Consider the following 54,759-nt stretch of genomic DNA (forward strand, 5'->3'; position numbering starts at 1 on the left):
TCCGCTCCCATTGGCCGCTCGGGCAACCCGCCTGGTAACAGCGTCGCCAGCACCGCACGCGATGTTGGCTCGCTAAGGATAGCGGTACGCCCGCAGCGGTGTGCAAGCGGGTTGGACCATGAGCACGGCGCGCCGCCGGATCTGCTAAAACGGTACGCATGGCAGCTAACCCGTCGTTCGACATCGTCAGCAAGGTTGATCGGCAGGAGGTGGACAACGCTCTGCACCAGGCCGAGAAGGAGCTGGGCACGCGGTTCGACTTCCGTGACACGGGAGCATCCATCGCCTGGGCCGGCGAGGAGGGCGTGACCGTCCAGGCCAACACCGAGGACCGGGCGAAGGCCGCGCTCGACGTCTTCAAGGAGAAGCTGATCAAGCGCAACATCTCCCTGAAGTCGCTGGACGCCGGCGAGCCGAAGTCCTCCGGCAAGGTCTACAAGATCGACTGCAAGATCATTCAGGGCATCGACCAGGAGAAGGCGAAGGCCATCTCCAAGAAGATCCGCGACGAGGGGCCCAAGGGCGTCCAGGCGCAGATCCAGGGCGACCAGCTCCGGGTCACCGGCAAGAAGAAGGACGACCTGCAGGAGGTCATCGCCCTGCTCAAGGGAGGCGACTTCGACGTCGCCCTCCAGTTCACCAACTACCGGTAACAGGCGCCGGGATCACGGCCCCGACCTGCACCAGCGCAGGGCGCGCCAGGATCCCGGCACAGCCCCGCGATCCTGTCGTACGGGTGTCGTACGTTGGTCCTGCCCTCGCGGGGGTCCGGAGGCCCAGCTACGCCCCGGATGGCGCGGGGGTCCAAACGTTGAGGACACGAAAAGGCCCCGCCGTGTGGCGGGGCCTTTCGCGTGGCGCGTCAGCGCATGTACTGGATGGGGCCCGAACTGGCGGCCATGGCCTCCAGGCGCCGGACCCGCTCCTCCATCGGCGGGTGGGTGGAGAACAGCGACGCGATGCCGCCGCCCTTCAGCGGGTTGTCGATCATCAGGTGGGCGGAGCTGGCGAGCTGCCCCTCGGCGGGCAGCGGCATCTGCCGCACCCCCATGTGGATCTTCTTGAGGGCGCTGGCCAGGGCCAGCGGGTCGTTCGTCAGCTGCGCGCCGGACGCGTCGGCCTGGAACTCGCGGCTGCGGCTGATGGCGAGCTGGATGATCGTGGCGGCCAGCGGGCCGAGGATCAGCATCATCATCAGGGCGAGCGGGTTGGGGCCGTCCTCGTCGTCGCCGCCGAGCGGGATGAACCAGGCGAGGTTGGCCAGCATCGTGATGATGCCGGCCAGCGCCCCGGCGACGCTGGAGATGAGGATGTCGCGGTTGTAGACGTGCGACAGCTCGTGGCCGATGACGGCGCGCAGTTCGCGGTAGTCGAGGATGCGGGTGATGCCCTCGGTGACCGCTACCGCCGCGTGCTGCGGGTTGCGGCCGGTGGCGAAGGCGTTGGGTTGCATGGTGGGGCTGACGTACAGGCGGGGCATGGGCTGTCCGGCCTGCTGCGACAGTTCGCGCACCATCTGGTACAGCTGGGGGAAATCCGCCTCGCTGACCGGTTGCGCACGCATCGAGCGCAGTGCGAGCTTGTCGGAGAAGAAGTAGCTCACACCGTTCATGAGCAGCGACACGATGACGGCGATGAACAGGCCGGTGCTGCCCCCGAACCAGTAGCCGATGCCGAGGATGATCGCTGTCAGCAGGCCCAGTAGGGCCGCGGTTTTCAGACCGTTGTGGCTGTGCATGCCTTCCCTCCACGAGTGGCACGGTGGGTGTGCCGCGCATCTGGTGCAACCAGCGCTCCTGGCATCCACGTTCCCGCTACGCGCTGTGAACATGCTGAAAACTCACAAAGATCGCCGTTTGCGGGCGAAATCTGGGGGTTGAACCACAGTTTTCGCCCGGAAACGGCGATCTTCGCGGGAGGGCGGGAGGGTCAGCGCCAGGCGGTGACCACGCTGTAGAGCAGTTGCGGGGCGACGGTCAGCAGTAGCCCCGCCGCGGTGGCCAGGCCGAGGGCCACAGCGGGAGCCCACGCGACGCGGGCGGCCGTGCCACCGGCCGGGTCGGCACCGGAAACGTCGGCAGCGCGGTAGAGGGCGGCGACGGGGCGCCAGTACACGGCGAGGCCGATGACGGAGACCAGGGCGACCAGTAGGGCCAGGCGGTAGGAGTCGACGCGCAGCAGCGCCTGGATCACCGTGATCTTGGCGAAGAGGCCGGCCAGCATCGGCGGCAGGCCGGCCAGGCCGACCAGGGCGAAGGTGAGCGCGGCGGCCCGCCAGGGTGCGGTCCGGCCCAGGCCGCGCAGGTCGGCCAGGCTGCCGCCGTCCGGCTCCTCGGGGCGCAGCGCGACCACCGCGCTGAACGCGGCCAGCTCCAACACCAGGAAGAAGACGGTGTACGCGAGCGCGGCGTCGAGCAGCCCGTCGGCCTGACCGGCCAGCGCCAGCCCGGTGAGCCCGCCCAGCGGCGCGAGGATGAACCCGGCCTGCGCGATAGAGGACCAGGCGAGCAGGCGTACGGTGCGCCGCTGGCGCAGGGCGACCAGGGTGCCGATCAGCATCGACAGGGCGGCCAGCACGGCCAGCGTGATGCCGGCGGTGATGAACATGCTGCGGTCGTCGCCGGCCGCGCCGGTGGCCAGCACGCCGTCGACGACGATCAGGATCGCCACCACGCCGCCGAGCTTGGAGGCGGTGGACAGGAACGCGGCGACGGGCACCGGCGCGCCCTCGTAGGTGGCCGGGGCCCAGGCGTGCAGGGGCGCGGCGGCGACCTTGAAGCCGAGGCCGACGAGGATCAGCGCCAGGCCGGTGAGCGCGACGGGTCGCCACTGCCCGGTGGCGAACAGCGGCGCGGAGACCAGGCCGCGCAGCTGCACGGTGCCCGAGGCGAGGTAGAGCAGCGCCGCGCCGAGCAGGGTCACCGCGGTCGCGGCGACGCTGTTGGCGAAGAAGGTCACCGCGGCCGCCGCGGCCTCGCCGGCGCGCCGGCGGTGCAGCGCCACCAGGGCGTACAGCGGGATGGTCAGCGTCTCCAGCGCCACGATCAGGGTGATCAGGTCACCGGCCGAGGCGAGGGCGACGCCGCCGGTCATCGCGCAGGCGAACAGGAAGACCGTCTCGCCGGCGGGGGCGTCGCCGCGGCGCAGCGCCGGGACGTAGAGCAGCAGCGCGCCCACGGTCAGCAGCGCCACCAGCACCGCCACCAGGCGGGCCCGGGAGTCGAAGACGAGCGCGCAGTCCACCGGCATGATCGCGTCGCTGCCGGGTGCGGCGAGCCCGGCGCAGAAGGTGCCGATCTGGCGCGGCTCGGTGAAGGCCGCGGTCACCGCGGTCAGCACCGCGCCGAGCAGGCCGGCGCCGAGCGGCCAGCGCCAGCGCGGCTGCGTGATCAGGTCCACCACCAGCACCGCGAGCGCGGTCCCGGCGGCGACGAGCAGGGGCAGCATCAGTTGCAGGTTCACGGGGCCACCGTCCTCGTCAGCGCCGCCACCGCGTCGGCGGACATGCCCAGCACCAGCATCGGCATCACGCCGAGCAGCAGCGCCAGGGCCACCAGCGGTGACCAGGCGACCAGTTCCGGGACGCGGGCCTCGGGCGCGCCCGCCAGCGCCGCCGCCTGCGGGCCGTGGCTGACCCGGCGCAGCAGGCGCAGCAGGTACGCCGCGGTCAGCGCGCCGCCGGTCGCGGCCAGCACCGCCAGCACGATCCACAGCGTGCCGCCCCGCTGTACGGCGGCGACCACGGCGAACGCCTCGCCCCAGAACCCGGCGAGGCCGGGCAGGCCGAGGCTGCCGAGCGCGGCGAAGCCGAGCACGCCGGCCAGCCAGGGCTGGCGTTCGCGCAGCCCGCCCAGGTCGGCGAGCAGGCCGGTGTGCGCCCGGTCCTTGATCGCGCCGGCCAGGAAGAACAGCAGGCCGGTGAGCAGGCCGTGGGCGATGTTGCCGATCAGCGCGGCCTGCAGGCCGATCTCGTTGAGGGTGGCGATGCCGAGCAGCACGAAGCCCATGTGCCCGACGGAGGAGTACGCGACGAGGCGTTTGACCTCGACCTGCGACAGGCAGACCAGCGAGCCGATGAGGATCGCGGCGACCGCGAGCACGCCCAGCGCGGGCGCGAACGCCGCCGCGCCGTCCGGTGTCACGCCGACCCCGACCCGGATCAGGCCGTACGTGCCCATCTTCAGCAGCACCCCGGCCAGGATCACGCTGCCGACGGTCGGGGCCTCGGTGTGGGCGTCGGGCAGCCAGGTGTGCAGCGGCCACAGCGGGCTCTTCACCGCGAACGCGACCGCGAACAGCCCGAAGATCCACAGCTGGGCGTCGTGCGACAGCAGGCCGGGCTCGGCGGTGAGGCGGGCGATGTCGGCGGTGCCGGTCCGGGTCACCACGGCGACCACGCCGACCAGCAGCAGCACCGACCCCGCCAGGGTGTACAGCGCGAACTTCAGCGCCGCCGCGCGCCGGGCCGGGCCGCCCCAGCCCGCGATGACCGCCGCCATCGGCAGCAGCACCACCTCGAACGCGAGGAAGAACAGCACCAGGTTGAAGGCGAGGAAGGTGCCGAGGATGCCCACCTCGATCACCAGCAGCAGCGCGGCGAGCTGGTTCGCCCGCTCCGGGCGCTGCCACAGCAGGTAGCCGCAGCACAGCAGGGTCAGCAGCGCCGTCAGCACGACCAGGGGGTACGAGATGCCGTCCACGCCCAGGTGCAGCCGCAGTTCCAGGGCGGGCACCCAGGACCAGTCGACCTCGTGCCACAGCCCGGCCCCGCGGCCGGACGGCTTCACCACACCCCGGCTGACGAACATCGGGGCTGCCAGCAGCACGGTCAGCGCCGCGGCGACGGTGGCCGCGACCGCACCGGCCCGCCCGCGCAGCAGCAGCGCCGCGACTGCCCCGAGCAGCGGCACCGCCAGCACGCCCACCAGGAGAACCACCGAGGTCGTCATGCGAACACCACCGCCGTCACCGTCACCAGCACCGCGCCGATCAGCACCCCGGCCAGCGCCCGGGGCAACGCGGCGCGGTGCCAGGCCGCCAGCCCGGCTCCGGCCCCGGCGGTCGCCCGGCCGAGGCCGTTGACCGCGCCGTCCACGCCGGACACGTCGACCGCGGTCACCGCCTTGGACAGGGCCCGCGCCGGCCGGACCACGAGCCGGTCCTGCACCGTGTCCAGGCCCAGGCCGCCCGCCAGGAACGGCCCGGCCTTGCCGAGCACCGCCGCCGGGTCACCGGCGCCGGCACGCTGCCAGCCCCACCAGGCGGCGGCCACGCCGAGCACGGCCAGGGCCAGCGGCAGCACCAGCTCGACGCCGAGGTGCGCGAGTTCGTAGTCGGCGACCAGCGCGCCGACGCCCAGGCCCGCCGCGGGGACGGCGAGCAGCAGCAGCGGGGCGCGCATGGCCCAGCCGGGCTCGTGCGCGTGCACCGCGCTGTCGCGGGCCGGGCCGAAGAAGGTCAGCAGCCACAGACGGGTGGAGTACCACGCGGTGAGCGCCACGCCGAGCAGCGCGGCCAGCCACAGTGCGGGCTGGGCGTGCAGCGCGCCGACGACGGCCTCCTTGCTGAAGAACCCGGCGAACGGCGGCAGGCCGATCAGCGCGCCGAGGCCGATGGTCATGGTCCAGAAGGTCAGCGGCATGTCCTTGCGCAGGCCGCCCATGCGCGACATCAGGTTGCTGCCGACCGAGTGGATCACCGATCCGGCGCACAGGAACAGCAGCGCCTTGAACGCGGCGTGGGCCAGCAGGTGGAACATCGCCGCGTCGACGGCCTTCGCGGACAGCGCGGCCATCATGTAGCCGAGCTGCGAGACCGTCGACCAGGCCAGCACCCGCTTGATGTCGTCGGCGGCGGTCGCGGCCAGCGCGCCGAGCAGCAGGGTGATCCCGGCCATGGCCGCCATCACGGCCAGCGCCGTCGGGGAGGCCGCGAAAACCGGGAAAAGGCGGGCCACCACGTACACACCGGCGGCGACCATGGTGGCGGCGTGGATGAGGGCGGAGATCGGCGTCGGGCCGGCCATCGCGTCGGGCAACCAGGTGTGCAGCGGGAACTGCGCGCTCTTGCCGGCGACCCCGGCGAGCAGCAGCAGCGCCGCGGCCGTCACCGTCGTGCCGGACATCGCCGGTACGGCGGCCAGCACCTCGGTGATCCGGAAGCTGCCCGCGGTGACGCCCAGCAGCACGATGCCGAGCAGGAAGCCGACATCGCCGACCCGGGTGACCAGGAACGCCTTCACCGCGGCGGCGGGCGCCTCGGGCAGCGTGCGGTCGTGCGCGATGAGCAGGTACGAGCAGGCGCCCATCACCTCCCAGCCGATCAGCAGGGAGATCAGGTCGCCGGAGAACACCACGGTCAGCATCGCGCCGGTGAAGATCGAGATCTGGGCGGCGTACGGGCCGTAGCGCTCGTCCTCGGCCAGGTAGCCCACCGAGTACACCTGCACGCACAGCGCGACCACGCCGACCGCCAGGGACATCAGCAGCGCGCGGGTGTCGACCAGCGCCGTCAGCGTCACCCCGAGGTCCCCGAAGCGCACCCAGGTGGCCGAGAACTCGCCCCGCGTGCCGTCGGCCAGCAGCAGCACCGTCAGCGCCAGGCTGACCGCCGCACCCGCGATGCCCAGGGCCGCGCCCAGCGGCCGGTTGCGCATCGGCAGCAGCAGGCCGACCAGCCCGCAGACCAGCGGAACCAGCACCAGAGTCGCGATCATGCCTGCTCCCCGTCCAGCGCGAGCGCGGGCTCCTCGGACGGCGCGGCGGCGCGCGGCTCGTCGTCGAGGGCCACCTGGTCGGTGTTGATGTCCTGGCGCAGCCGGAACAGCCGCAGCACCAGCGCCAGGCCGACGCCGACCTCGGCCGCCGCGATGACGATGACGAACAGCGCGAACACCTGGCCGGTCACCCGCTCGCGCAGGGTGTCGCCGGTGACCAGGATCAGGTTCACCGCGTTGAGCATCAGCTCGACCGACATCAGCACCAGCACCGCGTTGCGCCGCCGCAGCACGCCGTACGCGCCGATGCCGAACAGCAGGGCCGCGGTCACCAGCGGGATCACCGGACGGATCATCGGCTGCTCCCCGGTGCCACCGCGTCGGCCAGGGCGTCGGCCGGCGGGGCGGACGGGCGCGACAGCACGATCGCGCCGACCAGCGCGGCCAGCAGCAGGATCGACAGCACCTCGAACGGCAGCACCCAGTCGCTGAAGACGGCATCGCCGATGCGCTCCGCCGTGCCGACCGCCGGCGGGGCGACCCGGAACTGCCCGAACACGGCGATGAACAGCGCCGACAGGCCCAGCCCGGAGGCCGCGCCGACCAGCGCCGCGGGCAGGGCCGGGCGGTCCAGGTCGGTGCTGCGGCCGATCGGGGCACGGGTCAGCATCACCGCGAACAGCAGCAGCACCACCACCGCGCCGACGTAGATGAGCACCTGCACCCAGGCCGCGAACTCCGCGCCGAGCAGCAGGAACTCCACCGCGACCGCGCCCAGCGCGACGACCAGCCACAGGCCGGCCCGTACCAGCTGCTTGGTGGTCACCACCGCGAGCCCGCCGGCGACCGCGACCAGGCCGACCACCGACAGCAGCACGTCCTGCAACGTCACGAGGCGCTCGCGCGCTTGGCCACGGCGGTCTCCTCCTTCGACGGCTCACCGAGCGGATCGTGCGGGGGCGGCGGCGGCACGGTCGCCATCCACTCGCCCAGCCGGTCCTTGTCGTGCATCAGGTCGCGGATGTCGTACTCGGCGTACTCGAACTCCGGCGACCAGTAGAGGGCGTCGAACGGGCACACCTCGATGCAGATGCCGCAGTACATGCACAGCGAGAAGTCGATGTCGAACCGGTCGAGGACGTTGCGCTGCCGGGGGCGGGCCGCGCCCGGCACCACGACCTCCTCCTTGTGCGAGTCGATGTAGATGCACCAGTCCGGGCACTCGCGCGAGCACAGCATGCACACCGTGCAGTTCTCCTCGCGCAGGGCGATCACGCCCCGGGAGCGCGGCGGCAGCTCGGGCGCCACGTCCGGATACTGCTGCGTCGTCGAAGGGCTCACCAGGGTCTTCAGCGTGACCGCCAGCCCCTTGCCCAATCCCGCGCCCGGAATGCTCATGCCTTCTCCTCGCTGCGCTCGTCGGCGGCACGAGTAAGCGTGCTCATGATTCGCTCGCTGCGCTCGCTCATGTCTCTCATCCTGCCGTTTGAGGGGTCACCACGCGAGTAGCAGGTCAGCTCAGCGCCACACGGACGCCGGCGGTCAGCACCAGCTGGGCCAGTGCCAGGGGCACCAGGACCAGCCAGCACAGGCGCTGCAGCTGGTCCTCGCGCAGCCGGGGCCAGGAGACCCGCAGCCAGATCACGACGAACGCCACCGCGCCGGTCTTGAGCAGCATCCACAGCCAGCCGACCGAGTCGGCCCACGGGCCGTGCCAGCCGCCGAGGAACAGCGCCGCGGTCAGCGCCGAGATCACCACGATGCCGACGTACTCGGCGAGCAGGAAGAAGGCGAAACGCAGGCCGGTGTACTCGGTCATGTAGCCGAAGACCAGTTCGGAGTCGGCGATCGGCATGTCGAACGGGGGGCGGCGGATCTCGGCCAGCCCCGACACGAAGAAGACGACCGTCGCGGGCAGCTGCCACAGCAGCCACCACGGCTCCCAGGCGGCCACGATGCCGGGCAGGCTGAGCGTGCCCGCGGCCATCGCGACGCTCGCCGCGGACAGCACGAACGGCAGCTCGTACCCGAGCAGCTGGGCGGCCGCGCGCAGGCCACCGAGCAGCGAGTACTTATTCGCCGAGGCCCACGCCGCCATCAGCACCGCGATCACGCCCACACCGACGACCGCCAGCACGAAGAACAGGCCCACGTCGAGCTGCTCCCCGACCAGGTCACCGGGGCCGAGCGGGATGACCAGCAGCACCAGCAGGTACGGCAGCAGCGCGACGGCCGGCGCGAGCCGGAACACGGGGCCGTCCGCAGCGCGCGGGGTCACGTCCTCCTTCTGCGCGAACTTCACGCCGTCGGCGATCAGCTGCGCCCAGCCGTGGAACGCGCCCGCGTACATCGGGCCCAGCCGGGCCTGCATGTGCGCCATCACCTTGTGCTCGGTCTGCCCGACGAGCAGCGGCAGCGTCAGGAACGCCACCGCCACCAGGCCCACCCTCAAGATCAAATCCCAGGTCATGCCTGCGGCCCCCACTCCCCCGGCGCGGGCACGCCCGGCGGGCGGATCGCCTGGCGCTTGGAGCCGGTCTCCGACTCGCCCGGCTCCTTGGCCCCCGGCCACGGCTTGGCGACCCGGCTGGCCAGCACGAAGCTCTTGCGCAGCGGGTGGCCCTCGAACTCCGGCGGCAGCAGCAGCGGCTCCAGCGGGCCGGGGAAGCCGATGCCGAACATCTCGTACGTCTCCCGCTCGTGCCAGGCCGCGCCGGGATACACGTCCACGGCCGACGCGAGCGAGGCCCCCTCCACCGGCACCCGGGTGCGCACCAGCACGCCGTGCCGCGCGCTCGTCGACCACAGGTGCGCGACCACGTCGTAGCCCGCGTCCAGCTCGTCCACGGCCGACAGCCAGTCGAAGAAGTCGCAGCCCAGCACGTCGCGCGCGGCGGTCAGCGCGGGCAGCCAGGACGCGGCGGGCACGTCGACGACCGCGCGGGCGTACGGTCCGCCGCCCGACACGCCCGTCTGTGCGCCCGCGACGGCCTCCGCCAGGCGCGCTCCGATCTCCTCCGGCGTCATGCCCGGCATCCTATGCCCGCGACCGGTCACCACGCCCCACCTCACCGGCGTCGGCCGTACCAACGGCCCTCCGGCGCCTTTGATCAGACCCGCTATGCTGCGGCGGATTTCTGACACCCCTGGAGCTGCCCGTGACCGAACACCGCGAGTTCGCGGAGTTCTACAGCGCGTCGTTCCAGAAGCTCGCCGCCGCGCTGTACGTGTACACCGGGGACCTTGCCGAAGCCCAGGACGTGGTGCAGGAGGCCATGATCCGTGCGCTGGCCCGCTGGTCGACCGTGTCCATGTACGACGAGCCGGCCGCGTGGGTGCGCCGGGTCGCCTGGAACCTCGCCACCAGCCGCTGGCGGCGCGTACGGCGTGGTCTCGAACTGGCCTCCCGCGGGCATCGCGAGGAGCTCGCGCCGGGCCCGGAACCTGACCGGGTGGCCATCGTCGCCGCGCTGTCCGACCTGCCCACCCGCCAGCGGCAGGCGGTGATCCTGCACTATCTGGAGGATCTGCCGATCGCGGAGATCGCTGCGATGATCGGGGTGGCCGAGGGCACCGTGAAGTCCTGGCTGCACCGGGCCCGGACCACCCTCGCCGACCGGCTGTCCGAGCTGGCCCCGGAGGAGGTCGACCGTGTCTGACGACCTACGCCGCCTGCTCGCCGACGCCGGCCGAGCCGCTCTGCCGCACGTGCGCCCACCCGGTCACGAGGCCGCCCGCCGGACCCTGCGGCGACGCCGGGTCACGCGGGTGTCGGGGTTGGCCGTGGTGCTGGCGCTGGCGCTCGTCCTCGGCACGAACCTCATCCCTCGGTCCACGTCGCCGGTGCCGCCGCTGCTGCCGACCCCGTCCACGGGTCCGACCGTCGACCCGTCGGCCTCGCCGTCCTGGCCCGCGGCGACGCCGACGGTCCTGCTGTCGACGACCCCCGTGCCGTCACCGGGCCCGGGTGGCTCTCCGTCACCCGGAACGCCGCCCAGCGGCACGCCGCGGCCGACCGGGCAGCCGGTGGCGAACCCGGACCCGGGTGCCAGCCCCTCCCCGTCTCCCTCACCGCCGCCGCCTGCCTGCGTGGACATCGTGATCCCGCAGATCACCAATGCGGCGACGCCCGCCCCTGCCACGATCACGTTCAGCATCGCCCCGGCCGACCTGGACCGGCTCTGCGAGGGCTGGGAGATCCACGTGAGCTGGGCGGCCTACTACACCTACAACGCGGAGGTCCAGATGTACTCCACCGGCGACGACTTCGTGCTCACCGCCGCGTCGCCGACCCGGACCCGCCGGCTCGGCGGCGAGTACGGCTGCCCCGGCGATCGCTACTTCTACTTCGGCAGCCTCCCGACGCTGCCCGACACGTTCCCGCGTGGCGAGCACCTCGACCTGCCGTCGTGGGCACCGGGCCGCACCACGGGCGTCTTCCTGCGCCACTACCTGGTGCCGCCGGAGGACTGCTGAGACTGCGGCGTCACACGCCCGGGATCGCGCCGTTGCGGAACAGGTCGACGAAGAGCTGGTGGTCGCCGCGGGCCTGGGCGCCGTACGCGTGCGCGAACTCGACCAGCCCGGTGGTGAACCCGGCCTCGTCGCGGTCGAGTTCGGCGACGATCGCCTCCTCGGTGGAGAAGTCGACCAGGTCGTGGCTCGACTCGTCGTCGGCGACCGAGTGCATGCGGGCCACCGCCCGGCCCAGCTCACGTACCACGCTGACCAGCTCGTCGGGTTCGTTGACGTCGGACCAGTCCAGGTCTGCGGCGTACGGCGACACCTCGGCGACGAGCTGACCGACCCCGTCCAGCTCGGTGTAGCCCAGCCAGGCGTCGGCGGCGGCCTGCAGGGCGCGCTGCGACTCGGCGGTGCGGTGGCCCTGGTGCAGGAAGTAGCCGCGTACCCGCGCGTCGTCGATGTGCCGGGCCACGGCCGGGGTCTGCGCCTGCTTCATGTAGACGACCACGTCGTTCTCCAGCGCCTGGGTGTGCCCCTCCAGCAGCAGGCTGTACGACGGCAGCCCCGCCGAGCCGATGCCCACGCCCTTGCGCAGCACCACGTCCTTGATGGTGCGCTCGACGCGCTCGTGGCCGGTGTGCGCGTGGTGCGGGTTCAGCGTGCCCAGGTAGCCACGGAACGCCTCCTCCACCGCGGCCCGGGTCGGCGTGTCGATCCGGTACACGCCGTCGCGCTCGACGAAGCGGCGCTCGTACCGGTCGATCACGGTCATGCCCTGCAGCAGGTCCACCCGGGTGTTGAGGCGGGCCTGCTGGAGCACCCGGTGCAGCGGGCCGGTGGTGGTGGACAGGGTCAGCGAGCCGATGGCGTCGTCGCCGCCGAGCGCGATGGCCCGCAGCTCGGCCAGGTACGCCCCGGCGAAGTCCTTGATCAGGTAGCCGATGGTCTCGTCGGACAGCGCCTTGGCGTAACCGAGCAGGGCGATGCTGGCGCACAGCCGCCGCAGGTCCCACAGGAAGGGGCCGACGTACGCCTCGTCGAAGTCGTTGACGTTGAAGACCAGCACACCCTCGGCGTTCATGTAGGTGCCGAAGTTCTCCGCGTGCAGGTCACCGTGGATCCACACCCGGCTGGTCTGCGGGGTCAGGAAGGTGTCGTCGGCGTACTCGCCGTTCATGTCGGCGTAGAACAGGGACGCGCTGCCGCGGTAGAACGCGAACGCGCTGGACGCCATCTTGCGGAACTTGCGCCGGAACGCGGCCGGCTCGGCCGTCATCAGCGGACCGAACTCGGTGACCAGCACGTCCAGGATCTGCTCGGAACGCGTCATGTGCCGAACGCTAACGCGCGACCGCAACCGCCCGCTGCGGAAACAGACCATGGCTCGTCCCGGCGCGCCGCCGCTCTCGCGGCGCGCCAAGCGACTCCCCACGGTCTGCAGGACAGGTCAGGCAGGTGGTGACACGATCGGGGCGGTCAGCGCAGCCGGGTCGGGGCGGTGCACGCCGCCGAAGCCGGACTGCTCCGCGGCGATCTTCTCCTGCAGGCGCAGGATGCCGTGCAGCAGCGCTTCGGGCCGCGGCGGGCAGCCGGGCACGTACACGTCCACCGGGATGATCTGGTCCACGCCCTTGGTCACCGAGTACGAGTCCCAGTACGGCCCGCCGCAGTTGCTGCACGCGCCGAAGGAGATGACGTACTTCGGCTCGGGCATCTGGTCGTACAGCCGCTTGATGGCCGGGGCCATCTTGTCGGTGACCGTGCCCGACACGACCATCAGGTCGGCCTGGCGCGGGCCGTGCGCGAACGGGATCACGCCGAGGCGCATGAAGTCGTGCCGGCCCATGCTGCTGGCGATGAACTCGATCGCGCAGCAGGCCAGCCCGAAGTTGAACACCCACAGCGAGTAGCGCCGACCCCAGTTCAGCACGAACTTGATCGGGTCTCCGAGCACCGAGGGCAGAGCCATACCAGGAAGCCTAAGCGCTCGGCGGGACGTAGCCCAGCCAGGCGTCGACCTCTTCCTGAGTCAGGATGCGGTCGACGCGGACCTGGGCGGTGATCGGGAAGCGCCGCCCCGGCCGCCAGTGCCGGCTGTAGCGGGCGTCGTCGAGCACCAGGATGCGGGAGCCGCTGACCACGGCGATGTCGGCCGGCCCGGCCTCGTTGCGCATGGTCGCGCCGGTCGCGTCGGTGAGGTGGAAGCTGTCGTCCACATGCTCCAGCACGGTGCCGTCCGGCCCGTGCTGGAACGCGCTGACCCAGCGCGCGTCGGGCCGCTTGCCCTGCACCAGGCCCGCGCCGATGAGCGCGTCGGCGAGCAGGGTCTGCAGCTGGAAGTTGTCGGCCACGCCGCTGACGAACACCATCGCCCCGCGCCGGGTCGGCCGGTGCAGCACGAGCAGGTGCTCGTCGATGATGCGCAGCGCCAGGATGAGCCGCATGAACGCGGGCGCGGCCGAGTGCAGCGGGTCGACCTGCGCGGTCCAGGGGGTGCGGTCGCCGAGCTGGGCCCGCGCCTCGGCGTGGTGCAGGCAGGCCACCGCGGCCAGCGCCCAGTGCGGGGCGTCGCGCCACGCCGCGACCAGCGGCATCGCCCGGTCCGGGCCGAGCTGCGAGGCCAGCAGTCCGGTCGCCACGGTGATGTCCATCTGCGTGCGCTCCGGCAGCGGCCGGCCGCCGCCGTACGCCATCCAGGCGTCGATGAACGCGTGCGTGCCGGTCAGCGCGCTGCCGAGGCGCTCCAGCACGATCCGGGTGAGCGGGCCGGGCGAGCCGCCCAGCTCGACGAGCGCGCCCGCGGCGGTGGCCGCGGTGGCCGCGACGAACGGGATCGGCGCCGCCCCGATCGCCGGGGCCAGGTGGGTCACCGCCGGGGTCAGCTCGTGCGCCGGGGCGAGCCGCGCGGCCTGCACCAGCGGTGCCACCGCGGCCAGCGCGGAGTTCACGTCCTGGCCGAGGACGAGCTGGTGGAACCGCTGAACCTGCTGCACGAACATGTGGCGTGCACCCTCCCCTGAGGTCTGTCCGCGAGACGTGGAGCTAGCTGGCCGGAGCCGCGGCGGGCAGCGGTTCGCGGTTCTCGGTCACGGCCGGGTCGCCGCCGAGGTCGTACCCGCGCAGCAGCACGAGCGCGATGCCCACGATAAGACCCGGCACCACGGTGAACCCGAGCAGTACTCCCGTCTTCGCGAGATCGCTCTGCGCGACCGTCTCACCTGCGGTGGTGGAGATGTAACCGAAGAGCTGGAGCACGATGCCGAAGATGAACGGGCCGAGCGCGAGACCCAGGGTCTCCCCCGCGGTCCACACGCCGGTGAACACGCCGGCCTGCCGCTTGCCGGTGCGCGCGGTGTCGTACGCGATGCAGTCGGGCAGCATCGACAGGCCGAACAGCTGCTGGCCGGCGTAGCCGAAGCCCATCACCGCGATGATCGAGTAGATCGTCCAGTGCGGCAGCAGCGGGGCGGCCGCGAGCGCGAGCGTCGCCACGGTGAGCGTGATCGAGGCGACCACGTAGCCCTTGAGCTTGCCGAGGCGCTCGCCGACCCGCCGCCACAGCGGCATCACGAACAGCGCCGGGCTGACCACGACCACGAACAGGGCGGTGGTGGTGCCCGCGTCGCCGAGCACGTGCTTGGCGAAGTACTCGACGCCGCCGAGCATGCAGGCCACCCCGGTCGACTGGGCCACGAAGCAGGCGACCAGCACCCGGAACGGCCGGTTCGCGGCGACCACCTTGAGCTGGGCGCGCAGCGACGGCTCGCTGGCGGTGATGGTGCCGGTCGGGGCGGAGCGGGTGCTCCAGAAGACGATCAGCGTGCCGGCCACCATGATCGAGGCGACGAACAGCGCCATCCAGCGGTAGCCGGGCAGGCCGCCGCCCATCGCGTCGCGGATGATCGGGGCCATCGCGCCGGAGACCAGGATCGACGTGGCCAGCAGCGCGACCCGCCAGGTCATCAGGCGGGTGCGCTCGGAGTAGGAGCCGGTCATCTCGGCGGGCATGGCCACGTACGGCACCTGGAAGAACGCGAACGCGGTGGCGGTGAGCAGGAACATCACCGCGACGTACAGGCCCGCCTGGCCGCCGTCCCCGAACGGGGCCATGAACAGCAGCGCGAACAGCACGGCCATGCCCAGGCCGGCGAAGAGCAGGTAGGGGCGGCGGGCGCCCCAGCGGGTCTGGGTGCGGTCCGAGATCCGGCCGACCACGGGGTTGAGCATGACGTCCCAGGCCTTGGGGAGCAGCACGAGCAGGCCCGCCAGGCCGGCGGCGACACCCAGGGTGTCGGTCAGGTACGGCAGCAGCAGCAGGCCCGGGACGGTGCCGAAAGCACCGGTCACCAGGGAGCCGAGCGAATATCCGACTCGCACTCGAGTGGGAAGCGCTTCGTCCGGGGCCTCCATCACCTCCACACTGGATGTCATGAGCGCGGATGGTACGGGAGGCGAGTGAATGCTGGTACCTGCCGGTGTGGCAGCTGGCCATCCGGCCACCGCTGAGGTAGGCCTTCGGGTACTGCGGATGGGCGGAACGGCGGCCGACGCGGGAGTCGCCGCGACCCTGGCCGCCTGCGTCGCCGAGACCATCTTCACGGGGCTGGGCGGCGGCGGATTCGCCACATACTACGAATCTTCGACCGGTCGCGTAACCTGCCTTGATTTCTTCGTCGCGATGCCCGGCCTGGATAGGGATCGTAAGCCGGAGCCGATGACGCCGATCGCGGTCCGGTTCGGCGAGGTGCCGCTGCCGTACGAGATCGGCGGAGCCTCGGTCGCGGTGCCCGGCCTGCCCGCCGGATGTGGCGAGATTCACTCACGTTGGGGGGCGCTGCCCTGGGCCGACGTCGTCGCGCCCGCCGCCGAGCTGGCCCGCGCGGGGGTCGCCATGCCGTTCGCGCACGCGATCACGCTGCCCTCGCTGATCGAGGCCATGCTGCCCGGCCAGGGCGGACCCGCGTACGCCCCGGGCGGGCGGCTGCTGCAGGGCGGGGACCGGCTGTACCACGCCGGGCTCGCCGACGCGCTGGAGATCATCGCCGCGGAAGGGCCGGCGACCTGCTACACCGGCAAGCTGGGCGCGGCGACCGTCGAGTCGGTACGCGCCGACGGCGGGGCGCTCGGGCCGCTCGACCTGTCCGCGTACCAGGTGCTCGAACGGGCGGTGACCACCGCCGAGCTGGCCGGGCACACCGTGCACGGCCGCGCCGACCTCAACCGCACCGTGCAGACCCTGCGCGGGCTGCCCCCGGACCTCGCCGACCTGCCCCGGCCCGAACGCGCCGTGGTGCTCGCCGGGGCGCTCGACGTACGCGGCCCCGACGACCGGCTCGGCGACACCACCAACGTCACCGCCGTCGACGCCGCCGGCAACGCCTGCGTCATCACCACCACCCTCGGCCTCGGCTCCGGGGTCTGGCTGCCGGGGCTGGGCGTGCACCTGAACTCGATGCTCGGCGAGGGCGAGCTGTACTCCGGCGAGCTGCCCCCCGGCGAGCGCCTCGCCTCGATGATGTGCCCGCTCGTCGTGCTCGACCCCGGCGGCGGGCTGCGGCTGGCCATCGGCTCCGCCGGGGCGTCCCGCATCCGCTCCGCGCTCCTGCGCACCCTGATCGGCGTTCTCATCGACGGCCTGGACACCCCGGACGCCGTACGCGCCCCCCGCCTGCACCCGGTCGACGACGTCGTCCACGTCGAGCCCCACTTCCCGGTCCCCGAGGAGATGGCACTCGCCGAAGCCGGCTACACCGTCAACCGCTGGCCGTCCCGCAGCCACTACTTCGGCGGCGTCTCCGCCATCGGCACCGCCGGCGCCTCCGGCGACCCCCGCCGCGGCGGCGCCGCCCGCCTCACACCCTGATTCGCGTTGATCATGAACTTATGGCACGGCTCGACGGCGCGTCACGGCCATAACTTCATGATCAACAAGGCGGCCCGGGGGTGGGGTCAGTTGATGGCGGAGGTGGCGACGTGGTCGCCGCGGAAGGGGACGCCCTCGGCGATCAGGCGGCGGCGAGCCTCGTTCTCGTGGCCCGGAGGCAGGCGGCCGCCGGCGCCGACGACGCGGTGCCAGGGCACCCCTCCCCCGTGCCGCGCCATGATCGTGCCGACGCGGCGGGCGGAGTTGCGGCCGGACTCGTCCGCGAGCGCGTCGGCGATCGCCCCGTAGGTCATCACACGTCCGGGCGGGATCGCCTCGACCATCTTCAGCACCGCTTCGGTGTACTCCTCGGGAGTCATAGCCGAAGGCTAATTGATCAGGAAGTTGTGCACGCGACACGCCGTCGAGCCGTGCCATAAGTTCATGATCAACGCAGGAGAGGGGTGGTGGGGCGCGCCAGTGGGTGGGATCGGTGCGGGGTGGGCGGGAGGTGGGGCGGCAGAATGGGTTGATGCGTGGAGTGGTCACCCGGGCTCGTCGGGTGGTGGTGAAGGTGGGGTCGTCATCGTTGACGACCGCTGCCGGAGGGTTGGATCCCGAGCGGTTGGCGGGGCTGGTGGGGGCGCTGTGCAGCGGCGGGGACCAGGAGCGGCTGCGGGAGGTCGTGCTGGTGTCGTCGGGGGCGATCGCGGCGGGGCTGGCTCCGCTAGGGCTGGCGCGGCGACCGCGGGATCTGGCCACACAGCAGGCGGCGGCGAGCGTGGGCCAGGGACGGCTGATGCACGCGTACACCGAGGAGTTCGGGCGGCACGGGCGGACCGTCGGGCAGGTGCTGCTGACCGTCGACGACGTGACGCGGCGGGCGCACTACCGCAACGCCCACCGTACGCTGCGCAAACTGCTCGATATGCGGGCTGTGCCGATCATCAACGAGAACGACACGGTGGCCACCGAGGAGATCCGGTTCGGTGACAACGACCGGCTGGCCGCGCTGGTGGCCGCCCTCGTCCAGGCCGACCTGCTGGTGCTGCTGTCGGACGTGGACGCGCTCTACACCGGCCACCCGTCGCAGCCGGGCTCCCGGAAGGTCGACGAGGTCACCGACTTCGCGCAGCTCGCCGAGGTGTCGGTGGGCGGCGTGGGCAGCGCCGGGGTCGGCACCGGCGGCATGGTCACCAAGGTCGAGGCGGCCCGCATCGCGACCGACGCGGGCATCCCGGTGGTGCTGACCGCCGCCCCGCTGGCCGCCGCGGCCCTGTCCGGCGAGCCGGTCGGCACGCTCTTCCACGCCGCGGGGGTACGCGCGACCGCCCGCCTGCACTGGCTGGCCCACGCCACCACCGCCCGCGGCCGCCTGCACCTGGACGCGGGCGCGGTCACCGCCGTGGTCGACCGCCGCGCCTCGCTGCTCCCGGCCGGCATCACCCGCGTCGACGGCGCGTTCACCGCCGGCGACCCCGTCGACCTGATCGACATCGCCGGCCGCGCCGTGGCCCGGGGGCTGGTCAACTACGACGCCCTGGAACTGCCGAGCCTGCTCGGCCGCTCCACCGGCGAACTGGCCGCCACCCTCGGCCCCGCCTACGAACGCGAGGTAATCCACCGCGACGACCTCGTCCTCCTGTAAGGAAGGGCACCTTGTTATCGCCATGCGTAGAGGAAGGGCACCTTCTTAACGCATCGAGCGGGTTGAGCTGGACGAACCTCAGCACCCACGGAAGGCTGGAAACGACATGAGCGTCATCGAGCAGGCGACGCGCGCCCGGCAGGCGGCACAGGTGCTGGCCACGGCGTCGCGCAAGGCCAAGGACGCCGGGCTGGCGGCGATGGCCGACGCGCTCGCCGCGCGTACCCCCGAGATCTTGAAAGCGAACGGCCTGGACGTGGCCGCGGCGCGCGAGCAGGGCACCCCCGAGTCGACCGTGGACCGGCTCGCGCTCAGCGAGTCGCGGCTGGCCGGCATGGCCGACGGCCTGCGCCAGATCGCGGGCCTGCCCGACCCGGTCGGCGAGGTGGTCCGCGGCGGCACCCTGCCCAACGGCCTGCAGGTGCGCCAGCTGCGGGTGCCGTTCGGCGTCGTCGGCATCATCTACGAGGCCCGCCCGAACGTCACCGCCGACGCGGCCGGGCTGACCCTCAAGTCCGGCAACGCGGTGCTGCTGCGCGGCTCCGGCTCGGCGGCCCGCTCCAACGCCGCGATCGTCGCCGTGCTGCGCGACGCGCTGGTCCAGGCCGGGCTGCCCGCCGACGCGGTGCAGCTGGTCGACTCGACCACCCGGGACACCGTCAAGGAGCTGATGCGGGCCCGCGGCCTGGTCGACGTGCTGATCCCGCGCGGCGGCGCGTCACTGATCCGCACCGTGGTCGAGGAGTCCTCGGTGCCGGTGATCGAGACCGGCGTCGGCAACTGCCACCTCTACGTCGACGAATCCGCCGACCTGGACATGGCGCTGACCATCCTGCTCAACGCGAAGGTGCAGCGGCCGTCGGTGTGCAACGCGGCCGAGTCGCTGCTGGTGCACGCGGCCGTCGCGGACGCGTTCCTGCCGAAGGCGCTGGCCGCGCTGCGCGAGCAGGGCGTGACCGTGCACGGCTCGCCGGAGGTCGCCGCGTACTCCGGGGACGTCGTCGCCGCGACCGAGGAGGACTGGGGCACCGAGTACCTGGCCCTGGAGCTGTCCGCGCGGGTCGTGCCGTCGCTGGACGAGGCGGTCGCGCACATCCGGCGGTACGGCTCCGGCCACTCCGAGGCGATCATCACCTCCTCGCTGCCGGCCGCGAACCGCTTCACGGCGCAGGTCGACGCGGCGGCGGTGCTGGTGAACGCGTCGACCCGCTTCGTCGACGGCGGCGAGCTCGGCTTCGGCGCGGAGATCGGCATCTCCACCCAGAAACTGCACGCCCGCGGCCCGATGGGCCTCCCCGAACTGACCAGCACCAAATACGTCATCACCGGCGAAGGCCACACCCGCCCCTGACCCCACCCACGCGCCGCCCCGCGCCGCGCCTGCGGCGCCCCACCTCGCGTCGCAACTCTTAAAGACTTGCGGCCTCAGAGGGACTCTGAGGCCGCAAGTCTTTAAGAGTTGTCGCAGGCCGCCGGGCCGCGCGGGGTGGTCAGAGCAGGCTGCTCTGGCCGGGTGGGGTGATCTCGTGGATGGCGCGGATGACGTTGAGGGTGAGGTGTACGTCGAAGGTCTCGCCGTCCTCGGAGTCCCAGCCCCCGTCGGTGCGCTGCGTCTCGGCCAGCCGGCGCTTGGCGGCGATCATCGTCCAGTCGTCGGCCGACACGCCGACCCGGCGCATCGCGGCCGCCATGGCGGCGGCGTCGGCGGGGGCCATCGCGGGCAGGCGCTCGCCGAGCACCGCCTGCATGCGCGCGGCCTCGTAGAACATGTCCTGGCGGTACATCACGGCCGCGCCGAGCCACCCGGTGACCAGGTAGGACGGCCAGGTGCCGTCCGAGTTGAGGCTGCTCTTGATGAACTCCGCGCCGCGCAGGGCCGCGTCGGCGTACGGGATCGGCGTCGGGTCGCCGTACGGCAGCGACGAGCGCACGTCGAGGCCCATCACGGTGAGCCAGAACGTGGCGTTCGCGGTCAGGTAGAGCGTGGCCTCCGGGTCGCCGGGCTGCGCCCACTCGGGCGCGTCGGCGGCCAGCTCCTTGGCCTCCTGCCAGCTGCCGTCGGCGGCCTGGCGACCGGCCAGCCAGTCGAAGGCGCGCTTGACGCCGGGCCGCGCGAGCGCGCCGAGGTCGTCGAGCTGGGCGAGCCGGAAGCAGGTGACGTCGACGGACGGGATCTTGCCGCGCTGGGTGGCGAACCAGCCACCGCCGTCGGCCTGTCCGGCTTCGGCCGCGGCGAGGATGTCCTCGGCGGGCGAAACGCCGGTACGCAGGTATGACAGGCGTGCCCGGTCGACCGGGTCGCCCTTCTTCACCACGAATCCGATAGCCGCGTCGAGGTCCACCACGGTCATCGAGGGTACGTGCCCGGTCACCGTCCGGCCTCATCAGGTTGGTCAAGGTCAACAGAACGGGCGGGTGAAATAAATTCGGAAACAGCCGTTTCGGGCCTCCGTGACGGCTTACAAAACCGCCGTACGGCGGCATTTTCCGGCTCTCGGCGGGGGCCGCGAGACGAAGCTCACGCATGGACGGTGATCGAAGTCACACGCTCCCCGCCATCGGTGCCCGTACACGGCGAAGGCCGGCGACAGCGGATGTGTCGCCGGCCTTCACCGGGTGGACCGGATGGTCCGGGGTGGACCTCAGTAAGCGGGCAGGGAGGGATCGACGGTCTTGATCCAGGCGAGCACGCCGCCCTGGACGTGGACCGCGTCCTTGAACCCGGCCGCCTTCAGCGCGGCGAGCGCCTCGGCGGACCGCACGCCCGACTTGCAGTGCAGCACGATCTGCTTGTCCTGCGGCAGCTTGGCCAGCGCCTCGCCGGACAGGATGTCGCCCTTGGGGATGAGCACGCTGCCCGGGATGCGGACGATCTCGAACTCGGCCGGCTCGCGCACGTCGACGAGCAGGAAGTCCTTGTCGGCGTCCTGCCACTCCTTGAGCTCGCGGGCGGTGATGGTCGCGTCGACCACCGCCTCCTGCGCCTCCTCGGAGATCGCGCCGCAGAACGCCTCGTAGTCGCCGAGCAGCTCGGTGACGGTCGGGTTCTCGCCGCACAGGACGCAGGACGGGTCCTTGCGGACCTTGATCTTGCGGTACGACATCTCCAGCGCGTCGTACACCATCAGCGACCCGACCAGCGGCTCGCCGATGCCGGCCAGCAGCTTGATCGCCTCGTTCACCTGGATCGAGCCGATGCTGGCGCACAGCACGCCCAGCACGCCGCCCTCGGCGCACGACGGGACCATGCCGGGCGGCGGCGGCTCCGGGTAGAGGCAGCGGTAGCAGGGGCCGTGCTCGGCCCAGAAGACGCTGGCCTGGCCGTCGAAGCGGTAGATCGAGCCCCACACGTACGGCTTGCCGAGCAGCACCGCGGCGTCGTTGACCAGGTAACGCGTGGCGAAGTTGTCGGTGCCGTCGACGATCAGGTCGTACTGCCCGAAGATCTCGAAGACGTTGTCGCGGTCGAGCGCGGTGTCGTGGATGACCACGTTCACGTACGGGTTGATCTCCCGTACGGTGTTGGCGGCCGACTCCGATTTGGGCCGGCCGATGTCCGACTGGCCGTGAATGATCTGGCGCTGCAGGTTCGACTCGTCGACGGTGTCGAACTCGACGATGCCCAGCGTGCCGACACCGGCCGCGGCCAGGTACATCAGCGCGGGCGAACCGAGCCCTCCGGCGCCGACGCACAGCACCTTGGCGTTCTTGAGCCGCTTCTGCCCCTCGACGCCCACGTCGGGGATGATCAGATGGCGGCTGTAGCGGCGGATCTCGTCCACCGAGAGCGACTCGGCAGGCTCCACAAGCGGCGGCAACGACATAGGCACATTCTCGCTCGCCGCGGTAGGGAATGCCATGATCTCCAACCCGCTGGGATGCGAGTTGCATCACGCCCTGATCAGCCTTCATTTGATCATGAACTTATTCCCGCGACACGCCGCCGAACCGTGCCATAAGTTCATGATCAACGGGCCCGGGCCGGCGGCCCGTGGCCCTGTCAGGGGATGGGGGGGCCGCGGTAGAGGGCGGGGTCGGTGGGGGCGGCGGGGTGGGGCCAGGGGTTGGGGGTGCAGTCCTTGAGACCGGTGGACTGTTGCTGCATGACGGGGGCGGGCTTGCCGGGGGCGGGGCAGGCGTCGTGGCCGTAGCCGAGCTGGTGGCCGAGCTCGTGGTTGAGGGCGAAGGCCTGGTAGTCGGGCAGCGGGGCGCCGTAGCCGGGGACGGCGTTCAGCCAGCGGTCGGCGTTGATGATGACCTGGCCGGGCAGGCGGCAGGAGGTGAAACCCTCGGTGTGCAGGCCGCCCGCGGCGCACATCTTCTGCGTGGTGCCGGCCGTGGCCAGGTAGACCGTGAACTCGTTCGAGGTCTTCTCGGCCACCCGCTGGAAGCGGTACTTGCCGCCGCCGGTCCAGCCGCGCGGGTCGCCCAGGATCCGCTCGACCTCGCCCGCGAACGCCTTGAGGTCCTGGCCGGTGTCCTTCTCCACGGCGACGCGGAACTTGCGTATGGTGCCCGCGCTGCCGAGCACCTTGCCCGCGCCGGTGGCGAAGCCGAACTTGCCGCTGCCCGCCGCCACGGTCGTGCTCTCCTCGCGGGGCTGCTCCGACGCGCCGGGTTCGGCCGACGGGCTGCCCGGACCGGGCGACTCGGCCACCGGCGTGGACGGCCCGTCGAGCAGGAGGCCGTCGCCGCCCCGGGCCAGATCGACCCCGACCAGCACCACGATGAGGCCCAGCACGCCGGCGACGACGACCAGGTTCCGGCGCCGCCGGGCCTGGATCTCGGCGCGGCGACGCGACCGGAACCCGGACGCCTCGTCCGGTGCGCGGCGCGGGGCCGCCTCCCGCTGCTCGAAGAGCTCCAGTTCGCCGTGCATCAGGCCACCGGGGGCCCGGTGTAGCGCTTGCCGCCGACGTACGGCCACGCGTTGGCGGTGCAGCCCTTCAGGCCGTACGTCTGCTGCTGCATGACCGGCGCGGGTTTGCCGTTGCCCGGGCAGCCCTCGTGGAAGCGGCCGAGTTCGTGGCCCACCTCGTGGTTGATCACGTACTGCCGGTAGTCGTGCAGGTCGATCTTGCCGTTGACGTAGTCGGGCACCGACATGCGCCAGCGGTTGAGGTTGATGACGACGCGCCCCGGCAACCGGCACGAGGTGTACGAGACACCGTTCATCCGGGTGTCCATGCCGCCCGCCCCGCACAGCTTGCGGGTCGTCTCGCCGGTCGCCAGATAGATCGTGAACTGGTACGACGCCCCGGTCGGCACCCGCTGCAGCCGGTACTGCCGGCCCGCGATCCAGCTGCGCGCGTCGCCCAGGGTCTCGTCGACCAGGCTGGTGAACACGTCGAGCTCCTCCTCGGCGACGTTCTTCTCGGCCGCGACCCGGAACCGCTTGATGCTGCCGGCGGTGCCCAGCACCCCACCCTGGCTCTTGGCGTACGTCCAGGTCCCCGGCCCGGACGAGGGGAACTCGCCGGCCATCTGGTAGACCGGCTCCGGCTCGGCGCTCGGTGAGGGAGCCGCCGGCGACGGCGAGGCCGCCGGCTCCGGGCTCTCCGTGGCCATGGGAGTCGACGCCACCGGCCGGGTGGGCGCGGGATCGGGCCCACCGCGCAGCAGGTCCACGCCGACCAGCAGGGCCGCGCCGAGCAGCACGCATACCGCGGTCGCGCGGCGGCGGCGCTGGCGTGCGCGGGCCCTGGCGAGCCTCCCGGACTCCACTCGCGAGGACCGGACGGGGGGCTCCCAGTCGGTCCTCGGCGGCGGTGCGAGGGCGGTGCGCATCGACACAGCCTGCCACATCCCTACGGCAACAGCGCCGCTAGCCGCCTGTTCACCGCGCTGAGCGTGGCACGGACGACAGCCCGGCGGGGGTCCCCGGAGACCAGCGCGGAGCCCGCGAGCTGCTCGACCCAGCCGCCGCAGACCAGCAGCACCACCACGACAGCGACCTCGCAGCTGCCCATCGGGACGATGGTCGCCTGCTCGACGAAGCACCGGCCGGACTCACCCGTCGTGGTGCCCTCACGCAGCAGGTCGTCGATGGCGACCGCGGTCGCGGCGGCGCACAGGCGCAGCACGTACGCGTCGACGGCCGGCCCGCTGGCCACCCCGACGGCCTGCCGGTCGCCGGTGTTGAGGCGCACCTCGACCGTCGCGTCCAGGCCGAACGTGCTGGTCTGCACGTGCTCGATGATCGCGCGGGGGCCCTGGTCGCGTTCGGTGGGCAGCGGCGGCGGCGAGGCCGCGGCGGGCAGCTCCGGCTCGCTGCTCACCGAGCGCAGCGCGGCGACCCGGTCGCGCAGCTCGCCCGGCGCCCGGCGGGGCACACTCACCGGGTGGCGGCGGCGCGGCTCCCGCGGCGACTGGTCGGACAGCGGGTCCGGGTGCAGCCCGGTCAGCCCCGGCGGCGGGGACGCCCCGGCACCGGAGCGGGGCGCGGGCAGCGTGGCCGCCGGCGGGGCGGCGTCCGAGGCGGGCGCGGGCCTGGGCACCAGCGGGCCGGCCGGCGCGGCGTCGATGCCCATCTGCTCCTGCAGCATGCGGGCCACCATCCGGCTGATCGCCGCGGGGTCGGCCCCCTCGTCAAGGTCCAGCCGCAGGTGGTGGGCACCGGTCGCGGTGGTGCGCAGGGCCGCGTCGCGTACTCCGGCGACGCCGCGCACGGCGCGCAGCACCGCGTCGACGTCGAACCCGTCGGGCCGCTCGGCCGTCTCCACGTCGTCACTGCGGCGCAGGTGGGAGGCGATGCGGTCGAGCTGGGGCGTGGCCGCCACGACCGGTTCCGCCTCGACTACCGGGTGGATGGCGGGCGGCACGTCGGGCACGGCGGGCACGCGCTGCGGCAGGTGCTCCGCGGCGGCCGGGCCGTTCCCGGGCTGGCCGGGCTCGGCGCGCCGGGCCTCGGGCACCCCTGGCTGCCGGTCCACGGGCTGCTGCGCCCCCACGCCCGCGGGCGGTGCGGGCGGCTGGTGCGCGGGCGGGCCCGCGGGCTGCGGGATGTGTGGCTGCGGCGAGGGCGGCAGGTAGGGCCGCGGCTGCGGCTGCGAGACGAACGAAGGCTGGCCCGGGAAACCGTTCGGCAGGTCGTCGCCGGGGCGGCCAGGCTCCTGGCCGGGTATACCTGCCGCCTGGGCCGTCTCCGGCGCCCTGCCTCGCTCCGCCCGGCCGCCACCGCCCGCGGCGCGACCGTTGTCGTCGCCCCCGGCGCGCCCGTCGCCGTTGGCCGCGGCGTCCTCACGGATCGCGGCGGTGCCGCGGGGTGCCGCGGGATCGTGCAGCGTCGCTGGATCGCGGAATGTCGCCGGATCGCGGAGTGCGGACGAGTCACGTGGTCCGGCCGCGTCGCGCAGAGCGGCGGCATCGCGCAGCACGGACGAGTCGCGCAGCCCGGCAGCGTCGCGCAGGGCCGCGGCGTCACGGAGGGCGGCGGAGCCGTGGCTGGTCGCCGTCACCGCGCCGACGTGATCGTCAGCGGAGCCGCCGAGCTGCGCCGCGCGGGCCGCCTGGCGGGCCATGCCGAGCTGGGCCGCGGCGTAGCCCTCGCGGGCCGCGTCGAGCCGCGCGGCGGCCGCGGCGGCCGGGTCCGGCAGCACCGGGAACTCTCCCGTCCGGACCCGCTCGGCGGCGTCGCCGGAGCGCGCTCCGTCCGGCCCCGGTCCGCGCCGGGCGTCCGCGGCTTCGGGATGGCCCGGCTCCTGACCCGGCACGGCCGGCCGGCCGTTGGCGGGACGCGGGGCCTGCGGTGCAGGCTCGGCGAAAGCCATGCCGAAGCGTGCGCCGAGTGACATCTGCTCTGCCTCTTCCTGGTCCTCGTCCTGCTCGTCGTCAAGGGCGGCCGCGGCCGGTGCGGGGTGCTCCGGGGCGGGCGGCACGGCGCGGGTGGCCGCCTCGGCCATCGCGGCCAGCGGCGCGTCCGCGGGCGGGGCGGACGGCACCGGCCCCGACAGCTCGGCGGGCAGCGAGGGCCGCAGGCCGGGCGGCGGCACCGGGTAACCGCCGGTGGGCATCGTCAGCGCGGGATTGGCCCCGGCGGGCAGCGGTGGCATGACCGGAATCGGGATCACCTCCGGTGGCGCGACCGCGGCCCCGGGGCCGGGCTGGTACGGCTTGAACACGGGGATGCGGCTCGTGTCGTCGAGGCCGAGGGCCGGTGAGCCGTTGACGGGGGTCGGCTCGTCGAACGCGGCGTGCCGGGCGAACTCGGCCGAGGTCTGGGCGAACTCGTCGGCGTACGGGTCCTCGCCGGGGGAGGAGGGTTCCGGCAGGGGGCGCTCGTACGGGCGGCTGTGGCCGTTGCGCACGGCCGGGGCGGTGTCCGGCGGGCGTACCAGCGTGGTGGTGACCGGGTCGGCACCGGTGAGGGCGTCTATCCCCCGGCGGTCGGCTACCGTGGCGTGCCACGGTGTCAACGGTTCGAAGCCGGGCTCCAACGCCGCGCCCGCACTCGACCATGCATCGGCCCGGTCGGAATCCGCCCAGCTCGCGAGCTTATGCCCGTTAGCCGTCGGGTGTCCGACTCCGCCGGCTGACCCGTCGGCGGGTTCGTCAGCTCCCGCTGTGTTTCCGGTCTGCCCTGTTACGTCCACCGTGCGCTCCTCCGTCGCCCACGCTGAGGCTACCGTGAACGGCGAATGACGATAAGTTGCAACGACGGGCCAGTTTGCAAGATCCGTCAAAGGATCCGTCTGCAGGGTGAGGAGATTCGATGACCGCGGCCACCAGTGGCGCCAACCCGACCGGCTCGACAGCCACGGGCCGGCCGACCCGGCTGCCCCGGTCGGCACGACGCAAGCAGCTGCTCGCCGCTGCTCAGGACGTCTTCGTCGCCCAGGGCTACCACTCCGCAGCGATGGACGACATCGCCGAACGGGCGGGCGTGTCCAAGCCGGTGCTCTACCAGCACTTCCCCGGCAAGCTGGAGCTCTACCTGGCGCTGCTCGACACGCACTGCGACGCGTTCGCCGAGCGCATCCGCTCCGCCATGGCGGCGACCACGGACAACAAGGAACGCGTCCGGGGCGCGATGCAGGCCTACTTCGACTTCGTCTCGCACGAGAGCGAGGCGTACCGGCTGGTGTTCGAGTCCGATTTGAGGAACGACCCGGCGGTCGCGGAGCGCGTCGACCGCATGGAGCGGCTGTCCGTCGAGGCGATCACCGAGACGATCATGTCCGACACCGGAGTGAGCCGCGCCCGCGCCGAGGTCCTGGCCGCCGGCCTGTGCGGCGCCGCCCAGGTCTCGGCCCGCTGGTGGCTCGCCGGCGGCCGAGTCATCGCCCAGGACGAGGCCGAACAACTCATCACCACCCTCTCCTGGCGCGGCATCAGCAGCTTCCCCCTCAGCGGCACCGACCACTGACCCGCCCCGAGCGGCGATCTTGCACGAGCGACCCCCACGACACGGGTATATCGGGCGCTGAGGGGGCCGTTCGCGCAAGATCGTCGAGGGCGGTCGGTCGGCGTGCCATCGTCCAGCTGCGACACCGGGGTAATCTCGGGAGCGAGCCGAGGAGGTTGTGTGGAGGTCAAGATCGGTGTGCAGTTCGCCCCCCGCGAGTTGGTGGTGGACAGCACGCAGACGCCCGCTGAGGTCGAGCAGATGGTCGCCGACGCGCTCGCGTCGAAGGCCCAGCTGCTGACGCTGGTAGACGAGAAGGGCCGGCGGGTCATCGTCCCGCTGGACAAGCTGGCATATGTGGAGATCGCCGAGGCGTCGACGCGGAGTGTCGGCTTCTCGGCCCGCTGAGGCGGCGCAGCACATAACTGCAGGCGAACGGCACGGCGCAGCACGCGCCGTGCCGTTCGCCGTAGCTGCCGCAGGCACCGTGCGGCGCGCCGGGCGGCGCAGGGCCGGGCCGCGGCCGGGTGCCCCGGGTGCGTACGGCCGGTAGTCTGCGGGCGTGTCGACTGACGCCGGAGTGATCGATCTACTGGGCATGCTCGCGTACGGCGAGCTGCTGGCCTTCGACCGGATGGCGGCCGACTCGCGGCTCGCGCCGGACCTCGGCCGGCAGGCCCGGCTGGCCGAGATGGCCGCCTGGGAGATGGCCAACTACCGGCGGCTGGCCAACCGGCTCACCGCGCTGGGCGTGGACCCGGAGCAGGCGATGGTCCCGTTCGTCACGGCGCTGCGCACGTACCACGACAACACCGAGCCGGGCGACTGGCTGGAGGCGCTGACCAAGGCGTACGTCGGCGAGGGCATCTCCGACGACTTCTTCCGCGAGGTGGCCGAGGTGCTGCCCGAGGGCGTGCTGGCCGCGCCGGACCGGGCCCTGGTGCTCGACGTGCTGCACGACGACGGCTACGCCGACTTCGCGGCCGGGGAGATCCGCGCCGCGATCGCGGCCGACCCGAAGGTGGCCAACCGGCTGTCGATGTGGGCACGGCGGCTCACCGGGGAGGCGCTGTCACAGGCTCAGCTCGTCGCCCAGGAGCGCACGCCGCTGACGGCGCTGGTGCTGGCGGGCGTGGGCGACGGCGAGTCCGTGGACGGGCTTTTCCGGCGGCTGACCACCGCGCACACGGCCAGGATGACGGCGGTCGGGCTCAACAACTGACCGTTTTGCGTGGGAAATCCCACTAAGAACCGGGAATTCGACACACACCAGGTGACCAGACGGCCACCGGGCCGTACGATGGCTGAGTTGACATGGGCCCGATGCCCATGTCGTCGCGTGTGCGGCGCCGCGGTCCCCAACGATCGCGCCGCGCGATGGGATCCATTTCCTTCATCGCCGCGCCCCGCGCTCGAGACTACATATACGCCCTTCGATGAAAACGGGCGTACCGACATCCGCTGGGCAGCCCGCAGGGTCCGCCGTACGCGGATCACTGAAAGGGCACCCCAGAATTCCATGACAGACACCACCAAGATCACCCTCGCGCCCACCTTCGCCGAGCTCGGCGTGCGCCCGGAGACCGTGGCCGCACTCGCCGCGATGGGCATCGAGCGGGCCTTCGCCATCCAGGAGTACGCGCTGCCGATCGCGCTGCGCGGCGGCGACATGATCGGGCAGGCGCCCACCGGCACCGGCAAGACCTTCGGCTTCGGCATCCCGCTGATCGACCGCGCGGTCGCCCCGAGCGAGGGCGAGACCGGCGGCCAGCCGCAGGCGCTCGTCGTCGTGCCGACCCGTGAGCTGGGCCTGCAGGTCGCCAAGGACCTCGCCGGGGCCGGCAAGACCCGTGGCGTGCGGGTGCTGGCGCTGTACGGCGGCGTCGCGTACGAGCCGCAGATCGACGCGCTGAAGGCCGGCGTCGAGATCCTGGTCAGCACGCCCGGCCGCCTGCTCGACCTGTGCAAGCAGAAGCACCTCAAGCTCGACAAGGTCAAGGCGCTCGTGCTCGACGAGGCCGACCGCATGCTCGACCTGGGCTTCCTCGACGACGTCGAGAAGATCCTCAAGATGCTGCCCGAAGAGCGGCAGACCATGCTGTTCTCGGCGACCATGCCGGACCCGATCGTGACCCTGTCGCGGCGGTTCCTGCGCACGCCGGTCACCGTGCACGCCGGGCACACCACCGAGCCGGGCGTCAGCCCGCAGACCCAGCAGGTCGTGTACCGCACGCACCAGCTCAACAAGCTGGAGCTGCTCGCCCGCATCCTGCAGGCGCAGGGCCGCGGCCTCACCATGATCTTCACCCGGACCAAGCGCAACGCCGACCGGGTCAGCGAGGACCTCGACTTCCGCGGCTTCGCCGCGGCGGCGGTCCACGGCGACCTCGGCCAGGGCGCCCGTGAGCGGGCCCTGCGCGCCTTCCGGGCGGGCAAGGTCGACGTGCTCGTCGCCACCGACGTGGCCGCCCGCGGCCTGGACGTCTCCGGCGTCACCCACGTGATCAACTACGACTGCCCGGACGACGCGGAGACCTACGTGCACCGCATCGGCCGCACCGGCCGCGCCGGGGCCACCGGTGTCGCGGTGACCTTCGTCGACTGGGAGGACATGCCCCGCTGGCGGATCGTCGACAAGACGCTCGGCCTGGAGCTGACCGGCCCGGACGGCCCGCCGGAGACGTACCACACCTCGCCCTGGGTCTACACCGACCTGGACATCCCGACCGACGTCAGCGGCATGCTGCCCAGCGCCCAGCGCTCCCGGGCCGGCCTGTCCGCCGAGGTCGAGGAGGACCTGGGCGGCCGCTCCCGCGGCGGCCGGGGCAAGCGCGGTCCGGCGGCCGAGCAGGCCCCGCCGCGTGAGCGCGCACCGCGCCGCCGCCGTCGCCTGTCCGGTGACGAGGCTCCGGCCGCGCCGGAGGCGGGCACGCAGGACGCCCCGGCCGACACCGAGGCCGACAGCGCCGAGGGCGAGGGCACCCGTGGCCGCCGTCGTCGCCGCGGCCGGGGTGCCGGCACCGGGGCCACGGTCGCCGCGTCGGTGACCCACGAGGGCGGGCTCACGCCGCTGTTCTCCAACGCCGCGGACGGCCCCGACGGCCCGGCCGAGCCCGCCGCGGCAGGCGAGGGCGGCGCTTCGCGGTCGCGCTCGCGCCGCCGCCGTCGCCGCTCCGGCGGGTCCGGCGGCCCGGCCGAGGGCGCGCTGGAGACCTCGGTCGAGAACTGACGTTCGACGTGAAAGGGACGCCCCCACGCGGCAGAACCGCGGTGGGGGCGTCCCTTTTCGCAGGCCAGGATCAAACGAAAGTTTGAGGTTAGGGTGACCTTACTCGCGTACGGTGCTGCGCATGAGTGAGCCCTTCTCCGCCCGCCTGCGCGCCGCCACCTGGTCCGACCACAGCTCGGCCGAGCAGACGACCTTCCTGGACGACCTGACCCGGGGCCGGCTGACCGTCGCCGCCCACGCCGCGCTCACCGCGCAGCACTACCTCGTCTACCAGGTGCTGGAGGAGGCCGCCGCGCGCTGGAGCGGCGACCCGGTCGCGGGCGGCTTCCACGCCGACGCGCTCACCCGCCTGCCCGCGCTCGCCGCGGACCTCGCCTTCCTGCTCGGCGCCGACTGGCGCGACGCGCTCACCCCGGTCACGGCGACCGCCGAGTACATCGCCCGCCTGCGCGAGATCGCCTTCAGCCGGCCCGGCGGCTTCGTCGCCCACCACTACAACCGCTACCTGGGCGACCTGTCCGGCGGCCAGTACGTGGCCCGCGCCCTGGCCCGCGCGTACGGGCTCGCCCTCGGCGGCGACGGCCTGCGCTTCTACGCCTTCGACGGCATCGCCGACCCCACCGCGTTCAAGGACGCCTACCGCACCCGGCTCGACGCCGCGCCCTGGGACACCGACGAGCAGGACCGGATCATCAACGAGGTGAAGCTGGCCTACCTGCTCAACACGGAGCTGCTGGCCGACCTGGGCCGGGTCCACCCGAACCCGTTCCCGCCGGAGGTCGTCGCCCAGATCATGCGGCACATGAACGACGACCACCCCGCCGACTCCCTGCTGATCTGCCAGGCCACGCTGCCCGAGCCGGCCCGCCCGAACGCCACCGCGGCGGTGATGTCGGGCATGGACAACCGGGGCATCGAGTTCCAGGCCGTCATCGACGGGGTCGAGACGCCGATCCGGGTGGCGTTCGCGCAGCGGCTGACCGAGCGCGGCCAGGTGCGCGTCGAGGTGACCCGGCTCTACCGCGAGGCATGTGCCCTGCTCGGGGTGCCTGCCCGGTGAGCGCGGGCGTGGAACACTGGCCGGTGTGGAGACGGCACACGACGTTCTCATCGCGCTGACCAGGCGGTACGCCTTCGCGGAGGTGGCCGCGCTGGTCGCCCCGGACTCCGGCGTGCTGCCACGGGCCGGCGGCGGCGCGCTGTCCACCGAGTCCGTCGCCCACGTGCAGCAGCTGTGCGCGTTCGGGCAGCGGCTGCTCGACCTCGACGCCGAGGACTTCGGCGAGCTGAACGCCGCCGCGGAGGCCAACACCGAGCACGCCGTCGCCGACCAGGTGCACGGCGACCACGTCCCCGAGCACCTGCGGGAGCGGGCGCTGGCGTGCCGCATGCCGCAGGCGCCCCGCGAGGTGCACCGCGGGGCGCTGGGCAGCATGCGGCCGGCGTTCCGGCTGCTGCTGGAGGTCATCGACGCGCGTTTCCGGCGCGGCGAGACCACGGCCGTGGTCGCCGCGGTGCACATCGCCAGCGAGTACGGCCCGCTGCTGGTCTGGGAACGGGTGCTCGGGCACGCCGCCGACCCGCTGCGGCTGCCGAAGGCGGTCGGCGGCGACGGGAGCGCCTGGGGCGACTTCGACGACCGGGACTGCCCGCACACCAAGCCGGAGAAGTCCGCCGCCCGGCGCAGCCTCACCGTGGCGCACGAGAACAACGCCGGCTGGCGCACGTACCTGGACCGCCAGCACTCGAACACCTCGCACGCGCTCTGCGTATGCGCCACCACGTGCCACCGCCGGTGCACCGTCTACCGGCGGCTCGACGCGCGGCAGGCCGAGGTCGTCACGCACGGCTGCCGGCTGGCCGCGGCGCTCAACGAGTCGGCCGTGGTGAAGCTGCGCCACAGCGCGCCGGTCGGCCACGGCTTCGGCGTGCCGTCGCAGCGCGAGCTGCTCGACGCCTGGGCCCGCACCCGCGCCTCGCTGGCCAAACACGATCCGGCGATCGCGGAGGAGGACGGCTACCCGCTGCCCGGGTTCGCCGCCTACGTCGCCGTGCTCGCCGGCGCCCCGATGCCCTCGGACACCCTGCTCGCCGACACCGCCATCGAACTCGCCAAAGCCCTCACCCCCTGACCCACCCACGCACCGGGCGCGACGGGGCGCGGCCCGCGCCTTGATCGTTCGACTTGCCTGGCACCTGTGCGTATCTTGACGCCGCTTTTGCCCACCTGCCTGGCAAGTCGAGCGATCTTGCGCGGGGCGGCGGGCGGTCAGCCCTCGGCGAGCAGGGTGGCCAGGTGGGGCTGGACGTGCCACTCGGCGAGCAGGGCGTCCAGCTCGGCGGCTTCCGCGGGGGACGGCTGCCGGCCGGTGCGGTGGGCGCGGATCATGGCGTTGCGCGGGGTGTGCGCGGAGTCGATGAACTCGACCACCTCGACCGCGTACCCCTGGCGGCGCAGCAGGGCCGCGCGCACCGTGTCGGTGAGCACGTCGGCGAAACGCTCGCGCAGGATGCCGTGCTCGGTCAGCAGCCCCGCCGCGCCCTCCGGCGGCCGCCGCCGCAGCTGCCGGGACAGGTCCTTGTGGCAGCAGGGCGCGGCCAGGATCCAGCGCGCGTCCCAGGACAGGGCGCGGGCCAGCGCGTCGTCGGTGGCCGTGTCGCAGGCGTGCAGCGCCAGCACCACGTCGGCCTGCGGCACCGGCGCGTCGGCGATGGTGCCCGCGACGAAGCTGACGTGCTCGGTCCAGCCCAGCCTGCGGGCGATCGCGGTGTTGCGCTCGCGCTGGTCGTCACGCACGTCCACGCCGATCAGCCGCACGTCGAGGCCGAGGCCGGACAGGTGCCGGTACGCGGCGAAGGTCAGGTACGCGTTGCCGCAGCCCAGGTCGACGACGTGCAGCGGGCTCGGCAGCTCGGACGGGTCGGGCAGGGTGGCGTCCAGCGCCCGCAGGAACGCGTCGACCTGCCGGCGCTTGGCCGCGTCGCCGCCGATCACCGCGTACAGCGGATCGCCGGGGTCGATCAGGTGCTCGCGCGCCCGGTCGTGCGCGGTGGCGGCGGGCGCGGCGGCCGGGGCCGCCGAGCGGTGCAGCACCGCGCCCTTCTTCGTCGCCTGCAGGCGCAGCGTGCCGTGCCCGGTCTCCACCGTCCAGCTGCCGAACGGCTCGGCCAGCAGCTCGTCCACCCGGCCGGCCAGCTCCGCGCCGGGGGCGAGGTTGACCGTGGTGGGGCGCTGCCCGTCCTCGGTCACCAGCTGCACCCGGTCCCCCGCTTTCAGGGTCACCGGGCGCAGGGTGGCGCGCTGCACGGACGGGGTCCCGTCGCGCCGCTGCCCGCCCGCGGTGGCCCGGATCAGGTCCGGCGCCAGCAGGAGTTCGCGTACCTCGGCCAGGGCTTCAGGGAGTGCTGCCATACGTCAAGGATGCGCGATGGGCCGCGGAGCCGGTCAGAAGGCCCCGCTCGGCTCGTTGCGGTAGCCGGGGTCGTCCCCGATGAAGAAGATCGCCACCACGAAGCCGCCGATGACGAGCAGCGCCAGCGCGGTGCCGACCCAGCCGACGATGACGCCGGTCAGGGCCATGCCCTCGCCGTCCTCGCCGGTCTGGCGGATCCTGCGGCGGGCCACGTGCCCCAGGATCGCGCCGAGCGGGCCCAGGACGAGGGTGGGCACCCCGTACAGGCAGATCCCGAGCACTCCGACCAACGCGGTCACCATCGCGCCGATGGCCATGCCGTTGGTGCGCCGCTGCGACCGGTAGTACGGGTACGGCGCGTATCCCGGCGGCGGGTGGATGCCGTACGGGTGCGCCGGGAAGACCGGCGGCTGCCCGGCAACCGGTGTCCAGGCGCCTGTCGGATAACCGCCCGCCGGATGGTGGCCGGGCGCCTGATACGGGTTCGGCCAGTGACCCGGCCCGGCGGCCACAGGGTCGGCGGCCGGGCTCCCCAGCGGGGCCGAGTCTCCCGCAGGGCTGCCGAACGCGGGTGCCTGAGCAGCCGGGAAGGGGTCGGCCGAGCCGAACGTCAGCGGGACCGGGTCCGGGAACGCCGGCTGCGACACGCCGGGATCCGGGCTCGCGGGCGGCGGCGCGGTCGGGTCGCTCATCGGCCTGGCTCCATCCGGGGAAGGGGTCCCGACAGAGTAAGCGGTGCCTCCTACTGGCGTCAGCTCGGACAAACCGGCAGGATCAAGCCATGAACGAGCGGATGGATCTCTTCCGGCTGGACGGCCGGGTCGCACTCGTCACCGGTGCAGGCAGCCCGCACGGCATCGGGTTCGCCACCGCTCGCCAGCTGGCCGCACTCGGCGCGAAGGTCGCCGTCGTCTCCACCACCCGGCGCATCCACGAGCGCGCCGGCGAGCTGGGCGTGCTCGGCTTCGTCGCCGACCTCACGCTGGAGGCGGAGGTCGGGGCCCTCGCCGACGCGGTCACCGAGCAGCTGGGCGACGTGGACATCCTGGTCAACAACGCCGGCCTGACCAGCCGGGCCAGCCCGGAGGTCATCCGGCCGGTGGCGCAGCTCACCTTCGAGGAGTGGAAGGCCGAGATCGACCGCAACCTCACCACGGCGTTCCTGTCCAGCCGGGCCTTCCTCGGCGGCATGTCGGAGCGCGGCTGGGGCCGCATCGTCAACCTCGCCGCCACCGCCGGAACGGTGAACGCGCTGCCCGCCGAGGCCGGCTATGCCGCCGCGAAGGCGGGCGTGCTCGGCCTGACCCGGGCCCTGGCGATGGAGCTGGTCGCCGACGGGATCACCGTCAACGCGGTCGCGCCCGGCACCATCCACACCTCGGCGTCCACCCTGGCCGAGCTCAAACTCGGCTACGACACCCCGATGGGCCGCCCCGGCACGCCCGACGAGGTCGCCGCGACCATCGCCTTCCTCTGCTCCCCCGCCGCCGGCTACATCACCGGCCAGATGCTCGTCATCGACGGCGGCCAGTCCGTCCGCCAAGGCTGAGGAAGGAAGGGCACCTTCTTAACGCTATGCGTTGCAGAAGGTGCCCTTCCAAACGCTTGAGCGGGTTTGAGCTGCGGCGGGGCCGCCCCGCAGGGGCGGTGCCGGGTGGGGGCCGCCGCGAAGGGCACGGCGGCGTGTGGTCATACCCCCACGGGTTGGGGGGTCATCGCGAGCGCGGCCGCGTCGGCGAGCGTGACCGCCGACTCGCCGGCGAACCCGTCGTCGGAGGCGAACTGCAGGTGGTCGGCCAGGTCCGGCGCGGCGAGCCGGATCGCCCGGATGCCCAGCGCCTGCGCGCCGGTCAGCTCGCGGGAACCGCCGTCCCCGACGAACACGCAGTCCTCGGGCGCGACGCCCAGCCGCGCGCAGGCGGCGAGGTAGATGCGCGGGTCGGGCTTGCTGCAGCCGACCTGGACCGAGTAGACCTTCGCGTCGAGCAGCCGGTCGACCGGCAACGAGCGCATGATCTCGGGCAGCTCCCAGGCGCAGTCGCTGACCACGGCCAGGCGTACGCCCGCCCGGCGCAGCCGCCACAGCGTGGGCACCGCCTCGGGCCGCAGGTGGGTGTCGGCGCGTACCGCCATCAGCCGGGCGGCCTGGGCCGCGCGCAGCCGCGCGGGGGTCACGCGTACGCCCAGCTCGGCGGCGACCCAGCGCATGGTCTCCAGGGCGTCGCCGTACGCGCCGCGGCAGCGGGGGTAGAACGAGGTGTTGAGCACCGCGAAGTACTCGGCGGGCGGGCAGCCGAGCAGCCGGGGTGCCAGTTCGTGGGCCGGTCCGCGGGTGCACGCCGAGGTCAGCGTGCCATAGAAATCGAAGAGGATCGCGCGCGGCGGTACGCCGGATAACGAAGGTTCTGAATCCATTCGAGCGACAGTAATCAGCCGCTCACGTGAAGTACATAGGATGATCGCGCACAGTGGGCAGATGAACGCATTGAGTGGAAGTCGGTGTGCCGACAGGCCGCTCACCTGCGCCTGGCAGGATCGGGCCTCATGCGATCCCGGCTCGACCCGCTCACCATCGCCGCGATCATGATCGCGATCCTCGCCGTGTCGTCGTCCGGGCCGCTCATCGCGTACGCCGCCGCGCCCGCGCTGGCCATCGCCTTCTGGCGCAACGCCCTCGCCGTCGGCGTGCTCGCCCCGGTCACCCTCACCCGCCGCCGCGCCGAACTCCGCGGCCTGCGCCAGGACCACGCCTGGCGGTGGAGCGTGCTGGCCGGGCTCGCCCTGGCCGGACACTTCGCCACCTGGGTACCCAGCGTCAAGATGACCACCGTCGCCACCGCGACCGCCCTCGTCGCCACCCAGCCCATGTGGGCCGGCCTGATCGCGCTCTGGCAGGGACGGCGGCTGGGCCGGTGGACCTGGCTCGGTATCGGCAGCGCCGTGGTGGGCGCGGCGATCGCGACCGGCGCGGACTTCACCCGAGGGGGTACGGCCGTCGTCGGCGACCTGCTGGCCGTGACCGGCGGCCTGCTCGCGGCGATCTACACGTCCTTCGGCGAGAAGGCGCGCAGCAGCACCTCGACGACGACGTACACGACGGTCTGCTATTCGGTCTGCGCCGTGCTGCTGCTCGGCGTCTGCCTGCTCCTCGGCGTCGACCTCACCGGCTTCGACGACCGGACCTGGCTCGCCATCATCGCGCTGACCGCCGGGGCGCAGTTGCTCGGGCACTCGATGTTCAACTACGCGCTGCACAAGGTCTCCGCCACCACGATCAGCGTGCTGATCCTGCTGGAGGTGCCCGGGGCGGCCCTGCTCGGCTGGGTGTGGCTCGGCCAGGCCCCGCCCGCCGCCGCCTGGCCCGGCATCGCCCTGCTCATGGCCGGTGTCGCCGCCGTCATCCTCGGCGCCCGCCGCCCGGCCGCCCTCCCCACCCCTGACCCCGTCGACATCGACCTCCCCACCACCCGCTGAACCCGCACCCCCACCGCGCTCCGCGCGACCGCCGCGCGGCGGGATGGTGCAGGCCGCGTGGGGTGGGGCGTTAAGAAGGTGCCCTTCCTCTACGGATAGCGATGGGAAGGTGCCCTTCCTTTGGGTGGGAGGATGGTCGGCATGACGCATCCGTTGGTGGAGGAGGCCGCTAAGAAGGCGGCGATCGCTTGGGTGTCGGTGGGCGGGGGGCCTGCGTATGCCGTGTGGTGCCTGCCGCAGGACGGGCGGCTGCACGTGGTGGTCGGCCCGGGTGAGCAGGAGTTGCCGGGGCTGGCCGACGCGGCGAGCGCGACGGTGACGTTGCGGGGTGACCACGGCGGGGCGGTGGTGACCTATCCGGCGCAGGTGCAGCGGATCGAGCCGGGGGGCGAGCAGTGGCAGGCCGTGGCGGTGACGCTGGCCGGGAAGCGGCTCAACGCGCCGGGCACGGCGGAGGCGCTGGCTGAGCGGTGGGCGCGGGAGTGCGCCCTGGTGGCGCTCGTTCCGGCCGGGGATCCGGTGCAGGCCGGCGACGACTCGGGGCGGGCCGAGCCCCGGCCGACCCCGGCGGCCAACGCGACCCGCAAGCCGTTCCGGCTGCACCGGGTCCGCCGCCGATAACACCCAACCGATGTGAGAAATACGCATACCATGCGAATATGGCCACGCTGACCAGGGTCTTCGTCGCCCGGCTCGCAGGCCTGCCCGTCTACGACCCGAACGGCGACCAGGTGGGCCGGGTGCGTGACGCCGTCGCACGGCTGCGCCCCGACGGGGCTCCGTCGGTCGTCGGCCTGGTCGCGGAGATGCCGCTGCGGCGGCAGATCTTCCTGCCGATCGCCCGGGTCACCTCGATCGACGCCGACAGCGTGGTGCTCGGCTCCGGCACCATCAACCTGCGCCGCTTCCAGAAGGGCCCGGCCGAGCTGATGGTGCTCGCCGACCTGCTCGACCGGCGGATCACCACGCCCAGCGGCACCCCCGCCACCGTGGTGGACGTCGCCATGGAGTCCGACCGGGCCGGGCAGTGGAACCTCGGCCGCGTCGCCGTACGCGACGTGACCAGCCGGCTGAGCCGGCGCGGCCAGCTGCACCAGTTCGAGTGGCACGAGCTGACCGGCCTCGTCGACGCGGGGGCGCTGCAGGGCACCGGGGCGCTGCTGTCGGTGCTCGAGAAGATGCGCCCGGCCGACCTCGCCAACGCGCTGCAGGACCTGCCCGACCAGCGCCGGCACGCGGTCGCCGCGGCCCTGGACGACGAGCGGCTGGCCGACGTGCTGGAGGAACTGCCCGAGCACGCCCAGGTCGACATCCTGGCCCGGCTGGACCGCGAACGCGCCGCCGACGTGCTGGAGGAGATGGACGCCGACGACGCCGCCGACCTGCTCGCCGAGCTGCCGCCGACCGAGCGGGCGCTGCTGCTCGACCTGATGGAGCCGGAGGAGTCCGCGCCGGTGCGGGCCCTGATGCAGTACCGGCCGAACACCGCGGGCGCGATGATGACCAGCGAGCCGGTGATCCTGACCCCGGACGCGACCGTCGCCGACGCGCTGGCCCGCATCCGGGAGAAGAGCCTGTCCCCGGCGCTGGCCGCGCAGGTGTTCGTGTGCCGTGCCCCGATCGACACGCCGACCGGGCGCTACCTGGGCGTGGTGCACTTCCAGCGGCTGCTGCGCGAGCCGCCCGGCGACCTGCTCGGCGGGGTCCTGGAACGCGACATCACGCCGCTGTCGCCGAGCCTGCCGCTGGCCGACGTCACCCGCCGGATGGCGACCTACAACCTGGTCGCGATCGCGGTGGTGGACTCGACCGACCGGCTGGTCGGCGCGGTGACCGTGGACGACGTGCTCGACCACCTGCTGCCGCGGGACTGGCGGGAGCAGGAACGCGCCGCGGACCGCACCACATGAGCGAGCTTCGCGAGCGAGTCAGCAGGCTCAGCAGGCATGCCACCGACGAGCGCAGCGAGGAGGAGGCATGAGCGACCGCCTGGACCAGCCCCGGGAGCCGCACACCATCCGCCTGCCTCGCTGGGATCCCGACAAGTTCGGCAACTTCGCGGAGAAGTTCGCCCGCTTCATGGGCACCGCGAAGTTCATCGTCTACATGACGGTCTTCGTGATCGTCTGGATCCTGCTCAACCTGATCGGCGTGTTCGGGCTGCAGTGGGACCCGTACCCGTTCATCCTGCTCAACCTGTTCTTCAGCACCCAGGCCTCGTACGCGGCGCCGCTGATCCTGCTCGCCCAGAACCGCCAGGCCGACCGGGACCGGCTGACCCTGGACGAGGACCGCCGCCGCGCCCAGGCGCAGAAGGCGGACACGGAGTACCTGGCCCGGGAGATCGCGTCGCTGCGCATGGCACTCAACGAGGTGGCGACCCGCGACTACATCCGCTCCGAGCTGCTCAAGCTGGCCGAGGAGCTGGACGACGCGGCGAACCGGCGGCACCAGCAGGAGAAGGCCGAGCGCAAGGAAAAGAAGAGCCGCGCGTCGCAAGGGGCATGACGCGCGGCTGGTTCGTCTGATGGTCCCACGATCGGGCGAACCGGGGCAATGGGTTGCGAGAATGTTGCGCGTACCACCCGGCCCTCGCGTTGCCCGGCCATGATCGATGCCGCGGGTAGCATGGGCGCATGTCCACCGCTGTGCACGCCGACGACCAGGCAGTCCTGGCCGCGCTCGGCTCCGTGAACGACCCGGAGATCAAGCGTCCCATCACCGAGCTCGGCATGGTCGAGTCGGTGAAGGTCGACGCGGGTGTGGCGTACGTCCGCATCCTGCTCACCGTCGCCGGCTGCCCTCTCAAGGACACCCTGCGCACCGACATCACCGCGGCCGCGACGACCGTCGCCGGGGTGACCGCGGTCGAGATCGACTTCGGTGTGATGAGCCCGGACCAGCGCCAGGACCTGCAGAAGCGGCTGCGCGGGAACGCCGCGGCCGAGCCGGTCATCCCGTTCGCGCAGCCCGGCAGCCGCACCCGCGTGTACGCGGTCGCCTCCGGCAAGGGCGGCGTCGGCAAGTCCAGCGTCACCGTCAACCTGGCCGCGGCGCTGGCCGCTCGGGGCCTGTCGGTCGGCGTGGTCGACGCCGACATCTACGGCCACTCGGTGCCCCGCATGCTCGGCGTGCAGGGCCGCCCCACCCAGGTCGAAGACATGATCATGCCGCCGCAGGCGCACGGCGTGAAGGTCATCTCCATCGGTATGTTCACCAGCGGCAACGCCGCCGTCGTCTGGCGCGGGCCGATGCTGCACCGCGCGCTGCAGCAGTTCCTCGCCGACGTGTACTGGGGCGACCTGGACGTGCTGCTGCTCGACCTGCCCCCGGGCACCGGCGACATCGCCATCTCGCTGGCCCAGCTGCTGCCGACCGCCGAGATCCTGGTCGTCACCACCCCGCAGGCCGCGGCCGCCGAGGTCGCCGAGCGCGCCGGCGCGATCTCCCTGCAGACCCACCAGCGCCTGGTCGGCGTCATCGAGAACATGTCCTGGCTCGAACTTCCCGACGGCAGCAAGATGGAGGTCTTCGGGGCCGGCGGCGGGCAGACCGTGGCCGACTCGCTGACCCGCCTCACCGGCGCGTCGGTGCCGCTGCTGGGCCAGATCCCGTTGGACACCGGCGTGCGCGAAGCCGGCGACGACGGCGTGCCCGCCGTCCTGGCCGGTCCGGACTCCCCCGCCGGCAAGGCCCTCAACGCCATCGCCGACCGCCTGGCCCTGCGCCGCGAGTCCCTCGTCGGCAAGTCCCTCGGCCTCTCCCCCGCCAAACGCTGACCCACCCGGCACAAGAGGGTGGGCGCCGCCGCCGGGCGGTGCCGGGGTGGGTCAGGTGGCGTCGTCGAAGCGGGTCGCGACGGGGGTGGCGGGGGTTGAGGACGCGCTGGTGGGGGTGGCGGAGGCCATGGCGTTGACGTTGGCCTTGGTCTCGGCGGCCAGCTTGCCGGCGTTGTTCAGCTCGCCTCGCAGGTCGTCGTAGATGCCCGACAGCGGCTTGCGGAGGGCGGCCTCGTCCTCCTCGCTGAGCAGGTGCTTGCGGACGAACGCCTTCGGGTTGAGGTCCTCGAGCTTGATGTCGGTGCCGAGTTCCTTGCTCAGGTCGCCGGTGGCGTTGGTGGCCATGGCGCGCAGCCCGCGCAGCATCCGCATGCCGTCACTGATGACCTTGGGCAACCGCTCGCCGAAGATCAACAGCGCGAGCAGCAGGAGCGCAATGAACTCCGGTGTGCCCAGGTTATCGAACACCGCTACCTCCCGACTGTGGCCGCCGTCGCAAGGGTACGTGTGCGACGGCCGGACAGGCCACCCCTCAGTCGGCGTCAGCGACGAGTGTCACGGCAGCGTTATGGCTGGTAGACCCGCGTTTGTAGGTCACTTCGACCACCTCACCCGGTGCAGTTTTCCGCACAAGTGCGATGAGGTCCGTGGGCTCGCTGAGCGGCCGGCGGTCGAAGCTGGTCACCACGTCACCGGTGCGCAGGCCCGCCTCGGCGGCCGGTCCGGTGGCCGTCACCTCGCCCAGGCGCACCCCGCCGGCCGGGCCGCGGAACGACTCCTCGACCTCCGCGCCGATCACCGTACGGTGCGCCCGGCCCGCGGAGATGATCTCCTCGGCGACCCGGCGGGCGTGGTTGATCGGGATGGCGAAGGCCAGCCCGATGTTGCCGGCCGACTCCTCGCTGCCCGCCATCGACTTGATCACGGCGTTGATCCCGACGACCTGGCCCGCGGCGTCGACCAGCGGGCCGCCCGAGTTGCCGTGGTTGACCGCGGCGTCGGTCTGGATCGCGGCGTAGTACCTGGTCGTGCCGTTCTCGGCGTCCGTGGCGATGGGCCGGTCCAGCGCGCTGACGATGCCCGCGGTGACGGTGCCGCGCAGTGCCAGCGGCGAGCCGATCGCGACCACGGCGTCGCCCACCGCGACCGCGTCGGAGTCGCCCAGCATCGCCGGGTGCAGCTCGGGGCGCTTGACCTGGAGGACCGCGACATCCGACTCGGGGTCGGAGCCGATCACCTTCGCCGGGGAGCTGGTGCCGTCGTCGAATATGACGCTCACCACGCCGGAGCTGCCGGACACGACGTGGTCGTTGGTGATGATGTGGCCGTCGGCGCTGGCCACGAAGCCCGAGCCGAGCGACACGCTGCCGTCCACCGGCACCCGGACAGTGACCACGCTGGGCAGCAACAGGCTGGCCACGGCGGCCAGCGACTCGGGGGCGCGCTGCGGTGGGGAGGCGGTCGAGCCGAGGATCGAGCGGGCGGTCTGGCGGTCGTCGCTGAAGCGCACGCCCATCGCGCCGCCGAGCACCCCGGCCAGTACGCCCGCGAGGACGGCCGCTCCGGCGACTGTCCACAACGTACGACGTCGGGTATGGTCGGGCTCGGCCAACGGCTCCGGCTCGGGCGCGTGCGCGCGCTCGGCGGGTGGCACGAGCGCCACCGGCGAGTGCGGATCGCGCCACGGATCGTTGAGCGCATCGGACCACCAAAACGACGCCGGAGGTGCGACGGCCGGCGGCGTCTGCTGCGCTGCCGTCCAGTCGTCGTCATCCGGCCGGCGATAACCCCAGCCGTCGGTCACTGAACCAGCCCTCCGTCCCGTTCCCGGTTTCAGGATGGCACGGTTTCAACGTGAAAAATCACTGTTCACGGAAGGTGCCCCATGACGACGCTGCATCGCCAGCCCGGTAGCGCAGGCGACTTCATCGCGTCGTTCGTCCCCGAAGACGTGATCGCGCAGACGGCCCGCGGACTGGCCGTCGAGGTGGGTCTGCAGCCGGTCGCGCCGGCGGTCGGCGCGGCGCTGCGCATGCTGGCCGGGGCCTGTGCGGCGAAGGCGGTCGTCGAGATCGGCACCGGCACCGGGGTCAGCGGCCTGTGGCTGCTGCGCGGGATGCGCGCCGACGGCGTGCTGACCACCATCGACCGCGAGTCCGAGCACCAGCGTATGGCGCGGCGGCTGTTCACGGAGGCCGGCTTCTCCGCCTCGCGGGCCCGGGTGATCACCGGCCGGGCACTGGAGGTGCTGCCCCGGCTCGCCGACGGCGCCTACGACCTGATCTTCGTCGACGCCGACCCGACCGAGTACGCCGCGTTCATGGACGCCGCCGCCCGGCTGCTGCGGCCTGGTGGCGTGGTCGTCCTGCACGGCGTCCTGACCAGCGGCCGCGACGTCTTCACGGTCCGCGACCTGGCCTACGCCGTACGCGACGACGACACCTGGCAGCCCGCCCTGCTCCCCCTCGGCGAAGGCCTCCTCGCCGCCGTGAAGTCCTGACCCCGTTCGCAACAGGTGGGCGGGTCAGGAGACGGTGGTGAGCCAGCGGACGAGGGTGCGTACGCCCCAGCCGGTCGCGCCCTTGGTGAGCTCGGCGTCGGGGGACGCGGACCAGGCGGGCGAGGACATGTCGATGTGCACCCACCGGTCGCGCAGGCTGCCCGCGAACTCGCGCAGGTAGAGCGCCGCCGTGATCGTCCCCGGGTTGCCCGCCGCGTTGTCCAGGTCGGCGATGTCCGAGGACACGTCCCCGGCGTACTCCTCCGCCAGCGGCAGCCGCCACACCGGCTCCCCGGCCGCGGCGCCCGCCGCGGTGAAGCCGCCGATCAGCTCCTCGTTGGCGCTGAACAGGGCGGCGGTCTTCTTGCCGAGCGCGATCCGCGAGGCGCCGGTCAGCGTGGCGAGGTCGATCAGCAGGTCGGGGCCGAGGTTCTCCACCGCGTACGCCATGGCGTCGCCGAGCACGACCCGGCCCTCGGCGTCGGTGCTGCGCACCTCGGAGGTGAGGCCGCCGTAGTGGGTGACCACGTCGCCGGAGCGCCAGGCGCTGCCGGAGACCATGTTCTCGGCCAGCGGGGCGAGCGCGGTGACGCGCACCGGCAGGCCCAGGTCGGCGACGGCGAGCAGCGCGCCGACGACCGCGGCCGCGCCGCCCATGTCCTTGCGCATCAGCTGCATGGCGTCGTTGGGCTTGATGTCGATGCCGCCGGTGTCGTACGTGATGCCCTTGCCGACCAGCACCACGTGCTTCGTCGCGCCCTCGGGCGACCAGCTCAGCTCCAGCAGGCGGGGTTCGTTCACGGAGCCGCCGCCGACGGCGAGGATGCCGCCGAAGCCCTCGGCCTCCAGCTGGTCGCGCTCGCGCACGGTGACCGTCACGCCGTCGCCGACGCGCTCGCGCACCTGGCGTACGAACCATTCGGGTGTCTTGGTCAGCGACGGGGTGTTGGTGAGGTCCCGGGCGAACCGGGTGTGCCCGGCCACGACGCGGGTCGTCGCGAGCACGGCCTCCCGCTCGGGGCTGCCCGCGACGGCGACGACGACCTCGGTCAGCTTCGGCGTGGCCTCGGGCTTCTCCTCCGCGACGCGGAACCGGTACGACGCCAGCCACAGGCCCTCGGCCAGGCCGCGCAGCGCGGCGTCGGTCAGGTCGGCGGGAGCGAGCACGGTGAGCACCGACTCCTTGGCCGCGGCACGGGCCAGCGCGGCGCCGGCCGCCCGCCAGCCCGGCTCGTCACCGGAGCCGACTCCGACCAGCAGCGCCTTCGACGGCTCACGCAGCGGCCGCGGCAGCGTCTGGAGGGCGCCGGCCGAGCCCTTGTGCTCGGTCGCGGCGAGGAATGCGTCCACCTCGGCGGCGACGTCGGAGGGCAGCACCGCGAGCGGTGTGCCCGCCGTGGACTCGCCCTCGGCGGTGCCCACCGGGCACGCGACGGTTCCGGCGAGATCCGCCGCGCCGTCCAGTCGAATCGAGATCATCCCTGCCCCTTCACTGGCTGTGCCGCCGACGCCCCACCGGCCGCCGACCGCCTGACCCTATCGCGCCGCCTCCGGCGCCGGCCGCGACGGAGGCGTAGGCCCGTGCCCGCCCGGTAGCGGCGCGCCGCCGCGCGGCATACCGGGGTCCAGGACACGTTCCCGCTGGTCAGGAGTGGGTGATGCAATGGGGGTGTGGTGGCTGCGCGCCACGCCCGGGGCGTGGCACGTGATGCCGGGAGGGATGGGTTGGACGGCCGGGGTGGTGCCCGGCCGGTCCCGATGTCAGCCGACGGCCAGTTTGAGGGCCTCGCCGAGAGCGGTGGCCTCGTCTGGTGTCATCTCCACCACAAGCCGCCCGCCGCCTTCCAGCGGCACGCGCATGACGATTCCCCGGCCCTCTTTGGTGACCTCCAGCGGACCGTCGCCCGTCCGCGGCTTCATCGCCGCCATGTGTGTCTCCCCTCAGACTTGCCAGACCTGCACCCGGGTGGAATGCAAGACTTGGCGGGTCTCCCCGCCTGCTCCGCCGACGAAACCTCGCGACGGCTGCCGATGCAGCCTGCCCGCGACGCGCCGTCTTCGTACGCCGTCCGGCACCGCGTGTGGTTTGGGTGGGGCCACACGAACGGGTGCCGACCAATGATTTTCCCTGATGGACTCCGCTAAGCCCAAACCGGGCCGGTCACGGTGTGACATCATCTCGCCAGCACAGTTCACATCTGTCACAATCACCCCTCATGCAGGCCCGTTCCGCACTCTTCGACCTCTACGGCGATCACCTGCGGCAACGTGGTGGCAGAGCCGCCATCGCGGCCCTGATCCGGCTGCTCGCGCCGCTCGGCATCGCCGCACCGGCGGTACGTACCGCGGTGTCCCGCATGGTGCGACAAGGCTGGCTCGCCCCGGTGCGACTGCCCGCCGGACCGGGTTACCAGCTCACCCCGCGGGCCGTACGCCGCCTCGACGAGGCCGCCGCCCGCATCTACCGGACCGGCCGCAGCTCCTGGGACGGCCATTTCGACCTCCTGGTGATCTCCGCCCCGGAAGCCCGCACCGAGCGCGACCGGCTCGCCGCCGAGCTCGCGTTCCTCGGCTACGGGCGGCTGGAGACCGGGGTCTGGCTCGCCGCCCGGCCCGCGGGCGAGGTCGACCAGTTGCTGGCCGACGCCGGGGTGCGCTTCGAGCGCTTCTCCGCGGCGCACACCGGCGGGGATACCGGCGCCCGCGAGCTGATCATGAGAGCGTGGAACGTGCCGGCCGTGGGCGCCTCGTACGCCGGGTTCGTGGCGCAGCTCACGCCGGTGGTCGGCGCGATCACCCGGCTGACCGACGACCGCACCGCGTACGCGGCCCGGTGCGCCCTGGTGCACGCCTGGCGCGCGTTCCTGTTCCGCGACCCGCAGCTGCCCGCCTCGCTGCTGCCGCCGGACTGGCCGGGCACCGCCGCGGCCGCCTTCTTCGACCGGCAGGCCGCCCGGCTGCGGCCCGCCGCCGACCGTTTCGTCGACCACTGCCTCAGGGAGAGCTGATGTCCGCACCGCTGCTCGTCGACCACGCCGAGGGCGTCGTCACCGTCACCATGAACCGCCCCGACTCCCTCAACTCGCTCGACATCGCGCTCAAGGTGGCGCTGCGGGACACCTTCCTGGAGCTGGCCGACGACCCGAAGTGCCGTGCCGTGGTGCTGGCGGGCGCGGGCCGGGGCTTCTGCGTCGGGCAGGACCTGCGCGAGCACATGTCCGCGATGGGCGGCAAGGCTCCCCTGGACACGGTCGAGAAGCACTACAACCCGCTGGCCCTGGCCCTGGCCGAGCTGCCCAAGCCGGTGATCGCCGCGGTGCGCGGACCGGCCGCGGGCGCGGGCGCGGGTCTGGCCTTCCTGTCCGACCTGCGCGTCGGCGGCCCGTCGACGTCGTTCCTGATGGCCTTCGCCCGGGTGGGCCTGGCCGCCGACACCGCCGTGTCGTGGACCCTGCCCCGGATGGTCGGCGCGGCCAAGGCAGCCGAGCTGCTGCTGCTCGCCGAGCCGGTGAAGGCCGACGAGGCCCGCCGGCTCGGGCTGCTGACCAGGCTGGCCGAGGACGACGACCAGGTGCTGCCGGCGGCGCAGGAGCTGGCGGCCCGGCTGGCGGCCGGCCCGACGGTGGCGTACGGGCAGATCAAGCGCGAGCTGCTGCACGGCGCGACCGGCACCCTGGCCGACGCCCTGCTGGTCGAGCTGGCGGCGCAGCAGCGCTCGGGCGGCACCGCCGACCACCGCGAGTCCACGGACGCCTTCGTCAACAAGCGCACGCCGGTGTTCGAGGGGCGCTAGTCCCGTGGGCCGCTAGTCCTCTTCGGGGTCGAGGGGGGCGACGCCGTCGGTGACGTACGCCGTCATCTGCAGCTCGTCCCCCGCCGGGGAGACGTATGCGGGCAGCTCGTCCGGGCCCAGCTCGGTGACGTACCGCCAGTACTCCCGGACCGCCTCCTCCGCCGACTCGGCCTCGATCGGCAACGCCACACTGACCAGCCACTTCCTGCTCACCCGCTCATCCCATCACAACGCTCGCGCGGCGACGTGGCAGCCCGCCAGGTGATCGTCGACCATGCCCGTGGCCTGCATGAGCGCGTACGCCGTGGTGGGTCCGACGAAACGCAGCCCGCGCTTCTTGAGCGCCTTCGCCATCGCCACGGACTCCGCGGAGGTGGCCGGCACGTCGGCCCGTCCGGCGGGCCGGGGGCGGCTGCCGGGCTCCGGGGCGTACGACCACAGCAGCGCGCTCAGCCCGCCCGGCAGTTCCAGCGCGACCCGCGCGTTGTGCAGCGTCGCCTCGATCTTGGACCGGTTGCGCACGATCCCGGCGTCGTTCAGCAGCCGCTCCACGTCGGCCGGCCCGAACGCGGCGACGCTCTCCAGGTGGAACCCGGCGAACGCGGCCCGGAACGCGGGCCGCTTGCGCAGGATCGTGATCCAGGACAGGCCGGATTGGAACGCCTCCAGGCTCACCCGCTCGAACAATGCGTCGTCGCCGCGCAGCGGCGTGCCCCACTCCTGGTCGTGGTAGACGCGGTACTCCGGCACGCCGGCCGACCACGCGCAGCGTGCCAGCCCGTCCTCGCCGATGATGAGGTCGCTCACCCTCTTGCCCCCTTACGCGAACGCGAATAGCCTTCGGAACCCATGGAGCTCCCGGCCTTCCCACCGGTGGTGCTGTACTCGGTGCCGCTGTTCATTCTGCTCATGGTCCTCGAACGCGTGTCCTACTGGTTCCATCCCGACTCCGACGAGATCGGCTACGGCGGCAAGGACACCGCGACGAGCCTGAGCATGGGCCTGGGCAGCCTCGGTTGGGACGTGCTCTGGGGCATCGGCACCGCCGCGGCCACCAGCGCCGTCTACCTGGCCACTCCGCTGCGCATCGAGTTCCACTGGTGGGCGCTGCCGCTGTTCCTCATCGCGCAGGACCTCTGCTACTACTGGTCGCACCGCGGCCACCACATGATCCGCCTGCTCTGGGCCTCGCACGTGGTGCACCACTCGTCGCAGACGTTCAACCTGTCCACCGCGCTGCGCCAGTCCTGGACCGGATTCACCGGGTTCCTGTTCTACCTGCCGCTGGCCGCGGCCGGGGTCAACCCGGCGATCACCGCCTTCTGCGGCGGCATCAACCTGGTCTACCAGTTCTGGATCCACACCGAGCGCATCGACAAGATGTGGCGGCCGTACGAGTTCGTCTTCAACACCCCGTCGCACCACCGGGTGCACCACGCCTCGCAGGGCGGCTACCTCGACCGCAACTTCGGCGGCATCCTGATCATCTGGGACCGCCTGTTCGGCTCGTTCGCCCCGGAGACCGAGCGCCCGATCTACGGCCTCACCAAGAACATCAAGACCCACAACCCGCTGCGCGTCGCCTACCACGAATACGCCGCCATCTTCCGCGACCTGCGCTCGCGCCGCGTCCGCGAGTGGCTGCCGACCCTGCTCCGCGGCCCCGGCTGGTCCCCGGGCGCAGTGCCCGCCCCGCGGCCCGTCCCCGCCCCGGCCGCCCCACGGGCCGTCCGGATCGAGTGAGGTCCTAGATCGTCTGACTTACCGGGCAATCGTGCGCATCTTGGACGCGCTTTCACCCACCTGCCAGGCAAGTCAGACGATCATGTCAGGAGGGCCTACGGTAGCGGGCTGTCCGCGCAGCCAACGCCGGCAGGTCGATCTCGACCGGCCAGGGCTGCTGCGTGCGGAACACCCCGGACGTGTAGTGCGTCGCGTACCGGTACTTGCCCTCCTCTAGCACCAGTTCCGCGAGCGCGATGGTGTCGGCGTCGGAATCCGGGACGACCACCCAGTAGAACGGAACACCGGCCCGCGCGTACAGCACGCGCTTGACCTCGGTGTCCCGCAGCGCCGACGTCGGCGAGACGACCTCGACGACCAGTTGCACCCCGTCCACGGGAAACGGCGAATCGTCGAGATGCGCGGAGGGGTAGACCACGACATCGGGCCGGGGTTCGTTGTGTTCATCGATGGTGACGGACTGGTCGGTGCCGACCACGTACGCGGTGTCGGGGTTGGCCTCCTCCAGCAACTGTGCGATCCACCGGGCGAACATGTTGTGGCTGCCTGTGGCGGAGGGGGACACGATGATGCTCCCGTCGATCAGCTCGTACCGCGGGCCGTCTTCCGGGAGCGTGTGAAGGTCGGCGACGGTGTAGCCGCGGGCACCAGGCCGCAGCTGCGCGAGCTTGGCGACGGCAGCACTCATCGCGTCCCCTCCGGAAGTCGTGGGAGCCACGGTCAAAGGCTACCGTGACGGCTCACGATAGAAGGTTTCGCTGATAGAAGGTTTCCCCGCTTGGGGTTCACTCACGGCAGGCGGCCGGATTCGACCATCTTCGCGAAGCGCTTCAGGGCCTGCTTGAGGCTGACCTTGGAGCCGGGCCACAGCAGCGGCCAGGCCAGCCGGCCCGCGACGCCGCCGGGCAGGTGGAACCACTCGTGCCAGACCACCTGGGTGCGGTCGCCCGCCATCGGGGTGCACCGCATGACACCCGGGCCGCGCAGCACCTTGCCCTGGTGCACGACCCGCACCTCGTACGGCGGGTCCACTTTGACCACGCGCATCTCGTCGCGCAGCACGGCCGGGCCGGCCACGGTGATCGCCTCGATCACGGTGCCCTCGCCGCCGTCACCCTCGACCACCCGCACCTTGGTCAGCGGGATCCAGTCGCTCTGCCGCTCCCACGCCATGAACGCGGCGAACACCCGCTCCGCGGGCGCGGCCACGATGATCGTCGCGGTGACCTCACCTGCGCCGGGCGCGGTGGGATCGCCTGCCGTCACCGCCGGACCGGCTCGCCGGCCGGCGCCTCGTCCACCACGGCAGTTGCCGGGTCGGTCTCGTGGTCAGCCTCGTCGGCGGGCTGGTCGCCGGTCTCCTCGGCGGTCGCGTCGAGCTCGGCCGGGGCGGCGTCCTCCGTCGCGGCCTCGTCGGCCACGCCGGCGGTCTCCTCGGCCACGGGGGTCGCGGTGACCACGCCCAGCGCGCTGGCACGGGCGCGGGCCAGCGTGTCGGCGTCCTCGACGCGGCCCTCGCGCAGCGCGGTGACCTCGGCTTCGAGCACCTGGATCAGCTCGCTCTTGTAGCCGATGTCGTACGCCAGCCGGCGCAGCGTCTGGTCGACCTGCGCCATGCGGTATCCGCGCCAGGCCGGATCGAACGTCGCCCGGGACACGTCGCCCTCGACGAGCGGGCGGTCGGCGGGCAGCGGAGTGGCTCGCTCGTCCGGTTCGGCCGGCGCCAGACCTGGGTCACCCCCGGTGACCAGCGTCATCACCCCGAACACCACGGCGCCCACGGTGAGCGCGACGACGATCAGCAGCAGCACGTTGCCCATGCCCACGATCGTGGCACGAAGGGCGCTCCAGCGCGACCCTGCCACCCGAGCTGTCCGGCCCGTGGCACGGGATCCGTCCGGCTCATTACCGGCCGGTAGCGCGGCGCTCGGCCGGGCGCGCCCGGGAGTGCGCGACGCGGTCAGAGCCAGCGCAGCGCGTTCTTCCGCCACGCGTAGAGCAGGCCCAATGCCAGCACGGCCACGAACACGGCCATCTCGACGACGACCGCGAGGCCCGCCTTTACATAGACGACCGCCCATGGGAACAGGAAGACCGCCTCGACGGCGAACAGCACGTACAGGTACGCGTAGACGTAATAACGAATCTGCATCTGCGCCCAGCCGCCCTCGACCGGGTCGAGGCCGCACTCGTACGTGTCGAGTTTGCCCTCGGCCGCGCTGGGCCGCGACGGGCGCAGCAGCCGGTTCGCCGTGTACGCCCCACCGATGATCAGCACACCGACGAGCAGCAGCAACGCCACCGTCGCGTACGCGTCGAGGTAACCGTTCACGACCGCAGCCTAACGTCTGGCGGTAACAGTTGGGATTCATGCAACCGGGCGGCGGGGCATCGTGTGTGACCCTGCATGACGATGTCCGTCCCGCCCCCGGCGACGCCCGCGCCGCTGTCGGCCCGCGCGCCGCGACCCGCTGCCCGGCGCGCCCTCGACGCCGCCGACTTCGATGCCTTCTACCAGGCGAACTACGCCGGCACCGTGGCCGTCGCGTTCGGGCTGACCGGCGACCGGGGCGAGGCACAGGACCTCGCGCAGGAGGCGTACTGCCGGGCCTGGCAGCGCTGGGCCGAGATCTCCCGCTACGACAACCCGCCCGCGTGGGTGTACCGGGTGACCGTCAACCTGGCCCGGTCCCGCTGGCGCAACCTGAGGGTGGCCGCCGCGCACCTGGTGCGCCAGCGCCCCACCGACGTGCCGGCGGCGGACCCGGAGCACGTGGCGCTGGTGACCGCGCTGCGCGCGCTGCCGATGGACCAGCGCCAGGCCATCGTGCTGCACCACCTCGTGGACCTGCCGGTCGCCGAGGTGGCGCGGGAGATGGGCGTGCCCGCCGGCACGGTCAAGTCCTGGCTGCACCGCGGGCGCACCGAGCTGGCGGCGCTGCTGGGCGAGCACTCGGGCGGCGGCGAGCCCGTGCCCCCGCAGGACGTGCGGCAGCGCGGGGACCGGCAGCGGCGCCGCCGCCGCGGGGCGATCGCCGCCGCGACGGCGGCCGCCTGCGCGCTGGTCGCGGTGTTCGCGCTGCAGGTGATCCGGTTCGGCGGGCACCAGCCGCCGCCCCCGGCGCAGACCCCGAGCCCGAGCGGGAGCGTGTCCCTGCCGAGCGCGCCGCCGCCCAGCCCGGGACCGGTGCGCCCGGTCGACGCGGGCGACCCGATCCTGGACGTCGACTGGCGCACGGCCGTGGTGACCGTCCCGGCCGCGCCGAAATGCCCGTCCGGGCGGCTGACCTTCCGCGAGGCCGAGGGACGCACGGGCACCCCGGTCATCACCAGTGGCGGCGGCTGGCCGCGGCTGTTCCTGTCCCCCGAGCGGGCCGCCTACGGCGATCTCACCGGGGACGGCACGGCCGAGGCGGTGCTGCACGCCGACTGCCTGTCGGGCGAGGAGGACAGCGGCGACGGCTCGTCGCACCTGCTGGTGGTGGAGCGGGCGGCGAACGGGGCGCTGCGCGCGCTGGGCTGGGCAGGTGAGCGGGGCGCGCTGTTCCGCAGCGTCTGGGTGGCCGATCAGGTGCTCTACACCGAGATGCACCCGTGGCACACCGGCCCGCAGGACTACCGGATGGGCATGGCGTACGGGTTCCGCTGGACCGGCAAGGCGTTCGCCCGGCACGACGTGTCGGCCGGATACCCGCCGGTCCTGCCGACGGTGGAGGGCCGCCGCCTGGACCTGACCGGTATCGCGGACCGGCTGGACTGTGCCGGGCTGCCCGCGCCGGCCGGAGCGGTGCGGCCGGTGTTCAGCGCGGAGGGCATCGCCCCGGACGGCGACCGCGAGTGGAGTCTGATTCCCGGCACTCCGTCCAACGGCCCGCACCTGCCGCGGCTGCTGCCGGACCGGCGGCCGTACCTGGTGCTGCTGGTGGCGTGCGCGCCCGATGACACGCCGCAGGCCTCGACCGACGTCCAGCCCGGCCACAACCTGGTCGTCTTCGACACCGCCGCGGACGGCTGGTTCGCCGTGGCCCGGGTGCCCACCGCGGCCGGGCACACGGTGAGCAGCTGGCAGGTGACCGCCGACGGCCTGCTCGTCTCGTCCGGCCCGGCGGGTGGCGGCCTCAGCGTGGAGCACACCTACGCCTGGAATGGCACATCCTTCGCCGAATAGCCGATGGAATGCCACTCTGTGGGACGGGCAAGTGATATGCGCGACCCGTCCCACCGGAGAGTGTCGCGTTTATCACGTTCCGCATGGTTTCACTGGGGGGGCCGTGTCAACGCTATTCCCTACCTCCGACGTAGGCTGACCTTAATCGAGACGTAACAGCACACCACCCCAGCAGGAGGTCGCGTCCAGTGGCCGAACATCGTGAGGGCGCCGGGCAGGCCGGGCAGCTCAGCGAGCACGGGCATCCCGCCAAGGAGATCCACCAGCTCGACCGGGTGGTGATCCGCTTCGCGGGTGACTCGGGCGACGGCATGCAGCTCACCGGCGACAGGTTCACGTCGGAGACCGCCCAGCTCGGCAACGACATCTCCACGTTGCCGAACTTCCCGGCGGAGATCCGCGCGCCTGCCGGCACGCTGCCCGGCGTGTCGAGCTTCCAGGTCGCCTTCGCCGACTACGACATCCTCACGCCCGGCGACGCGCCGAACGTGCTGGTGGCGATGAACCCGGCGGCGCTCAAGGCGAACATCGCCGACCTGCCCAAGGGCGGCACGATCATCGTCAACACCGACGAGTTCACCAAGCGCAACCTGGCCAAGGTCGGCTACGACAGCAACCCGTTGGAGG

At 72.7% G+C, this 54,759-nt stretch carries 55 protein-coding genes and 1 pseudogene (1 of these 56 only partly in view); 24 read left to right on the forward strand and 32 right to left on the reverse strand.

What is annotated here, in order from left to right:
• Window positions 1-158: 158 nt before the first annotated feature.
• Entirely contained in the window at window positions 159-653 is a 495-nt protein-coding gene (locus Cco03nite_RS09265) for a YajQ family cyclic di-GMP-binding protein (RefSeq protein ID WP_120317196.1), read from the forward strand.
• A gap of 209 nt (window positions 654-862) precedes the next feature.
• Here the strand turns inward: Cco03nite_RS09265 and htpX are convergent, their stop codons facing one another.
• The 9 genes from htpX to Cco03nite_RS09310 form a co-directional block, all read right to left on the reverse strand.
• Entirely contained in the window at window positions 863-1,738 is an 876-nt protein-coding gene (htpX, locus tag Cco03nite_RS09270) for a zinc metalloprotease HtpX (protein ID WP_203691156.1), read from the reverse strand.
• Window positions 1,739-1,929: 191 nt separating this feature from the next.
• Window positions 1,930-3,447, reverse strand: a complete 1,518-nt coding sequence (locus Cco03nite_RS09275; RefSeq protein WP_203691321.1) for an NADH-quinone oxidoreductase subunit N — start codon at window positions 3,445-3,447, stop codon at window positions 1,930-1,932.
• An 11-nt stretch (window positions 3,448-3,458) separates the two neighbouring features.
• Window positions 3,459-4,949 (reverse strand): complex I subunit 4 family protein, encoded by a 1,491-nt coding sequence (locus Cco03nite_RS09280; RefSeq protein ID WP_203691158.1) that lies wholly within the window; start codon window positions 4,947-4,949, stop codon window positions 3,459-3,461.
• Window positions 4,946-6,715 carry an NADH-quinone oxidoreductase subunit 5 family protein gene (locus Cco03nite_RS09285; RefSeq protein WP_203691160.1) on the reverse strand — a complete coding sequence of 590 codons (1,770 nt, stop codon included), beginning with the start codon at window positions 6,713-6,715 and terminating at the stop codon, window positions 4,946-4,948. The genes Cco03nite_RS09280 and Cco03nite_RS09285 overlap by 4 nt, the downstream gene beginning before the upstream one ends.
• A complete protein-coding gene (nuoK, locus tag Cco03nite_RS09290) occupies window positions 6,712-7,068 on the reverse strand; it encodes an NADH-quinone oxidoreductase subunit NuoK (RefSeq protein WP_239167252.1) in 357 nt (118 codons plus the stop codon). Before nuoK ends, Cco03nite_RS09285 begins: the two co-directional genes overlap by 4 nt.
• Window positions 7,068-7,607: an NADH-quinone oxidoreductase subunit J family protein gene (locus tag Cco03nite_RS09295; RefSeq protein ID WP_203691164.1), complete on the reverse strand. Its 540-nt coding sequence runs from the start codon at window positions 7,605-7,607 to the stop codon at window positions 7,068-7,070. The genes nuoK and Cco03nite_RS09295 overlap by 1 nt, the downstream gene beginning before the upstream one ends.
• Entirely contained in the window at window positions 7,604-8,113 is a 510-nt protein-coding gene (locus Cco03nite_RS09300; protein WP_203691166.1) for a NuoI/complex I 23 kDa subunit family protein, read from the reverse strand. Before Cco03nite_RS09300 ends, Cco03nite_RS09295 begins: the two co-directional genes overlap by 4 nt.
• A gap of 115 nt (window positions 8,114-8,228) precedes the next feature.
• Window positions 8,229-9,185: a complex I subunit 1/NuoH family protein gene (locus tag Cco03nite_RS09305; RefSeq protein WP_203691168.1), complete on the reverse strand. Its 957-nt coding sequence runs from the start codon at window positions 9,183-9,185 to the stop codon at window positions 8,229-8,231.
• Window positions 9,182-9,742 (reverse strand): NADH-quinone oxidoreductase subunit C, encoded by a 561-nt coding sequence (locus Cco03nite_RS09310; protein ID WP_203691170.1) that lies wholly within the window; start codon window positions 9,740-9,742, stop codon window positions 9,182-9,184. Before Cco03nite_RS09310 ends, Cco03nite_RS09305 begins: the two co-directional genes overlap by 4 nt.
• 131 nt (window positions 9,743-9,873) lie before the next feature.
• Here Cco03nite_RS09310 and Cco03nite_RS09315 point away from each other — a divergent pair, with 131 nt between their 5' ends.
• Both Cco03nite_RS09315 and Cco03nite_RS09320 read left to right on the forward strand, forming a co-directional pair.
• Window positions 9,874-10,374, forward strand: coding sequence for a SigE family RNA polymerase sigma factor (locus Cco03nite_RS09315; protein ID WP_239167243.1), 501 nt, complete (start codon window positions 9,874-9,876; stop codon window positions 10,372-10,374).
• Window positions 10,367-11,191: a hypothetical protein gene (locus tag Cco03nite_RS09320; protein WP_203691177.1), complete on the forward strand. Its 825-nt coding sequence runs from the start codon at window positions 10,367-10,369 to the stop codon at window positions 11,189-11,191. The genes Cco03nite_RS09315 and Cco03nite_RS09320 overlap by 8 nt, the downstream gene beginning before the upstream one ends.
• A gap of 10 nt (window positions 11,192-11,201) precedes the next feature.
• Here Cco03nite_RS09320 and Cco03nite_RS09325 read toward each other — a convergent pair whose 3' ends face one another.
• From Cco03nite_RS09325 to Cco03nite_RS09340, 4 genes are all read right to left on the reverse strand, one after another.
• Complete coding sequence (locus Cco03nite_RS09325) at window positions 11,202-12,509, reverse strand: DUF2252 domain-containing protein (RefSeq protein WP_203691179.1); 1,308 nt, start codon at window positions 12,507-12,509, stop codon at window positions 11,202-11,204.
• A 117-nt stretch (window positions 12,510-12,626) separates the two neighbouring features.
• The gene (locus Cco03nite_RS09330; protein WP_144121717.1) at window positions 12,627-13,148 is read right to left on the reverse strand and encodes an NADH-quinone oxidoreductase subunit B; all 522 of its coding nucleotides are present in this window, start codon (window positions 13,146-13,148) and stop codon (window positions 12,627-12,629) included.
• Between the two features lie 10 nt (window positions 13,149-13,158).
• The gene (locus Cco03nite_RS09335; protein WP_203691181.1) at window positions 13,159-14,178 is read right to left on the reverse strand and encodes a hypothetical protein; all 1,020 of its coding nucleotides are present in this window, start codon (window positions 14,176-14,178) and stop codon (window positions 13,159-13,161) included.
• A gap of 43 nt (window positions 14,179-14,221) precedes the next feature.
• Entirely contained in the window at window positions 14,222-15,610 is a 1,389-nt protein-coding gene (locus Cco03nite_RS09340; RefSeq protein ID WP_203691183.1) for an MFS transporter, read from the reverse strand.
• Between the two features lie 97 nt (window positions 15,611-15,707).
• Between Cco03nite_RS09340 and Cco03nite_RS09345 the strand changes: the two genes are divergently transcribed.
• Window positions 15,708-17,042 carry a gamma-glutamyltransferase gene (locus Cco03nite_RS09345; protein WP_308440654.1) on the forward strand — a complete coding sequence of 445 codons (1,335 nt, stop codon included), beginning with the start codon at window positions 15,708-15,710 and terminating at the stop codon, window positions 17,040-17,042.
• A gap of 86 nt (window positions 17,043-17,128) precedes the next feature.
• Here Cco03nite_RS09345 and Cco03nite_RS09350 read toward each other — a convergent pair whose 3' ends face one another.
• Entirely contained in the window at window positions 17,129-17,422 is a 294-nt protein-coding gene (locus tag Cco03nite_RS09350) for an MGMT family protein (protein ID WP_203691187.1), read from the reverse strand.
• 152 nt (window positions 17,423-17,574) lie between these two features.
• On the opposite strand from Cco03nite_RS09350, the gene proB reads away from it, so the two are divergent.
• Both proB and Cco03nite_RS09360 read left to right on the forward strand, forming a co-directional pair.
• Window positions 17,575-18,690, forward strand: a complete 1,116-nt coding sequence (gene proB, locus Cco03nite_RS09355) for a glutamate 5-kinase (RefSeq protein WP_203691189.1) — start codon at window positions 17,575-17,577, stop codon at window positions 18,688-18,690.
• 106 nt (window positions 18,691-18,796) lie between these two features.
• Window positions 18,797-20,041, forward strand: coding sequence for a glutamate-5-semialdehyde dehydrogenase (locus tag Cco03nite_RS09360; RefSeq protein ID WP_203691191.1), 1,245 nt, complete (start codon window positions 18,797-18,799; stop codon window positions 20,039-20,041).
• A gap of 139 nt (window positions 20,042-20,180) precedes the next feature.
• Here the strand turns inward: Cco03nite_RS09360 and Cco03nite_RS09365 are convergent, their stop codons facing one another.
• The 5 genes from Cco03nite_RS09365 to Cco03nite_RS09385 form a co-directional block, all read right to left on the reverse strand.
• On the reverse strand, window positions 20,181-21,062 hold the full coding sequence (locus tag Cco03nite_RS09365; protein ID WP_239167244.1) for a prenyltransferase/squalene oxidase repeat-containing protein: 882 nt from the start codon (window positions 21,060-21,062) through the stop codon (window positions 20,181-20,183).
• A gap of 270 nt (window positions 21,063-21,332) precedes the next feature.
• Window positions 21,333-22,514, reverse strand: coding sequence for an adenylyltransferase/sulfurtransferase MoeZ (moeZ, locus tag Cco03nite_RS09370; protein WP_203691193.1), 1,182 nt, complete (start codon window positions 22,512-22,514; stop codon window positions 21,333-21,335).
• A 176-nt stretch (window positions 22,515-22,690) separates the two neighbouring features.
• Window positions 22,691-23,569, reverse strand: coding sequence for a DUF3152 domain-containing protein (locus Cco03nite_RS09375; RefSeq protein ID WP_203691195.1), 879 nt, complete (start codon window positions 23,567-23,569; stop codon window positions 22,691-22,693).
• On the reverse strand, window positions 23,569-24,477 hold the full coding sequence (locus tag Cco03nite_RS09380; protein ID WP_203691197.1) for a DUF3152 domain-containing protein: 909 nt from the start codon (window positions 24,475-24,477) through the stop codon (window positions 23,569-23,571). Before Cco03nite_RS09380 ends, Cco03nite_RS09375 begins: the two co-directional genes overlap by 1 nt.
• Window positions 24,478-24,497: 20 nt before the next feature.
• A complete protein-coding gene (locus tag Cco03nite_RS09385; protein ID WP_203691199.1) occupies window positions 24,498-27,104 on the reverse strand; it encodes a hypothetical protein in 2,607 nt (868 codons plus the stop codon).
• A gap of 296 nt (window positions 27,105-27,400) precedes the next feature.
• Here Cco03nite_RS09385 and Cco03nite_RS09390 point away from each other — a divergent pair, with 296 nt between their 5' ends.
• From Cco03nite_RS09390 to Cco03nite_RS09420, 6 genes are all read left to right on the forward strand, one after another.
• Window positions 27,401-28,054, forward strand: coding sequence for a TetR/AcrR family transcriptional regulator (locus Cco03nite_RS09390; protein WP_144121707.1), 654 nt, complete (start codon window positions 27,401-27,403; stop codon window positions 28,052-28,054).
• A 159-nt stretch (window positions 28,055-28,213) separates the two neighbouring features.
• Window positions 28,214-28,441 carry a DUF3107 domain-containing protein gene (locus Cco03nite_RS09395; protein ID WP_120317219.1) on the forward strand — a complete coding sequence of 76 codons (228 nt, stop codon included), beginning with the start codon at window positions 28,214-28,216 and terminating at the stop codon, window positions 28,439-28,441.
• 154 nt (window positions 28,442-28,595) lie between these two features.
• Complete coding sequence (locus Cco03nite_RS09400; protein WP_239167245.1) at window positions 28,596-29,255, forward strand: ferritin-like fold-containing protein; 660 nt, start codon at window positions 28,596-28,598, stop codon at window positions 29,253-29,255.
• Between the two features lie 297 nt (window positions 29,256-29,552).
• Window positions 29,553-31,262, forward strand: coding sequence for a DEAD/DEAH box helicase (locus tag Cco03nite_RS09405; protein WP_203691201.1), 1,710 nt, complete (start codon window positions 29,553-29,555; stop codon window positions 31,260-31,262).
• A 121-nt stretch (window positions 31,263-31,383) separates the two neighbouring features.
• On the forward strand, window positions 31,384-32,322 hold the full coding sequence (locus Cco03nite_RS09410) for a biliverdin-producing heme oxygenase (RefSeq protein WP_239167246.1): 939 nt from the start codon (window positions 31,384-31,386) through the stop codon (window positions 32,320-32,322).
• A gap of 25 nt (window positions 32,323-32,347) precedes the next feature.
• On the forward strand, window positions 32,348-33,394 hold the full coding sequence (locus Cco03nite_RS09420) for a hypothetical protein (RefSeq protein WP_203691203.1): 1,047 nt from the start codon (window positions 32,348-32,350) through the stop codon (window positions 33,392-33,394).
• A 137-nt stretch (window positions 33,395-33,531) separates the two neighbouring features.
• Here the strand turns inward: Cco03nite_RS09420 and Cco03nite_RS09425 are convergent, their stop codons facing one another.
• Window positions 33,532-34,674: a class I SAM-dependent methyltransferase gene (locus Cco03nite_RS09425; protein WP_203691205.1), complete on the reverse strand. Its 1,143-nt coding sequence runs from the start codon at window positions 34,672-34,674 to the stop codon at window positions 33,532-33,534.
• 33 nt (window positions 34,675-34,707) lie between these two features.
• Window positions 34,708-35,367 (reverse strand): DUF4190 domain-containing protein, encoded by a 660-nt coding sequence (locus Cco03nite_RS09430; RefSeq protein ID WP_203691207.1) that lies wholly within the window; start codon window positions 35,365-35,367, stop codon window positions 34,708-34,710.
• Between the two features lie 89 nt (window positions 35,368-35,456).
• On the opposite strand from Cco03nite_RS09430, the gene Cco03nite_RS09435 reads away from it, so the two are divergent.
• Entirely contained in the window at window positions 35,457-36,224 is a 768-nt protein-coding gene (locus Cco03nite_RS09435; RefSeq protein ID WP_203691209.1) for an SDR family NAD(P)-dependent oxidoreductase, read from the forward strand.
• A gap of 140 nt (window positions 36,225-36,364) precedes the next feature.
• Here the strand turns inward: Cco03nite_RS09435 and Cco03nite_RS09440 are convergent, their stop codons facing one another.
• Window positions 36,365-37,090 (reverse strand): HAD family hydrolase, encoded by a 726-nt coding sequence (locus Cco03nite_RS09440; RefSeq protein ID WP_203691212.1) that lies wholly within the window; start codon window positions 37,088-37,090, stop codon window positions 36,365-36,367.
• A 129-nt stretch (window positions 37,091-37,219) separates the two neighbouring features.
• Here Cco03nite_RS09440 and Cco03nite_RS09445 point away from each other — a divergent pair, with 129 nt between their 5' ends.
• The 5 genes from Cco03nite_RS09445 (at window position 37,220) to Cco03nite_RS09465 (ending at window position 41,928) form a co-directional block, all read left to right on the forward strand.
• A complete protein-coding gene (locus tag Cco03nite_RS09445; protein ID WP_203691214.1) occupies window positions 37,220-38,149 on the forward strand; it encodes a DMT family transporter in 930 nt (309 codons plus the stop codon).
• Window positions 38,150-38,281: 132 nt separating this feature from the next.
• The gene (locus Cco03nite_RS09450) at window positions 38,282-38,770 is read left to right on the forward strand and encodes a hypothetical protein (protein WP_203691216.1); all 489 of its coding nucleotides are present in this window, start codon (window positions 38,282-38,284) and stop codon (window positions 38,768-38,770) included.
• A 38-nt stretch (window positions 38,771-38,808) separates the two neighbouring features.
• On the forward strand, window positions 38,809-40,059 hold the full coding sequence (locus tag Cco03nite_RS09455) for a magnesium transporter MgtE N-terminal domain-containing protein (RefSeq protein WP_203691218.1): 1,251 nt from the start codon (window positions 38,809-38,811) through the stop codon (window positions 40,057-40,059).
• A 67-nt stretch (window positions 40,060-40,126) separates the two neighbouring features.
• On the forward strand, window positions 40,127-40,657 hold the full coding sequence (locus tag Cco03nite_RS09460) for a DUF1003 domain-containing protein (protein ID WP_203691220.1): 531 nt from the start codon (window positions 40,127-40,129) through the stop codon (window positions 40,655-40,657).
• Window positions 40,658-40,785: 128 nt separating this feature from the next.
• Window positions 40,786-41,928: an Mrp/NBP35 family ATP-binding protein gene (locus Cco03nite_RS09465; protein WP_203691222.1), complete on the forward strand. Its 1,143-nt coding sequence runs from the start codon at window positions 40,786-40,788 to the stop codon at window positions 41,926-41,928.
• Window positions 41,929-41,979: 51 nt separating this feature from the next.
• Here the strand turns inward: Cco03nite_RS09465 and Cco03nite_RS09470 are convergent, their stop codons facing one another.
• Both Cco03nite_RS09470 and Cco03nite_RS09475 read right to left on the reverse strand, forming a co-directional pair.
• Complete coding sequence (locus tag Cco03nite_RS09470) at window positions 41,980-42,396, reverse strand: twin-arginine translocase TatA/TatE family subunit (protein ID WP_203691224.1); 417 nt, start codon at window positions 42,394-42,396, stop codon at window positions 41,980-41,982.
• A gap of 64 nt (window positions 42,397-42,460) precedes the next feature.
• Complete coding sequence (locus Cco03nite_RS09475; protein ID WP_203691226.1) at window positions 42,461-43,732, reverse strand: S1C family serine protease; 1,272 nt, start codon at window positions 43,730-43,732, stop codon at window positions 42,461-42,463.
• A gap of 81 nt (window positions 43,733-43,813) precedes the next feature.
• Between Cco03nite_RS09475 and Cco03nite_RS09480 the strand changes: the two genes are divergently transcribed.
• Entirely contained in the window at window positions 43,814-44,428 is a 615-nt protein-coding gene (locus Cco03nite_RS09480) for an O-methyltransferase (protein WP_203691228.1), read from the forward strand.
• 24 nt (window positions 44,429-44,452) lie between these two features.
• Here Cco03nite_RS09480 and Cco03nite_RS09485 read toward each other — a convergent pair whose 3' ends face one another.
• Window positions 44,453-45,907 (reverse strand): leucyl aminopeptidase family protein, encoded by a 1,455-nt coding sequence (locus Cco03nite_RS09485; protein WP_203691230.1) that lies wholly within the window; start codon window positions 45,905-45,907, stop codon window positions 44,453-44,455.
• 282 nt (window positions 45,908-46,189) lie between these two features.
• Complete coding sequence (locus tag Cco03nite_RS09490) at window positions 46,190-46,357, reverse strand: DUF3117 domain-containing protein (RefSeq protein ID WP_120317235.1); 168 nt, start codon at window positions 46,355-46,357, stop codon at window positions 46,190-46,192.
• Window positions 46,358-46,644: 287 nt separating this feature from the next.
• Between Cco03nite_RS09490 and Cco03nite_RS09495 the strand changes: the two genes are divergently transcribed.
• Together Cco03nite_RS09495 and Cco03nite_RS09500 are read left to right on the forward strand one after the other, a co-directional pair.
• Window positions 46,645-47,436, forward strand: a complete 792-nt coding sequence (locus Cco03nite_RS09495) for a PaaX family transcriptional regulator (protein WP_203691232.1) — start codon at window positions 46,645-46,647, stop codon at window positions 47,434-47,436.
• Window positions 47,436-48,221 (forward strand): enoyl-CoA hydratase-related protein, encoded by a 786-nt coding sequence (locus Cco03nite_RS09500; RefSeq protein WP_203691234.1) that lies wholly within the window; start codon window positions 47,436-47,438, stop codon window positions 48,219-48,221. Before Cco03nite_RS09495 ends, Cco03nite_RS09500 begins: the two co-directional genes overlap by 1 nt.
• A 12-nt stretch (window positions 48,222-48,233) precedes the next feature.
• Here Cco03nite_RS09500 and Cco03nite_RS09505 read toward each other — a convergent pair.
• A pseudogene (locus tag Cco03nite_RS09505) lies at window positions 48,234-48,422 on the reverse strand (hypothetical protein); the annotation flags it as partial.
• 24 nt (window positions 48,423-48,446) lie between these two features.
• Window positions 48,447-49,028: a DNA-3-methyladenine glycosylase I gene (locus tag Cco03nite_RS09510; protein ID WP_203691237.1), complete on the reverse strand. Its 582-nt coding sequence runs from the start codon at window positions 49,026-49,028 to the stop codon at window positions 48,447-48,449.
• A 42-nt stretch (window positions 49,029-49,070) separates the two neighbouring features.
• On the opposite strand from Cco03nite_RS09510, the gene Cco03nite_RS09515 reads away from it, so the two are divergent.
• Window positions 49,071-49,964 (forward strand): sterol desaturase family protein, encoded by an 894-nt coding sequence (locus Cco03nite_RS09515; protein ID WP_203691238.1) that lies wholly within the window; start codon window positions 49,071-49,073, stop codon window positions 49,962-49,964.
• Between the two features lie 85 nt (window positions 49,965-50,049).
• Here the strand turns inward: Cco03nite_RS09515 and Cco03nite_RS09520 are convergent, their stop codons facing one another.
• The 4 genes from Cco03nite_RS09520 to Cco03nite_RS09535 all read right to left on the reverse strand — a co-directional run bounded on the left by Cco03nite_RS09520 (window position 50,050) and on the right by Cco03nite_RS09535 (window position 52,296).
• Entirely contained in the window at window positions 50,050-50,652 is a 603-nt protein-coding gene (locus Cco03nite_RS09520) for a Uma2 family endonuclease (RefSeq protein WP_203691239.1), read from the reverse strand.
• A gap of 101 nt (window positions 50,653-50,753) precedes the next feature.
• Entirely contained in the window at window positions 50,754-51,230 is a 477-nt protein-coding gene (locus Cco03nite_RS09525) for an SRPBCC family protein (protein ID WP_203691240.1), read from the reverse strand.
• Window positions 51,227-51,784 (reverse strand): DivIVA domain-containing protein, encoded by a 558-nt coding sequence (locus Cco03nite_RS09530; protein WP_203691241.1) that lies wholly within the window; start codon window positions 51,782-51,784, stop codon window positions 51,227-51,229. Before Cco03nite_RS09530 ends, Cco03nite_RS09525 begins: the two co-directional genes overlap by 4 nt.
• A gap of 140 nt (window positions 51,785-51,924) precedes the next feature.
• Window positions 51,925-52,296: an NADH-quinone oxidoreductase subunit A gene (locus Cco03nite_RS09535; protein WP_203691242.1), complete on the reverse strand. Its 372-nt coding sequence runs from the start codon at window positions 52,294-52,296 to the stop codon at window positions 51,925-51,927.
• 81 nt (window positions 52,297-52,377) lie between these two features.
• Between Cco03nite_RS09535 and Cco03nite_RS09540 the strand changes: the two genes are divergently transcribed.
• Together Cco03nite_RS09540 and Cco03nite_RS09545 are read left to right on the forward strand one after the other, a co-directional pair.
• Window positions 52,378-54,132 carry a SigE family RNA polymerase sigma factor gene (locus Cco03nite_RS09540; protein ID WP_203691243.1) on the forward strand — a complete coding sequence of 585 codons (1,755 nt, stop codon included), beginning with the start codon at window positions 52,378-52,380 and terminating at the stop codon, window positions 54,130-54,132.
• Between the two features lie 257 nt (window positions 54,133-54,389).
• Window positions 54,390-54,759: the start of a 2-oxoacid:acceptor oxidoreductase subunit alpha gene (locus Cco03nite_RS09545; protein ID WP_203691330.1), read on the forward strand. 1,463 nt of this gene lie beyond the right edge of the window; the window shows 370 of its 1,833 coding nt (coding positions 1-370); the start codon lies at window positions 54,390-54,392; its stop codon lies beyond the right edge, outside the window.

This window comes from Catellatospora coxensis (assembly GCF_016862635.1).
GTDB lineage: Bacteria > Actinomycetota > Actinomycetes > Mycobacteriales > Micromonosporaceae > Catellatospora > Catellatospora coxensis.

Excerpts from the sequence above, each read along its gene's own strand:
- Cco03nite_RS09435 (WP_203691209.1), top strand. The coding sequence starts at position 35,457 with ATGAACGAGCGGATGGATCTCTTCCGGCTGGACGGCCGGGTCGCACTC.
- Cco03nite_RS09425 (WP_203691205.1), bottom strand. The coding sequence starts at position 34,674 with ATGGCAGCACTCCCTGAAGCCCTGGCCGAGGTACGCGAACTCCTGCTG.
- Cco03nite_RS09530 (WP_203691241.1), bottom strand. The coding sequence starts at position 51,784 with ATGGGCAACGTGCTGCTGCTGATCGTCGTCGCGCTCACCGTGGGCGCC.
- htpX (WP_203691156.1), bottom strand. The coding sequence starts at position 1,738 with ATGCACAGCCACAACGGTCTGAAAACCGCGGCCCTACTGGGCCTGCTG.
- Cco03nite_RS09325 (WP_203691179.1), bottom strand. The coding sequence starts at position 12,509 with ATGACGCGTTCCGAGCAGATCCTGGACGTGCTGGTCACCGAGTTCGGT.
- Cco03nite_RS09375 (WP_203691195.1), bottom strand. The coding sequence starts at position 23,569 with ATGCACGGCGAACTGGAGCTCTTCGAGCAGCGGGAGGCGGCCCCGCGC.
- Cco03nite_RS09465 (WP_203691222.1), top strand. The coding sequence starts at position 40,786 with ATGTCCACCGCTGTGCACGCCGACGACCAGGCAGTCCTGGCCGCGCTC.
- Cco03nite_RS09380 (WP_203691197.1), bottom strand. The coding sequence starts at position 24,477 with ATGCGCACCGCCCTCGCACCGCCGCCGAGGACCGACTGGGAGCCCCCC.
- Cco03nite_RS09300 (WP_203691166.1), bottom strand. The coding sequence starts at position 8,113 with ATGAGCATTCCGGGCGCGGGATTGGGCAAGGGGCTGGCGGTCACGCTG.
- Cco03nite_RS09350 (WP_203691187.1), bottom strand. The coding sequence starts at position 17,422 with ATGACTCCCGAGGAGTACACCGAAGCGGTGCTGAAGATGGTCGAGGCG.
- Cco03nite_RS09360 (WP_203691191.1), top strand. The coding sequence starts at position 18,797 with ATGAGCGTCATCGAGCAGGCGACGCGCGCCCGGCAGGCGGCACAGGTG.
- Cco03nite_RS09285 (WP_203691160.1), bottom strand. The coding sequence starts at position 6,715 with ATGATCGCGACTCTGGTGCTGGTTCCGCTGGTCTGCGGGCTGGTCGGC.
- Cco03nite_RS09540 (WP_203691243.1), top strand. The coding sequence starts at position 52,378 with ATGTCCGTCCCGCCCCCGGCGACGCCCGCGCCGCTGTCGGCCCGCGCG.
- Cco03nite_RS09430 (WP_203691207.1), bottom strand. The coding sequence starts at position 35,367 with ATGAGCGACCCGACCGCGCCGCCGCCCGCGAGCCCGGATCCCGGCGTG.
- Cco03nite_RS09340 (WP_203691183.1), bottom strand. The coding sequence starts at position 15,610 with ATGACATCCAGTGTGGAGGTGATGGAGGCCCCGGACGAAGCGCTTCCC.
- Cco03nite_RS09480 (WP_203691228.1), top strand. The coding sequence starts at position 43,814 with ATGACGACGCTGCATCGCCAGCCCGGTAGCGCAGGCGACTTCATCGCG.
- Cco03nite_RS09455 (WP_203691218.1), top strand. The coding sequence starts at position 38,809 with ATGGCCACGCTGACCAGGGTCTTCGTCGCCCGGCTCGCAGGCCTGCCC.
- Cco03nite_RS09390 (WP_144121707.1), top strand. The coding sequence starts at position 27,401 with ATGACCGCGGCCACCAGTGGCGCCAACCCGACCGGCTCGACAGCCACG.
- Cco03nite_RS09485 (WP_203691230.1), bottom strand. The coding sequence starts at position 45,907 with ATGATCTCGATTCGACTGGACGGCGCGGCGGATCTCGCCGGAACCGTC.
- Cco03nite_RS09520 (WP_203691239.1), bottom strand. The coding sequence starts at position 50,652 with ATGAGTGCTGCCGTCGCCAAGCTCGCGCAGCTGCGGCCTGGTGCCCGC.
- Cco03nite_RS09460 (WP_203691220.1), top strand. The coding sequence starts at position 40,127 with ATGAGCGACCGCCTGGACCAGCCCCGGGAGCCGCACACCATCCGCCTG.
- Cco03nite_RS09265 (WP_120317196.1), top strand. The coding sequence starts at position 159 with ATGGCAGCTAACCCGTCGTTCGACATCGTCAGCAAGGTTGATCGGCAG.
- Cco03nite_RS09450 (WP_203691216.1), top strand. The coding sequence starts at position 38,282 with ATGGTCGGCATGACGCATCCGTTGGTGGAGGAGGCCGCTAAGAAGGCG.
- proB (WP_203691189.1), top strand. The coding sequence starts at position 17,575 with ATGCGTGGAGTGGTCACCCGGGCTCGTCGGGTGGTGGTGAAGGTGGGG.
- Cco03nite_RS09335 (WP_203691181.1), bottom strand. The coding sequence starts at position 14,178 with ATGTTCGTGCAGCAGGTTCAGCGGTTCCACCAGCTCGTCCTCGGCCAG.
- Cco03nite_RS09500 (WP_203691234.1), top strand. The coding sequence starts at position 47,436 with ATGTCCGCACCGCTGCTCGTCGACCACGCCGAGGGCGTCGTCACCGTC.
- Cco03nite_RS09305 (WP_203691168.1), bottom strand. The coding sequence starts at position 9,185 with ATGACCTGGGATTTGATCTTGAGGGTGGGCCTGGTGGCGGTGGCGTTC.
- moeZ (WP_203691193.1), bottom strand. The coding sequence starts at position 22,514 with ATGTCGTTGCCGCCGCTTGTGGAGCCTGCCGAGTCGCTCTCGGTGGAC.
- Cco03nite_RS09275 (WP_203691321.1), bottom strand. The coding sequence starts at position 3,447 with ATGCTGCCCCTGCTCGTCGCCGCCGGGACCGCGCTCGCGGTGCTGGTG.
- Cco03nite_RS09515 (WP_203691238.1), top strand. The coding sequence starts at position 49,071 with ATGGAGCTCCCGGCCTTCCCACCGGTGGTGCTGTACTCGGTGCCGCTG.
- Cco03nite_RS09330 (WP_144121717.1), bottom strand. The coding sequence starts at position 13,148 with ATGGCTCTGCCCTCGGTGCTCGGAGACCCGATCAAGTTCGTGCTGAAC.
- Cco03nite_RS09345 (WP_308440654.1), top strand. The coding sequence starts at position 15,708 with ATGGGCGGAACGGCGGCCGACGCGGGAGTCGCCGCGACCCTGGCCGCC.
- Cco03nite_RS09280 (WP_203691158.1), bottom strand. The coding sequence starts at position 4,949 with ATGACGACCTCGGTGGTTCTCCTGGTGGGCGTGCTGGCGGTGCCGCTG.
- Cco03nite_RS09410 (WP_239167246.1), top strand. The coding sequence starts at position 31,384 with ATGAGTGAGCCCTTCTCCGCCCGCCTGCGCGCCGCCACCTGGTCCGAC.
- Cco03nite_RS09490 (WP_120317235.1), bottom strand. The coding sequence starts at position 46,357 with ATGGCGGCGATGAAGCCGCGGACGGGCGACGGTCCGCTGGAGGTCACC.
- Cco03nite_RS09405 (WP_203691201.1), top strand. The coding sequence starts at position 29,553 with ATGACAGACACCACCAAGATCACCCTCGCGCCCACCTTCGCCGAGCTC.
- Cco03nite_RS09440 (WP_203691212.1), bottom strand. The coding sequence starts at position 37,090 with ATGGATTCAGAACCTTCGTTATCCGGCGTACCGCCGCGCGCGATCCTC.
- Cco03nite_RS09445 (WP_203691214.1), top strand. The coding sequence starts at position 37,220 with ATGCGATCCCGGCTCGACCCGCTCACCATCGCCGCGATCATGATCGCG.
- Cco03nite_RS09310 (WP_203691170.1), bottom strand. The coding sequence starts at position 9,742 with ATGACGCCGGAGGAGATCGGAGCGCGCCTGGCGGAGGCCGTCGCGGGC.
- Cco03nite_RS09495 (WP_203691232.1), top strand. The coding sequence starts at position 46,645 with ATGCAGGCCCGTTCCGCACTCTTCGACCTCTACGGCGATCACCTGCGG.